This is a genomic window from uncultured Cyclobacterium sp. (assembly GCF_963977555.1).
Classification (GTDB): domain Bacteria; phylum Bacteroidota; class Bacteroidia; order Cytophagales; family Cyclobacteriaceae; genus Cyclobacterium.
In genome coordinates this window covers 1-56,436 of sequence record NZ_CAXBPD010000028.1, presented here as the reverse complement: position 1 = coordinate 56,436, position 56,436 = coordinate 1, and the positions used below count along the sequence as shown (strand labels likewise).

Annotated in this window: 39 protein-coding genes; 14 read left to right on the top strand and 25 right to left on the bottom strand. The window is 39.3% G+C overall.

Annotation, left to right across the window (positions count from 1 at the left end; translation table 11 throughout):
* Positions 1-1,246: 1,246 nt before the first annotated feature.
* From AAC073_RS23550 to AAC073_RS23525, 6 genes are all read right to left on the bottom strand, one after another.
* Positions 1,247-1,543, bottom strand: a complete 297-nt coding sequence (locus tag AAC073_RS23550; RefSeq protein WP_339926238.1) for a type II toxin-antitoxin system RelE/ParE family toxin — start codon at positions 1,541-1,543, stop codon at positions 1,247-1,249.
* Positions 1,540-1,785 carry a type II toxin-antitoxin system ParD family antitoxin gene (locus AAC073_RS23545; RefSeq protein WP_339926237.1) on the bottom strand — a complete coding sequence of 82 codons (246 nt, stop codon included), beginning with the start codon at positions 1,783-1,785 and terminating at the stop codon, positions 1,540-1,542. Before AAC073_RS23545 ends, AAC073_RS23550 begins: the two co-directional genes overlap by 4 nt.
* Before the next feature lie 1,467 nt (positions 1,786-3,252).
* The gene (locus AAC073_RS23540; protein WP_339926236.1) at positions 3,253-4,695 is read right to left on the bottom strand and encodes an ATP-binding protein; all 1,443 of its coding nucleotides are present in this window, start codon (positions 4,693-4,695) and stop codon (positions 3,253-3,255) included.
* Between the two features lie 1,102 nt (positions 4,696-5,797).
* Positions 5,798-6,007, bottom strand: coding sequence for a hypothetical protein (locus AAC073_RS23535; RefSeq protein WP_339926235.1), 210 nt, complete (start codon positions 6,005-6,007; stop codon positions 5,798-5,800).
* A gap of 98 nt (positions 6,008-6,105) precedes the next feature.
* Positions 6,106-7,215, bottom strand: coding sequence for a Fic family protein (locus AAC073_RS23530; protein ID WP_339926234.1), 1,110 nt, complete (start codon positions 7,213-7,215; stop codon positions 6,106-6,108).
* Positions 7,216-7,445: 230 nt separating this feature from the next.
* A complete protein-coding gene (locus tag AAC073_RS23525) occupies positions 7,446-8,102 on the bottom strand; it encodes a hypothetical protein (protein WP_339926233.1) in 657 nt (218 codons plus the stop codon).
* A gap of 27 nt (positions 8,103-8,129) precedes the next feature.
* On the opposite strand from AAC073_RS23525, the gene AAC073_RS23520 reads away from it, so the two are divergent.
* Positions 8,130-8,462, top strand: a complete 333-nt coding sequence (locus AAC073_RS23520) for a hypothetical protein (protein WP_339926232.1) — start codon at positions 8,130-8,132, stop codon at positions 8,460-8,462.
* A gap of 162 nt (positions 8,463-8,624) precedes the next feature.
* Here AAC073_RS23520 and AAC073_RS23515 read toward each other — a convergent pair whose 3' ends face one another.
* The 8 genes from AAC073_RS23515 to AAC073_RS23480 form a co-directional block, all read right to left on the bottom strand.
* Positions 8,625-9,605 carry a hypothetical protein gene (locus tag AAC073_RS23515; protein ID WP_339926231.1) on the bottom strand — a complete coding sequence of 327 codons (981 nt, stop codon included), beginning with the start codon at positions 9,603-9,605 and terminating at the stop codon, positions 8,625-8,627.
* Positions 9,606-9,691: 86 nt separating this feature from the next.
* Positions 9,692-10,936: a hypothetical protein gene (locus AAC073_RS23510; RefSeq protein ID WP_339926230.1), complete on the bottom strand. Its 1,245-nt coding sequence runs from the start codon at positions 10,934-10,936 to the stop codon at positions 9,692-9,694.
* Positions 10,937-11,065: 129 nt separating this feature from the next.
* Positions 11,066-12,310 carry a hypothetical protein gene (locus AAC073_RS23505; RefSeq protein ID WP_339926229.1) on the bottom strand — a complete coding sequence of 415 codons (1,245 nt, stop codon included), beginning with the start codon at positions 12,308-12,310 and terminating at the stop codon, positions 11,066-11,068.
* Between the two features lie 606 nt (positions 12,311-12,916).
* Entirely contained in the window at positions 12,917-13,384 is a 468-nt protein-coding gene (locus AAC073_RS23500) for a DinB family protein (RefSeq protein WP_339926228.1), read from the bottom strand.
* A 32-nt stretch (positions 13,385-13,416) separates the two neighbouring features.
* Positions 13,417-16,971 carry a PAS domain-containing protein gene (locus tag AAC073_RS23495; protein ID WP_339926227.1) on the bottom strand — a complete coding sequence of 1,185 codons (3,555 nt, stop codon included), beginning with the start codon at positions 16,969-16,971 and terminating at the stop codon, positions 13,417-13,419.
* 388 nt (positions 16,972-17,359) lie between these two features.
* Positions 17,360-18,928: a SusD/RagB family nutrient-binding outer membrane lipoprotein gene (locus AAC073_RS23490; protein ID WP_339926226.1), complete on the bottom strand. Its 1,569-nt coding sequence runs from the start codon at positions 18,926-18,928 to the stop codon at positions 17,360-17,362.
* A gap of 29 nt (positions 18,929-18,957) precedes the next feature.
* Positions 18,958-22,401 (bottom strand): SusC/RagA family TonB-linked outer membrane protein, encoded by a 3,444-nt coding sequence (locus tag AAC073_RS23485; protein ID WP_339926225.1) that lies wholly within the window; start codon positions 22,399-22,401, stop codon positions 18,958-18,960.
* 37 nt (positions 22,402-22,438) lie between these two features.
* Positions 22,439-23,380 (bottom strand): FecR domain-containing protein, encoded by a 942-nt coding sequence (locus tag AAC073_RS23480; protein ID WP_339926224.1) that lies wholly within the window; start codon positions 23,378-23,380, stop codon positions 22,439-22,441.
* Between the two features lie 446 nt (positions 23,381-23,826).
* Between AAC073_RS23480 and AAC073_RS23475 the strand changes: the two genes are divergently transcribed.
* Complete coding sequence (locus AAC073_RS23475; RefSeq protein ID WP_339926223.1) at positions 23,827-24,351, top strand: sigma-70 family RNA polymerase sigma factor; 525 nt, start codon at positions 23,827-23,829, stop codon at positions 24,349-24,351.
* Between the two features lie 822 nt (positions 24,352-25,173).
* Here the strand turns inward: AAC073_RS23475 and AAC073_RS23470 are convergent.
* Positions 25,174-26,418: a serpin family protein gene (locus AAC073_RS23470; RefSeq protein ID WP_339926222.1), complete on the bottom strand. Its 1,245-nt coding sequence runs from the start codon at positions 26,416-26,418 to the stop codon at positions 25,174-25,176.
* Between the two features lie 146 nt (positions 26,419-26,564).
* Here AAC073_RS23470 and AAC073_RS23465 point away from each other — a divergent pair, with 146 nt between their 5' ends.
* A complete protein-coding gene (locus AAC073_RS23465) occupies positions 26,565-27,803 on the top strand; it encodes a mandelate racemase/muconate lactonizing enzyme family protein (protein WP_339926221.1) in 1,239 nt (412 codons plus the stop codon).
* Positions 27,804-27,965: 162 nt separating this feature from the next.
* On the opposite strand, the gene AAC073_RS23460 is transcribed toward AAC073_RS23465, so the two are convergent.
* Both AAC073_RS23460 and AAC073_RS23455 read right to left on the bottom strand, forming a co-directional pair.
* Positions 27,966-28,265, bottom strand: a complete 300-nt coding sequence (locus tag AAC073_RS23460) for a type II toxin-antitoxin system RelE/ParE family toxin (protein WP_339926220.1) — start codon at positions 28,263-28,265, stop codon at positions 27,966-27,968.
* Entirely contained in the window at positions 28,258-28,509 is a 252-nt protein-coding gene (locus tag AAC073_RS23455) for a type II toxin-antitoxin system ParD family antitoxin (protein ID WP_339926219.1), read from the bottom strand. The genes AAC073_RS23460 and AAC073_RS23455 overlap by 8 nt, the downstream gene beginning before the upstream one ends.
* Before the next feature lie 1,261 nt (positions 28,510-29,770).
* Here AAC073_RS23455 and AAC073_RS23450 point away from each other — a divergent pair.
* The 5 genes from AAC073_RS23450 (at position 29,771) to AAC073_RS23430 (ending at position 37,925) form a co-directional block, all read left to right on the top strand.
* On the top strand, positions 29,771-32,902 hold the full coding sequence (locus AAC073_RS23450) for a SusC/RagA family TonB-linked outer membrane protein (RefSeq protein ID WP_339926218.1): 3,132 nt from the start codon (positions 29,771-29,773) through the stop codon (positions 32,900-32,902).
* Positions 32,903-32,906: 4 nt separating this feature from the next.
* Entirely contained in the window at positions 32,907-34,445 is a 1,539-nt protein-coding gene (locus tag AAC073_RS23445; protein WP_339926217.1) for a SusD/RagB family nutrient-binding outer membrane lipoprotein, read from the top strand.
* A 336-nt stretch (positions 34,446-34,781) separates the two neighbouring features.
* On the top strand, positions 34,782-36,050 hold the full coding sequence (gene dgoD / locus AAC073_RS23440; RefSeq protein WP_339926216.1) for a galactonate dehydratase: 1,269 nt from the start codon (positions 34,782-34,784) through the stop codon (positions 36,048-36,050).
* A gap of 57 nt (positions 36,051-36,107) precedes the next feature.
* The gene (locus AAC073_RS23435) at positions 36,108-37,454 is read left to right on the top strand and encodes an enolase C-terminal domain-like protein (protein ID WP_339926215.1); all 1,347 of its coding nucleotides are present in this window, start codon (positions 36,108-36,110) and stop codon (positions 37,452-37,454) included.
* A 111-nt stretch (positions 37,455-37,565) separates the two neighbouring features.
* Positions 37,566-37,925 (top strand): four helix bundle protein, encoded by a 360-nt coding sequence (locus AAC073_RS23430; RefSeq protein WP_339926214.1) that lies wholly within the window; start codon positions 37,566-37,568, stop codon positions 37,923-37,925.
* A 124-nt stretch (positions 37,926-38,049) separates the two neighbouring features.
* Here the strand turns inward: AAC073_RS23430 and AAC073_RS23425 are convergent, their stop codons facing one another.
* Positions 38,050-39,450, bottom strand: coding sequence for a sulfatase-like hydrolase/transferase (locus tag AAC073_RS23425; RefSeq protein ID WP_339926239.1), 1,401 nt, complete (start codon positions 39,448-39,450; stop codon positions 38,050-38,052).
* 291 nt (positions 39,451-39,741) lie between these two features.
* Here AAC073_RS23425 and truA point away from each other — a divergent pair, with 291 nt between their 5' ends.
* The 5 genes from truA (at position 39,742) to AAC073_RS23400 (ending at position 45,031) form a co-directional block, all read left to right on the top strand.
* The gene (truA, locus tag AAC073_RS23420; protein WP_339926213.1) at positions 39,742-40,533 is read left to right on the top strand and encodes a tRNA pseudouridine(38-40) synthase TruA; all 792 of its coding nucleotides are present in this window, start codon (positions 39,742-39,744) and stop codon (positions 40,531-40,533) included.
* 208 nt (positions 40,534-40,741) lie between these two features.
* The gene (locus AAC073_RS23415; RefSeq protein ID WP_339926212.1) at positions 40,742-41,257 is read left to right on the top strand and encodes a DUF4494 domain-containing protein; all 516 of its coding nucleotides are present in this window, start codon (positions 40,742-40,744) and stop codon (positions 41,255-41,257) included.
* A gap of 526 nt (positions 41,258-41,783) precedes the next feature.
* A complete protein-coding gene (locus AAC073_RS23410; RefSeq protein WP_339926211.1) occupies positions 41,784-42,485 on the top strand; it encodes a hypothetical protein in 702 nt (233 codons plus the stop codon).
* A gap of 328 nt (positions 42,486-42,813) precedes the next feature.
* Positions 42,814-44,157: a sugar porter family MFS transporter gene (locus AAC073_RS23405; protein WP_339926210.1), complete on the top strand. Its 1,344-nt coding sequence runs from the start codon at positions 42,814-42,816 to the stop codon at positions 44,155-44,157.
* The gene (locus tag AAC073_RS23400; protein WP_339926209.1) at positions 44,150-45,031 is read left to right on the top strand and encodes a carbohydrate kinase; all 882 of its coding nucleotides are present in this window, start codon (positions 44,150-44,152) and stop codon (positions 45,029-45,031) included. The genes AAC073_RS23405 and AAC073_RS23400 overlap by 8 nt, the downstream gene beginning before the upstream one ends.
* 162 nt (positions 45,032-45,193) lie before the next feature.
* On the opposite strand, the gene AAC073_RS23395 is transcribed toward AAC073_RS23400, so the two are convergent.
* From AAC073_RS23395 to AAC073_RS23365, 7 genes are all read right to left on the bottom strand, one after another.
* A complete protein-coding gene (locus AAC073_RS23395) occupies positions 45,194-45,778 on the bottom strand; it encodes a porin family protein (RefSeq protein WP_339926208.1) in 585 nt (194 codons plus the stop codon).
* A gap of 464 nt (positions 45,779-46,242) precedes the next feature.
* The gene (locus AAC073_RS23390; RefSeq protein ID WP_339926207.1) at positions 46,243-47,313 is read right to left on the bottom strand and encodes an alanine/ornithine racemase family PLP-dependent enzyme; all 1,071 of its coding nucleotides are present in this window, start codon (positions 47,311-47,313) and stop codon (positions 46,243-46,245) included.
* Between the two features lies 1 nt (position 47,314).
* The gene (locus tag AAC073_RS23385) at positions 47,315-47,755 is read right to left on the bottom strand and encodes a GNAT family N-acetyltransferase (protein WP_020890756.1); all 441 of its coding nucleotides are present in this window, start codon (positions 47,753-47,755) and stop codon (positions 47,315-47,317) included.
* A gap of 28 nt (positions 47,756-47,783) precedes the next feature.
* Positions 47,784-49,193 (bottom strand): sodium:solute symporter family protein, encoded by a 1,410-nt coding sequence (locus tag AAC073_RS23380; protein WP_339926206.1) that lies wholly within the window; start codon positions 49,191-49,193, stop codon positions 47,784-47,786.
* A gap of 157 nt (positions 49,194-49,350) precedes the next feature.
* Positions 49,351-50,100, bottom strand: coding sequence for a succinate dehydrogenase/fumarate reductase iron-sulfur subunit (locus AAC073_RS23375; RefSeq protein ID WP_339926205.1), 750 nt, complete (start codon positions 50,098-50,100; stop codon positions 49,351-49,353).
* Between the two features lie 29 nt (positions 50,101-50,129).
* Positions 50,130-52,064 carry a fumarate reductase/succinate dehydrogenase flavoprotein subunit gene (locus tag AAC073_RS23370; protein ID WP_339926204.1) on the bottom strand — a complete coding sequence of 645 codons (1,935 nt, stop codon included), beginning with the start codon at positions 52,062-52,064 and terminating at the stop codon, positions 50,130-50,132.
* 46 nt (positions 52,065-52,110) lie between these two features.
* Positions 52,111-52,794 (bottom strand): succinate dehydrogenase cytochrome b subunit, encoded by a 684-nt coding sequence (locus AAC073_RS23365; protein WP_339926203.1) that lies wholly within the window; start codon positions 52,792-52,794, stop codon positions 52,111-52,113.
* A 489-nt stretch (positions 52,795-53,283) separates the two neighbouring features.
* Here AAC073_RS23365 and AAC073_RS23360 point away from each other — a divergent pair, with 489 nt between their 5' ends.
* Positions 53,284-56,058 carry a gliding motility-associated C-terminal domain-containing protein gene (locus AAC073_RS23360; protein WP_339926202.1) on the top strand — a complete coding sequence of 925 codons (2,775 nt, stop codon included), beginning with the start codon at positions 53,284-53,286 and terminating at the stop codon, positions 56,056-56,058.
* The last annotated feature ends 378 nt before the right edge of the window (positions 56,059-56,436 follow it).

Sequence of the window (56,436 nt, the reverse complement as noted above, 5' to 3'; positions counted from 1 at the left end):
AAAGAACTTTTTCAAGAAAAAAATGTTCTCGGAAATTAGGAAAGCAACATAGAAGGGGTGACATTTTTGTAGCCAAGGCTGTGAAGCCTTGGTAAAAACGATACTCAAAACTTGATTTTGGCGGTATTGTTGCTATTTTTCTGCAACAATGCTGACAAAATCCCTAACGCTTATGGTTATCCAAATTTCTACCTGTTCATTTTTCCCCCTGAGTTGCTGCGCTTCAGGGCAGGCTTAATACAAAAACGAACCAAAAAAATCAAGGCTGTATGTAAATCTTAACGCAAAATGAATCACTCCCTGGCTAAACAAAAAAAACTCGGCCGAAAAGGCCTCAAACAGTTTTTTGTTTTTAACGCCATTGAGCAATCCATTTTACTAATTTCCATAAGGCCGAAAAAAATAAATAGAATTGAACAAGCTTAGGCTGCTAAAGCTATATAGTCTAGCTATTTAACCTAGCAAAGAACTCACATTGCTTGACATTACTCCCTTTAGTAATATTGACGGTAAACTTGACAAATCCCAAAAACCCAACAGGGGTGCCATTTTTATAGATAAGGCTGTAAAGCCTTGGTCAAAATGATAAGCAAAATCCGATTTTGGCGGTATTGTTGCTTTTTTTCTGCAACGATGCTGACAGAATCTCTTTTACAAGAATCATAAAATATAATTCATAGGGGAAATTAACCTTTTGAGATGGTTTATTGATTTTTTCTAATGGTTACCCTTTTCTTTTCCTGTTCATTTTTGGCTTGATCCAAAAACGAACCAAAAAAATCAAGGCTGTATGTAAATCTTAACGCAAAATGAATCACTCCCTGGCTAAACAAAAAAAACTCGGCCGAAAAGGCCTCAAACAGTTTTTTGTTTTTAACGCCATTGAGCAATCCATTTTACTAATTTCCATAAGGCCGAAAAAAATAAATAGAATTGAACAAGCTTATATAGGTAAAGCTATATAGTCTAGCTATTTAACCTACCCTAGAATTCATTTTCACTTGACATTACTCCCTATGGTAATATTGACGGCAAAACTTAACGAATCCCAACAACCCCAGAGGGTGACATTTTTGTAGCCAAGGCTGTCAAGCCTTGGTAAAAACGATACTCAAAACCCGATTTTGGCGGTATTGTTGCTTTTTTTCTGCAACAATACCGCCAAAATCACAACCTAAGTTAAGAGGATAAGAGAAGCTGGGACGAAAGAGCTCTGATTCTCCATTGTAATATAGCCCACTTTTATTCATCCTATTCTATTCGGAATATCCATTCTTTCATGCACGATTCGGTCAATTTTTAGAACTTCCCCATCTACTTTATAGACTATGAAATGCGAATTAATTTTAATCATTCTGTGGTTAGGTTTTATGCTAATAATTTGCCTTCCAAGTTCCGGGTTAATACAAATATTATTGATTTGGTTCATTATCTGCTTGACATAATTATCCGCTTGTCTTAAAGACCAGTTTGTATAGGTATATTCCCAAATATTTTCTAAATCATTACTTGCTAACCTACTTAATTGAAATTTCAATCTCATTTAGAATGTTTTGCATGCATTTTTTCCAAAAATTCCTTGGTATCAAAATCAGTGATATAGCCACTTTTTTCTCCCGCTTCAATGGCTTCTCTTAAAGCCGTTATTTTTTGCTCTTCTTCTTCGATTTTTCGTAATCCTGCTCTAATCACTTCACTCGCCGAAGCATACCTTCCCGAAGCAATACTTTTTTCGATTATGGTTTCAAAGTGCTCACCTAATGTAATTGATGTATTTTTTGCCATTTTCTAGTATTTAAACTTTCAATATACCAATTATTGGTATTGATATCAACATTGTGTCTATGGTTTTACAAACCGCAATGCTTATCGAATCCCCAAACCCCAAAAGGGTGCCATTATTGTAGCCAAGGCTGTGAAGCCTTGGCTACAGACGATAAATGCATCCTGATTTTGGCGACATTGTTGCTTTTTTTTTCTGCGACAATGCTGAAAAAATATCGAACCAAGTGAGCTACCTAACATTAATTTTTGCCGAGGTATTAGAATTCCATCTTACTCCTTAAAATTTGCAAAAAAATTAAAATCAGCCTGTAAAATAGAATTTTTAAGGACTTAGAGACTGTTATAACTTATTTCCTCTGTTCATTTTTTCCTTGATGAAAAAACGAACCAAAAAAATCAAGGCTGTCAAATCTTATTTCAAATGATGGGTAATCGTTCTAAGAACAAATGTCTTTTACGTAGCCATCATTTGATTTTTGAATCAAGATTCCGGGCTAAAAATGAGTGGATCTCCTTATGGGAGCTAACTCATTTTCTTAACGCCCTCCACCCTGCTCCAAAAACCATAACCTTTGAAGGCCGGTAAAACCTAATAGACTATACTCTCAAGAAACAAAACACGATTACCGATGTGGAAATATCTTAACGATAGATGATAAAGGTAAACAAACCCCAAAAACACCGTAGGTGTGACATTTTTGTAGCCGAGGCTGTCAGGCCTTGGTCAAAACGATCAGCACAACCCGATTTTGGCGGTATTGTTGCTTTTTTTTCTGCAACAATTCTGACAAAATCTCTTTTATCAGAATCATAAAATATAATCAATATAATTCATAGGGGGAATTAACCTTTTGATATGGTTTATTGACTTTTTCTAATGGTTACCCTTTTCTTTTCCTGTTCATTTTTGGCTTGATCCAAAAACGAACCAAAAAAATCAAGGCTGTATGTAAATCTTAACGCAAAATGAATCACTCCCTGGCTAAACAAAAAAAACTCGGCCGAAAAGGCCTCAAACAGTTTTTTGTTTTTAACGCCATTGAGCAATCCATTTTACTAATTTCCATAAGGCCAAAGAAAATAAATAGAATTGAACAAGCTTATATAGCTAAAGCTATATAGCCTGGCTATTTAACCTAGCAAAGAACTCACTTTGCTGGACAATACTCCCTATGGTAATATTGACGGCAAAACTTAACGAATCCCAACAACCCCAGAGGGGTGCCATTTTTGTAGCCAAGGCTGTCAAGCCTTGGTCAAAACGATTAATAAAACCCGATTTTGGCGGTATTGTTGCTATTTTTCTGCAACAATGCTGACAAAATCACTTTCGTAAACCACAAAAAAGAAGAAAGCCACATCCCTTAATACCCCATAGCCTAGGCAATAAAAATTCTCTAAACTTGCCCCATACTTGGTTTTAAGAAAAAAATGGTGAACTCGTCCGATGGTGTACTTTCGTTTTTTTTAATTATTGGTCTTCATTTTTAGTGTGATCTCTCCAATATTGTATGCATATATCGAAGCGGGAAGAAAAGTAAATCTCAAACCTTGTATTTCTTTCATCCCCATTTGATTAATTGAAGTGACAACGGCAGATTTAAGGCTATTTGCTTCACAAAAGTTAATTAAACTTTTCAATTCTTGGGGTTTATCGAAATATCGGTTACTCCATTTAATTTCTACTCCCCAAACAGGTTTATAGTTTTTATCATCTACCAAAACAAGATCTACCTCCCCTTCATTTCTGCCGTCTTTCCATCTAGCATAGGTTAAATCTAGTTGCTCTCGATGCATCCATTGTGAAAGAATTGCTGTTTCAACCATGTTTCCCATTTCTGGGTCTGTTTCACTTATAGGGGAAAATAAAGCCGTGCGAAGAGATGGGTTGGTAAGATACACTTTGAAGCTTGTGATTCTTTTTAATCTTTTCGCATTGACCCCAACCTTATTTAATACCTTAATTAAGAATGCTGCTTCTAAATATTCGAGATATTTTTTTAATGTATCCTTTTGAATCCCACTTTCTCTAGACATGGTCTCATATGAAAATTCATTACCAGTATTATAAGCTATGTAGGTGAAAAATCTGTTTAACTCCTGAACATCTCTGATTCCGTACAAGCTTGGAAGATCTCTAAGTAGCACTTTGTCTACAATGTCATTTTTCACATACCTACCCATGTCACCTTGTGTTTTTTCAGATAACACAACCTCTGGATATCCACCAAAATTTAAATAATGGACAAATTCTTTATTCAATGCTTTAGGATCATGAGTTAAGCAATACTTTATATCCTTGGACCCATATTGAATCTCCCCTTCAAACATTAAGTGGTCTAGTTTTTTTAAATGGATATATTCCTGAAATGTCAATGGAGGCAACAAGAAATCAGTGAATCTACCCGCACCACTTTCCGTACTGTGCCATTTCAAAGCTGCTGCTGCGGAGCCAGAAACGATAAATTTTATTTCCGGATAGGAGTCAACCAATACTTTTAAATGTCTTTCCCAATCTTTCAAGTATTGTATTTCATCAAAGAAGACGTAACAACCGTTTAGGTTTTCAAGGCTTAAAGCATCTTTACATAAAGTTAAAACATCCTCCAAGCTTAAATTGACATAAATTGGATTGTCAATCCCGATAAAGAATAATTTATGAGGATTCGTTCCTTCTTTCAGTAAATTTTCTATGCAATGAAATAACATTACAGTTTTACCAACCCTTCTAGGCCCCATTAGAACTAAAGCCCTCTTAATGCTCCTTTCAAGGACGAATGGATAAAAGAGATCAAAGTACAATCTCCTGGACATTGAGCTATAGGTGCTCGGTATCTCTTTGGTAATCCACCATGGATTTTCATATCGAAGACGTTCAATAATCTTTTCTGTCGGGATAAGATTCATCATTGCCATATTTTCATCTTAATACAGCAATATAGTAAATTTAAATAGATCATAAACTATCTATTAATACAAAAAATGAATCTTTAGGAGAAATACATAGTAAATAGATAGTTAATTGGACAATCGCTCAGCTTGTCGCAAATAAGCATAACGGTTAGTTTAATATTCTTTCTCCATTTTTAAAGCTCACTTCTTCTTTAACCCGGATTATGCAATAGGATTCGTGATGAGTGTTGAAATCGCAAGAAAATCAGGCTGTTTGGAGATTTTAGCATAGCAGGGCTATGGTGAAATCTCCAAACAGCAACGAAGTGGCTGATTTTAAAGCGATTTCGGCACGTAATAGATTGTCTATTGCATATTTCGGGTTTAAGTTTCCTTAACTCACTAATCAATATCCTAGCGTCCCATCTAACACTTTAAAGCTTAACAATACTTTATGTGGCCGTACTACCATGATGCCTAACGAATCACAAAAACACCGTAGGTGTGACATTTTTGTAGCCGAGGCTGTCAGGCCTTGGTAAAAATGATAAGCAAAATCCGATTTTGGCGGTATTGTTGCTTTTTTTCTGCAACGATGCTGACAGAATCTCTTTTACAAGAATCATAAAATATAATTCATAGGGGAAATTAACCTTTTGAGATGGTTTATTGATTTTTTCTAATGGTTACCCTTTTCTTTTCCTGTTCATTTTTGGCTTGATCCAAAAACGAACCAAAAAAATCAAGGCTGTCAAATCTTATTTCAAATGATGGGTAATCGTTCTAAGAACAAATGTCTTTTACGTAGCCATCATTTGATTTTTGAATCAAGATTCCGGGCTAAAAATGAGTGGATCTCCTTATGGGAGCTAACTCATTTTCTTAACGCCCTCCACCCTGCTCCAAAAACCATAACCTTTGAAGGCCGATAAAGCCTAATAGATTATGCTTCGAAAAAGAAAAGTAATTATCAATATACGAATCCCAAACCCCACAGGGGTGACATTTTTGTAGCCAAGGCTGTCAAGCCTTGGTAAAAGCAAGAAACACAATCCGATTTTGGCGGTATTGTTGCTATTTTTCTGCAACAATTCTGACAAAATCACTTCTGTAAACCGGATTACCTTACCATCTTGCCTAGGGCCTCTAATAGCTGTGGGTTTTCATCCAACCCAATCTTGGCAACGGCGTAGAACTCACTCATCCAGTCGTCTATCTTTGCAAATGCGGCGGTAAGGTCATCCGCTGAAATCTTAAGTCTTGAAAGTTTGTTTTCATGTCGGGATCTGTGATTTTGTGAACTGTGATACGTGGTTATTTTACATAACACCAGTTTGAAAGCAATCCAGAACCATCACCTTTCACCAAATCACCCCATCACTAGCTCACCACATCACCCCATCACTAAATCACTACATTATCCGATCACTACATCCGCATTCCTTTCAGTTCATAATTTGTACTCCTTCCTCCTGCCGCTTCTTTTTGTAGTATTCCTTTGTCAATTAAATCGTTAATATCCCTAACAGCCGAATCTTTGGAGCATTTTGCAATCTTAGCCCATTTTGAAGAGGTAAGTTTTCCATCAAATCCGTCCATCAGCTTATTCAATAATTTCCGCTGACGGTCATTCATTACTGTGTCAATGTGTTTTTGCCAAAAGTCTGCCTTAAATAACACCCTTGTCAAAACAGAATCCGTTGCTTTTAAAGCATTAATCAAGCAATTTAAAAACCAGATAATCCATGTGGTTATATTTAAATCTCCTTTTTGGGTTTTCTCTAATATATTATAATACCCTTTTCTTTCTAATCGAATCTGAGCGGACATACTATAAAAGCGTTGGTTACTTTTATCAGACCGGGCTAAAAGCATATCTGTCAATGCTCTTGCTATCCTTCCGTTTCCATCTTCAAAGGGGTGAATTGTCACAAACCATAAGTGGGCAATAGCAGCTTTAATAACCAAATCAACTTTACTAGTATTAAACCAATCTATCAATCGAGTCATTTCTTTCTCTACCAAATCAGAGTCAGGTGCCTGAAAATGTACTTTTTCTTTTCCCAATGCTCCAGATACAACCTGCATTGGTCCGGTAGTATCCTTTCTCCAGTCTGCTACTGTGATCTTGTACATTCCACTTCGTCCTGTCGGAAATAATGCAGCATGCCAATCAAAAAGTCTTTCTGTCGTTATAGGATCAAAGCATTTTTGAGTTGCGTCAAGCATCATTTCAACGACTCCTTCTACATTCCGGTCAGATTCAACTGCACCCGCGATTTCCATTCCTAATCTACGAGCAATTGATGATCGCACTTGGTCTGGGTTAAGAAATTCACCTTCAATTTCCGATGATTTCAATACATCCAGTGTTAAGGTATCAAGTAGGGCCTCATTTCTCAAATCAAAACCCAATGTTTCCATTTTCCCAATAAGTCTGCCTTGTAAATTTCTTGCCTCACTAAGCAAATCCAAGAAATCATTACTATTCCAAGTAAATGCTGGCCAATTGTCTTTTTGATGTATAAAAGCTTTCATTCGATGCATCATTTGCAACGAAAATAATTTTTATTTGTCGCAAATCAAATTAATCGTTGCAAATATTGCATTAAATACCTTCGTTATTCATTGCATGGTCCTTTCTTTTGCTTGCTGGGTAGCGTAGTGCCTGATAGCCTACTTTAATGATAATAAGAAGAAGCGGACCATCAGCCCCCCCCTTCATCAAAGCGTATACTAACAATTGCAGGTCAAGACCTACCTTATTATTATCTTACCACCTTACCTAATGCTTCTAATAGCTGTGGGTTTTCATCCAACCCAATCTTGGCAACGGCATAGAACTCACTCATCCAGTCGTCTATCTTTGCAAATGCGGCATCTTTGATTTTTGTGGCATCTTGTGATTCTCCTTTTTCTCTCAAATAGTTAGAACGAGCTACTTCTATGTCTGAGATCATTGCCTTTGCCGCATTTAGATCATCCACTGAAATCTTGAGCCTTGCGAGTTTGCCCTGGATAAGACTGTCTGTCGAGGCAATGCCATAGTACTTTTTAACTGCTTCTAACCACCGCATATAGGCTCGTGGCTTTGCTCCGGAAACAGCCAATTCCTCTGCGGTTACGGGGTCTTTCCGGAAAATAACTTTTGCTTTCTTCCGATGCATGCTAAAAACATCTTCCAGTTGTTCCTTTTTGCTTGAAAAATCAGCATAGGCTGCTGTTCTCTCATCATCTTCGGTTTGGTTTAACTCGTAGGCTTGTCTGGTTTCGTTTAGAATGGCGCGGCCTTCGCTAATCGCTGCTGCATCATAACCTAACTCAGCCATGATCGCGGCGATTTTCGGTTGAGATTCGGCATTATCTAATGCAATCCTGTACTGCTCTAAAACTCCGGCTTCTGAATATTTGGGTTTACTGGCCATATAAATTGAATTTAAAGGTTTATAAAATTGTATGAAATCCTCATTCAAAACCAAACCCTCACCCGATCACCAAATCACTACATCACCAAATCACTTCATCACCCGATCACTTACATCTGCATTCCTACAACCTACAATTGCATCCCTACCACTTACATGGCTGTTCCTACGACTTACATTTGTGTTCCTACCGCTTACATGGCTGTTCCTACGACCTGCATTTGTATTCCTACTGCTTACATTTCCATCCCTACAGGCTACAATTCAACCCCTACCGCTTACAAGCCTATCCCTTCCCATCACAACTCCCTAATTTATAGAAGACATGGCTATAACTATGAATATAATAAATTTTTATGAAATCAAAAAATTGGGGAGGCCATTCGTCGTTGTAGGTCTAGTTTTCAACATCGTCTTAATTTTCCATTGAAGTTTACCCTGAACATTTCTCAGGGTTCAATTATGCATTCAGACTAGGCTGTCCCAGCCGTCAGAATGCTTAGTTATTAGGGTATGAATTTTTTATATTTTATAGACTTCATTAATCCTTAGTTCTCGGGGTATTATCATAAATAACCCAACTATTAAGTCAATGGTATTCACTAAAAGGAGAGAAGTTAAAATAAGGAGTAAAGCAGATTTTGCCCAGATACACATGGGTAAGAGATAAAGGTATAAAGCTCCAATCATTATAGCGATATAGATAACTAAATTCACAATGATCCAAGTAAAATGAACAGGAAGTCTTCTTTGATTTTGTTCAGTTAGAAAGTACATTTCAGGAAATATTCTCTCTTGAAAATCACTGAACAAGTTCATTATTTCTATCAGAACTTTGCTGTCGTCAATTTTTCTTCCTTTAATCTTGGCATACTGCTCCTTCATTTTATTGAGATAATAGGAAGAAGTATTATCAAATGTCAAATCTTGCTTGTATTCATCGCAGAAAGCCCAAAAGAAACCGCAATATTCAATGAATCGACCTATTTCACTGAGACTATAATTTTTAAGTTTATTGAAGCTTTTATAAAACTCAAAATCGGATTCTTCGTTGTTCAGTAAGCCTCTTAATGCCATGTATGCTTGAGGTGCAAGTTCGCCATCCAATTCCTTAGTTAGTTTGTCGTAATCTTCCCATTTCTGTGACCTAAACTGTTCAACTGTTAAGTCCGTGTACTTTTTGTCCAGATTTTGCTTTGCTTTTGGTGCGAATTTCCAGAACTCGTAATCGCCCATTATTCGGTGAGCAATTTTTCTAAGAGCCATGACTTTTTTTGAATATTCATCAATATTCGCTTTTCGTTGAACCCTGTCTTGTCTCTCAGCAAAGAGTTTCGAGAAGAAAAATGTTACAAGAATTGCGATAGTAATAGAAGTAATAGAGACAATTAAATTAATCAAATCATTGGCATGTTCTAAGGTCAATCGTACTCCATTAAGTGACCAAATCACTATTATGGTTAATACTAAATAGATAATATACTTGAATACTGTTGTCTTCATTTTTTTATATGTCCAAACGTTCCGACTAAAAAGCGTTGCCATTCCCCAGAGTGGCTATTATTTTTAGCCATTGTTAGCAGCTTTTTTTATTTTGGTAAATGATATAATTGGATTGCTAGTTTTAATTCTCGGTTCTTATCTCCATTTATATGAAATCGATAGTTATACCAATTCTCGTCTGACTTATCTATAAATCCTAAGTAATTTTCATGCTCCTTGGTAGAATTCCCCACTTTTTCAAGGATAGAGGTAAAGTCTTTTTGACGAACAAACATCACAACTGAAGCCTTAGTATCTCTCCATGTCAAGTAATTCAACAGTTGTGAAATTGTCTTCAGATACCCTTTTTCTCCACTCCAAAATTTACATTCAGCTATAAAAATTACTGAACTATCATATCTTAATTGAATGTCTGTTTTTCCTGATTTATTGAAAGTTTCTCCGCTTGCACTTCCTAATTCAAAATTTGGGTCAAGAGTCATAAGAATATGATCTCTCAAATCTTCCTCTTCTTTTCCCTTGTACACACTTGGCATTCTTTCAAAGTTCTTACCGACATCATTAATTAATTTTAAAATATGTCGATAGTTGTTGTCGTCAAGTGTTGGCTCAGGATTAAATCCTTTTTCTAAAACCGATGGCTTTATAGAGAGCTTTTCCTTAAATCTTGGTTGTGGTACTGAAAATGTCTCGGAAATATTGGATTTCTTCTTTAAAGGAACACCTAAAGATGACATTAAATCATTTTTAGCCAAAAGCTTTTGTTTCCTTTGAGTTAGAAACGATTTTGTATTTGAAGCAAGTGAATTATTGAAGCTTATTATGTCGTTACTAAGAGTTTCATAATTCCGATGAACCCCTCTTACTTCACTGTCAAAATCTTGCTTTATTTTTTTGGGGTCATTGTGGAAGTTAATGAACTCAGCAACGATTGTGTTTCCCTTTATGTGAAAGTTTCCTCCTCCACCAAGAGATATTGAGGAAGCAGGACAATTAGATAACAAATCGGCATCTCCTTCTACTGGTATTATAAACTGAATTACTTCCTTTTTGTACTTTTTTCCTTCATAGACATGAAAAGACATTGGAAAGTACTCAGATGGAATATCCTCTTCGTAACTGTCGGCATAAACGTCCTCGAACATAATTTCAGGTACGCCCATTGAATATTGTTCAGTTAGATGATTAACATATTCAGTTTCATTCACATTCAGAATATAGTCTTCCGTCTCATTTTCAACAGTTCTTTTTATGCTGGTTAAAGCTGATTCAAACTTGTCTGAGATTCTTCCTGAACTAAATATTCTCGAACGACTATTATATCTGTACATTTTGGTTATTCAAATTGCTGCTAACGCCCAACTATCATCCGTAAGCTGGACTTTTCAAATATCTACTAAAGTATCACATCACACCAGCCTTTGCAAATAGCTCAGTTAGCTTATGGATGATAGTGTTTGTTACCCACATTTGATTTTTTCGTTGAGTTGCCAATTGTCACTTACTATCTTAAACAGACATGGTGTTGATCTTTTCCATTGAGTAGAGAAGCAGTGATCATCTGTTACATCTGTTTCATCTAGCTGACATATTGCATAGAATGAGCACATTGGAGCTGACTCGTTTAATTCCAATACTCTATCCAGTACAATACTTTGCCCCATTAAATCTAACAACTCATTAGCTATTTGTTCTTGAGTGCTGTCTAAGATCTCTGGGGGAAAATACTGATAGCCATCTATAGTTCTAATGTATGGAATACCATAGAAATCTATTAGTCCATGTAAACCAGCAACCCCAGAGTCATCGTAAAGCGTTTCGAGCAAGGGGCAAATACCTTCGTTAACAGACCACTTAACATTATCTAGCAATTTGTTGAAGTGATTCAATTCCGCATAAATCGAGTTAGATAAAGCTGTTCTAAATTCTTCTATTGAAGAAAGTATAAATTCTCTAATAGAAATTTCTTTTGATTGATAGATTACTTTGTGTTCAGAGAGTAGTTTTTCGTAGAGAGCTTTTCCAGAAATATCAGATTGTTCATTCAGAAGTGTCTCATAGAGAGTTAAGCCAGAGTTTTGAGAATTCAAGGCAATTAAACAAGCCGAAATCAACTTTCGCTTATCCTCAGCCATTTTTGGGTTTAAGTGTTCACAAAGAATTTCAACAGCTAGATATGGAAAAGTATCATGTTTTACTTCTGGGTCATATAAAGACTGGATTAAATGAGCCATTCCTTCCTTCACACAAAGGTTACCTACGAGAACTGACTTTACTAATTTCCCATTGTAGTAAAGTTGAAGGCATGGAATCTTACTCGTTCCACGCTTTTTTAAAGACACCTTCACCTCGTCAAAACCAACTGTTAATGTTTCTTTAGTTCCATAATATTGATCAAATAACTGTTTCCCTCTTTTGAGGTTCTCAGTAAAATCTATATCCACATTTTTCAATGGTAGTTCAAATGCAGAGTTTTTAGCAATGTGGGATTTAAGTTCATACAAGTAGCGGAAGTAAAATACACTATTCCTAAGCCCAAAAATTGTTGTTATATTTTGAAGATAGTGGACGTATTCGTGAGCGAAGGTGCCTAGATCTGGAGTTGATAAATTGTTCAAATCAGGATCATACCGCCCGTTTATATACAGGGCAAAAAAATGAGGTTTATAAAAACCTCGAAGCTCATATTCGTTCTGGTTTATCATTGTGGGTAACATTTGTATATAAACAATTCTACCAAAAAAGTTACGTATATACCCACTATACCCCCAACTCCTTCGGCTTATTTCTCCCCTTAAATTAATAATTTAGGCCAACCAAACCATTGCAAATACTATATTTTAATGGAATTTATTAAAAATGGTCAGAAAAGGGACATAAATGGACATTGCTTGCACCAAAAAACAGAATATACTTAGGTTTACGCTTTTCTCCCTTCCTTAATATAAAAGCAATAAGCCCAACAACACTTCCTCAGCCTATTTAACCCAAAATATGCAATAGACCTTCTATTACGTGATGAAATCACTTCAAAATCAGTCACTTCGTTGCTATTTTCGACTTCACCATAGCGATGTTATGACTCAGTCTCCAAATAGCCTGATTTTCTTGTGATTACACCACTCATAACGAATCCTATTGCATAATCCGGGTTTAAAAAAATACAATCCCCCGTCCACCCAAATTCCTTTCACCATTTAAAAGGCCTATAAAGTGCTCCCTACGATTCAATTAGATACCCTTCGGCAGGCTCAGGGTTCAGGGTTATTTCAGCCGGCCGGGTGCCTGTCTATTGCCAGTCGTGTTTTATTTTAATCCCAAATCTCAGGTCTATTGATATTCATTGCTCGTAAATAGGACAGGAATTGTCCGGCATGAACGGATTCATGGTAGCCAATCCGCAATAAATATTTCCCAAGGATTTTCTTTTCTCCATTTCCGGGGTGAAGGATTTCAGTTTCGTTTAATGCTGTATCCGAAAATTCCCGGACACTTTCTAAAAATGCTTGTCTATGGGGTTTGGCAAATTCAAGTTCGTCAGTAAGGCTAACTATTGGTCGGTTTTTCCAAGGGGTTTGATAATTTGCCATACTTCCCTTATTGATAATGATGTTCCACCCATAATCGGCCTCTAAAACATGCCTAATCATTTCTATAGCTGACATTGCTTTTTCGTCAGGCTTCCAATGGTAATGGCTAGCAGGAAGACTTTTCCATAGTTTTATGCTTTTTCTCCTTATTTCAGTAAAGTTCAAAATTAAAAGTTCGGACTGCGTCATTTTCTTTATTTCAAGGATATCAGTTTACATGGCTATTCCTCTATTTTTTCCATCAGTAATTGCTTTACAAATTCCCATTCTTCTTTGAATGCTGTTAACTGTAATTTTAAATCCTCAAGGGAACTCTCCTCGGTATCATTTCCTATTTTGGCAGCGATATCAGCCAAAAGATTACAGCGAATGGCCATCATTGAACCTTTTATTGAATGCGCAATTTGTCTAATGGTTTTAATGTCCTTATTCTCAAACGCTTGGTTGAGTTGGTTGATTTTATCCGGCATATCACCCAATAACATGGAGATTAAAAGTTGCGCACTCTTCATGTCTCCTCCAAGGCTACCTAACAGTTCGCTGTATCCGAAATGAGCTTCATTTGTAGCCGCTGCCTCATTCCTATTTGTATTGGCTTTTTTTCCCTGCTCAATGAATTTATTCAGCACCAATTCAATTTTATGTACCTCTAACGGTTTTGTCAGGAATTCATCCATTCCTGCAGCCAAACACTTCTCTTTTTCCTCCTTGAGTGCTCCTGCTGTAAGTGCAATAACCGGTACATGGTTGCCGGAATTAGACTCTATGGCTCTAATTTCCTTGGTGGCTTCAATGCCATCAAGTTCAGGCATCTGTATGTCCATGAAGATTATATCAGGACCTATCTTCTTGAATCGTTCCACAGCCATCATGCCGTCCTTTGCTTCGTAAATTTCACAATTGGGCATCAGTTGGAGCAGCAAAGTCTTGCTTAGCACCATGTTCAAGGGGTTGTCTTCAGCAATGATAATTTTTATCTTTTCTTTAGAATCAATTGCATTCGTTATTACTTCGGTTTCTAGCTGTGGGCTGGTTTTTAAATCTTGATTTAAATTAGAAAGATATATAAATAGATCATGGCTTTTGACAGGTTTGGTTAACCGAAAGCGAATCCCAATTTCCACACATTTTTGATGTATTGCTTCATCCTGCGCGGAGGAGTAAAGCAGAATTACCGGCTGTCTCTCAGGACTTAAGTTCAACTTTTCCTTCATGATGCGAATGGTTTCCAGGCCATTAATATAGGGCATATTATAATCGCAAATGATTACATCATAAGGCGACGCCGTTTCCAGTACTTGTAGTGCCTGGAATCCATTTTCGCACATATCTGATTCAATCTGCCACTGATTGAGCATTTGTTGCAAAATAACTCGATTGTTGGCATTGTCATCAATAATCAAACAGCGATTTACGCCTGCAATCTGTTTGTTATCTGGTTTTTCTCCTTCTTCAAAAAGAGTAGTAACCTCAAAATAGAAGGTTGTTCCCACATCAGGTTCGCTATCAATGTGGATTTTGCTTCCCATTTTTTCCGCAATCATTTGCGAAATGACAAGCCCTAAACCGGTACCTCCAAATTTACGCGTTGTGGAGCTATCTGCTTGGGAGAATGACTTGAAAAGCTTGGCTTTTTGTTCTTCGTTAATGCCAATACCTGTATCTTTTACAGCAATTTTAAGGGTACCTTGATGGCCATGGAGTGGAAAAAAACCTACTTTAACGACCACTTCCCCTTTTTGGGTAAACTTGACAGCATTGCTTAATAGGTTGGCCAGAATCTGCTGGGTGCGAATGGGATCTACATGAGCAAAACGAGGCATGGAAGGGTCAATATCCATTAATAATTCCAGCTCCTTTTCTGCTGCCGAGAATTTGACTATATCGATGCAATTTTCGAAAAGCGCGATCATATCGGTCTTCATCTCATCCAGCTCCAACATGCCTGCTTCTATCTTAGAAAAATCAAGAATATCATTGATAATCCCCAGAAGGGCATGGCCTGAGACATTGGCACTATGGACATATTGCTGCTGTACGGGGCTAAGTGGCGTCTTGGTAAGTAAGTCGGTGAAGCCAATTACCCCATTGAGAGGGGTACGGATTTCGTGGCTCATATTGGCAAGAAACTCTGATTTGGCTTTACTGGCAATTTCTGCTTGTTCCTTAGCTATTTTCTGCTCTTCTTCCGCATTTTTCTGAGGGGTAATGTCAACATTGGTCCCTATCCAGCGATAGGGTTGACCCTCTTTGTTCCGAAGAGTTTTACCCCGCGTCATGATCCAATGCCAGCTGCCATTTTTGTGAAGACAGCGATGTATTATTTCATATTTTGGAGTGATGCCATTCAAATGATCCGATACAGATTTTTCAATTGATGCGACATCATCAGGATGCCATAGTCTTTGCCATCCCTCAAAGGAATTTTCTATTTCCGAGTCTTCATACCCAAGCATGGCTTTCCATTGCTTGGAGAAAACCACCTTATTATTTATCATGTCCCAATCCCAGATCCCTGCTTCGGTGCCATCTATGGCCACTGAAAAACGCAATTCGCTTTCTGCCTTCTCTACGTCTCCTTTTTTGCGTTCGGTAATGTTTTTATGCGTGCCTACAACCCGTGTCGCTTCTCCACTTTCGTTTCTTTCAACTACTTTTGCTCTGTTCAATATCCACAGGTACTCCCCTTCCTTGTTCCTAAATCTGTATTCATGGCTAAAGGTGTCTCCATTTTCTGATGATTGAGTAACTTTATTGATTTCTGCAAATACCCATTCAATATCATCAGGGTGCAATCTGTCCGACCATTCGCTTGCTAGGGATGCAAGCTCGCCCACTTTATACCCCAACATTTCCACCCAGGCCTTAGAAAAGACAGTAACACCATCCATAGGGGTCCAATCCCAGATCCCGTCACCCGAAGCATCCATCGCATAATTCAATCGCTTTGTGAGTGCTTCTTTTTCCAATTCAATGTTCTTTCTTTCCGTTATATCCTGTGCTACTCCCCTTAATCCTATAATTTCCTTGCTTTCACTGCGTATGGCTTCCCCCCGAACCCACATCCATCCCTGGCTTCCATCTATTTTAATGGTACTTAGTTCTAATTCATAAGGAACCCCTTGGTCTTTGGTTAAGGCCAAGGAAGAAGTAAGTTGCTCCCAACTTTCAGCTGAAAATAACTTCATGTGTTCGGTATAAGGAGGAGGAGGTAGCGTAGGGTCAAAGCCATAAATTTCATAAAGCTCCTCTGACCAAACTACCTCATTGGTTTTTAGATCCAGTTCCCAACTACCTAGCTTGGAAACATGTTGGGTGTTGCGAAGTAGATCGGTACTCTTTTGAAACTTTAATTCGCTGTTTTTTATTTCTGTAATATTTTGGTGAGCCCCCAACATTCTTACTGGTTTGCCATGCTTATCTCTAATCGCTAAGCCACGGCACCTAATCCATACAGTAGAGCCATTTTTGTGCGTGTAGCGTAACGTTTGGTCGTAAGGATAGTTTGGGTTTTCGAAATGTCTGGTAATGCTTTCCGTAGCAATTTTTAAATCATCAGGATGAATAATGTCTTTCCAAGCCGAAGTTTTATGTGGCATTTCATTGTGGTTGTACCCCAAAACCTCCCAAAATTTTGCATTCATCCATTCTTCTTCAGGATTATCCAAATCCCAATACCACATGCCATCCATACAAGATTCTTGAATGAAATCAAAAATTCGCTCATCTGATTTTATGAGTTCGTAGAGTTCTTGTTTGAGGTAATTTGTTTCCATCAATCCGCTTTTAATACTGTTTAAAAAATTCCAAAAGCATTTATTATTAGCAATTTTTTAGGTGATAAGTTGCCTACTTTCGAATTAATTACCAAGCTCTTTCAACTTGTTTTTTTGTTAAAATTAGGGAATTCAGACAAAGATTGCATTGGAAACACTAATATATTAATGTTAACCGTGAAAAATGTGAAAATGTTTGTAAAAATAGGTCGTTATTCGCCAAATAAGCACAACCTTGTGTTTATCCATTATTGGTTTGAATTTTCATAAGCGATGGGTAGTAAAATCAACCTTTGGCCCTTCATATAAAAAGCCACCAAGATTAACTCTTGGCGGCCTTCACTTGGTGATAATTCAGTAGAAATTGTAATTACTTATCGCCTTAGTTTTAATTGGCTGTATCCCACCATACATGCGTGATGTAATTATCAGCTCCTTGGCTGCTAACTGCTGCGTTGTAATTTTCAACGTTGAGTACAGGCTCATTGTCTGGGTACCTTAGCCTGCCGGGGAACAAGCCCCCCGTTTCATTGTCAGGGTAGTTGATAGGCGTCAAGACAGGGTAACCGGATCTTCTGACATTGGAAAAGGCTTCATAGCCATTCAGGAAGGTAGCTGCCCAGTACTGAGTATTGATTTGCTCCAGGGCTGCTTCCACATTTGAGGTGCCTGCAAATGGATGGGCGGCCAAATAAGTAGCGATTTCCTGATCTGTAATGGTCGCTGACTGGTCGTATTGCTGAAGCATTTTCATGGCTTCTGAAACACCCGTTTCGTAATAGCTGCCAGCATCTCCACTTATCCAACCTCTCAGGGCAGCTTCTGCCATCATGTACTGCACTTCCGCATTAGTAATGAACATCCTTGGCCCATCCAACTTGGCATATACGGACCTGTTTACACCGGAATATTGGTGTTCCTGACCTGCACTGTTTGGATTATAGCTAGGATCGGCTTCTAAGGTTTGTCTGTCCAAGCCATTGGGCAAGCCTTTTTGAATGGCCGGATCGGTGTTTTTAGTAGCTACATTCGTAGGATCAGTATATACGGCTACGGTATGCTTTAAACGAGGGTCATTGTTGTCATTTAAGAAATTAAAGAAGGTAGCGGCAATTTTCCCGGGGCTTCTTGTGCCCACACTTATGGTCCAGCTCATGCCATTGGCCAGGTCAGCGGAGGTGCCTGTGGCATCTGTTCCACTGATCAAAAGGTTGTCTTCGTTGTCAGTAAAAACACCACCTGCTACGGCTTTTTTAACCCAAGTCTCAGCGGTGGATGGCTCCACTTTAGACAGTCGCATGCCTAGTCTCAGCATCATGGAATTTCCCAGTTTTTTCCACTTGGCAATGTCACCCTCATAGGCGATGTCTGCTGCTGAGAAATTGTCTTTAGTCGCATCCAATTTGCTAACGGCATCCTCAAGCTCACTCAACATGTCCAGGTAAATGTCCTTTTGGGCATCGTACTTGGGCTTATAGATTTGGTCATAATACCCTCTGCTGGATTCAAAATAAGGGATATCGCCATACATATCAGTGAGTCTGTGGTAAATGATGGTTCTCCATATTCTTGCCATCTGCCGGAGGTTATTAAATTCTTCATCCCCTTCCGTTTGGAAGATAATGTCCTCAATTAGCTTGGCGGTATTCCCATACGTAGCATTCCAAAGTGCCTCATTATTTCCCTTATGGTACACATATTTATCTCCATGGTAATCAAATATCCCCACATTACTCAGGGAAGCCATTTGCTGCACAAAGCAGGTTCCATAATACAAGCTGGTATTGTGATCCCCCTGTGCGCTGCGCAGTTGTGCGGTGGTCAACAGAAAGGAGGGGTTAAATTGTTCGGCTGTTACTGCATTTGGATCTTTATTGAGCTCTTCAAACCCCTGGTCGCAAGATGCCAGGACCAAGAGACAAAATAATAGTGCGTTTCTTAACAGATTATTTTTCATGATGATTCGGTCTATTATTGACATTAAGATTAGAACTTAAGGTTTACATTCACACCTAAACTCCTTGTAGGAGGCAAGGCACTCGATTCAACACCCTGGCTGTTTCCTGGATACAGGTTGTTTTCAGGATCTATGCCCGGTGAATGACTCATTAGTATTAGAAGGTTTCTTCCTACCAAAGAAATGCTTCCACCTTTTACGAATCCTAACTTGTTGTAAAATGATGCTGGTGGGCTGTAACTCAAGGAAATATTCCTCAATTTGATAAAGCTTGCATCATACAGGTAATCATCAAGTGCATCTCTGCGCCTTACAATAATGGCCCTGTTGTTTACCCTGTCGGCAGTTACCAATACTTCATTGACTTCCCCATTTTCATTTACACCTGGCAATACTGCTCCGTTTTCTCTACCCAGTAGTGATCCGTAAGACATGCCTCGGTGTTCCAGGTCATAGTTGGTTTGGGAATAAATGCTCCCCCCAAATTTACCATCTACCAAAACGTTTAAATTGAAGGACTTGTACCTGAAATTATTGATCAGTCCTCCTGTCCATCTGTGCACACCTGTACCAAAAGGAACCACTCCAGCAGGAACGATAGGAAGTCCTGTGGCATCGATAATGTCCCTGCCTTCGTCATCTCTCAGAATGGTTCGCCCTACTATCTGGGAATACTCCATTCCTTCTATGTGTTTGATAAAGGCTTTCGTAGTGGTCGCCAAAATCAACTCATTGGAAGTATCCGAAATCTTCAATACTTTACTCTTATTGTAAGCAAGGTTACCGGTGATGTCCCACTCAAAATCATTTGTGATCACAGGCTTGCCAGTAAGCAAAAACTCAACGCCTCTGTTTCTGATACTCCCGACATTTACAGATACTCCTGAATAACCACTGGTAGTAGAAATACTTTCCACGGCAATGTCATTGGTGGTCAACTTATTGTACACCGCAAAGTCCAATCCCAGCCTATTGTCCAAAACCCTAATGTCTAAGCCAGCTTCGTATTCATCCACATTAAGGGGTTGAAGCAGGTTATTGGGCACGGTTTCCTGATTGATGATACCTAATGGTTTACCATTGTAATTATAATTCAATAAGCCATAGGTCAGGTTTAACCCATAAGGATCTGTGTCACCACCTACGGAGGCATAGGCCACACGGAATTTACTGAAGCTAATGGCTCTTGGCAGGTCGATGGCATCAGAAAGCACAAAACTCACTCCTGCAGAAGGATAGAAGAAGTTGTTTGAATTGGGATTAAGGGTAGAAAACCAATCATTTCTCCCGGTCAGATTGAGGTAAAGGTAGTTCCTAAAGCTCAATTCCATGGTACCGAAAACCGAGTTGATTTCCTTGTCATAGTTTTGTGTGGAAGTATTTCTGATAGAGGTATTGTTGACCACATGCAATTGGGGAACAACAAATCCCAAACCTGAAATATTCGTGGTGTACCTGTGTTGGGACATTAAGTTACCTCCCAAATTCACCGCCAGGTTAAAGTCTTCATTCACATCTTTGTTGATGCCAATAAGCCCTTCAAAATTTCGCTCCCAGAAATTTATTACCCTCTGGTCGATTTGTCCATTTGCACGGAATCCTGTACCATCCGGTATGATATTGTCTCCTTTAAAGGTATAATAATCCTGCCCTGCTCTACCCTGCACAAACAACCATGGAAGCACATCCCAACGTGCAGTTACCCCAGTAATAAACCTGTCTTTCTGGGTTTTGTTGCTCATTCTATTGATAACATAATAAGGATTGGTAGCATTGAGGTCTGTTCCAAGTACCTTTTCGCTATAATCCTCATTGTAGCCCGGCGCCAATGCACTTGTTGGCATATTGGTGTTTACAAAAAGGATGGTTCCGCCAGCACTTCCCTGAGTTCCTCTATTGACGTACCTGTTGTTTACATTTTCTGTAATGTAATCTACATTGGCAGAAATGGTAAGGTTTTTAGCGGCCTTTTGGGTAAGCCCTAAGCTGATATTGTTCCTCTCCATCCCTGAGTTAGGGATAATACCAGTGTTTTTCAAGTTGGTAATCCCCAAACGGAAAGACCCATTTTCACCTCCACCGGAAAATGAGATATTGTTACTAGAAGTACTACCTGTTTGGTAAAAATCATCCAATACCTGGTCTTTCACGTAAGAATAAGGACGCGATACGCCATCAAGTTGAATGACTTGAGAGCCATCAAAAGGTGCTCCCCAGTGATTTTGTCCGTGGTTGGCAGCATCTTGCTGGCTGGCAGGTTTTACGCCACCATATCCCTGACCGTATTGGTCCTGGATTTCCCATAGATAATAAGGGACATCAAAAGTATTGTGACTAGTAATTTCAACTCCGAGGCCTTTCTTACCAGCGCCGGATTTTGTGGTGATTACAATCGCACCATTTTTTGCTCGTGAACCATACAATGCAGCAGCTGTAGCTCCCTTTAGCACCGTGATCTCTGCAATATCGTCTGGGTTAATGCTGGAAATATTGTCCCCCCAATCAGGATTCGCGCCAGATGGACTACCAAATTGAGTATTGTCCATAGGCATACCATTTATTACATACAGAGGTTGGTTGTCTCCAGATATGGAAGTATTTCCTCTAATGGTTACTCTTGAAGAGTTTCCCGGCCCAGAACCTACGCCTGTAACGTTTACACCAGCCACTTTACCTACCAAAGAGTTGGCGAAGTTGGTTTCCCTAGCCTTGGAAAAACTTTCTCCATCTATTCTGGTAACCGAATAGCCAAGTGCTTTTACTTCTTTCCTTATACCCAAGGCGGTCACAACCACCTCATCAAGTGCTTTGGAATCCTCCTGAAGGGTAATTGAAATCATAGAACTGTTGCCTACAGCTACTTCCTGAGTGAGGAACCCTATATAGGAAAAAACCAACACATCATTGCTCTCCACACCATCTAGCGTAAAACCGCCGTCTAGGTCAGTGACTGTTCCTCGGTTTTTGCCTTTAATTAAGATGGTAACCCCCACAAGTGATTCCCCACTGGCGCTAACTACTTTACCCGAAATATTGGCAAACAATTTACCTTGATTAAGAATTGATCGCGGCGCTAAGACCGCTTGTTTATTAAATGCTTTTTCTTCTTCCTTAATAAGCTTATCCAAATGCTTGGACATGCTGCGGAGAGATTTTAAGCCTTCCTCATCATTTTTATAGATAATTAAAAACTGCTCATTGATCAGCTTAAAAGTAAGCGAGGTCTTCTTCAGCACCGAACCTACAGCATCTTCTACATTTACTGCATTCTTGTCATATTCCACCTTTATGCCACTGACCAAAGCCTTGTCAAAGGTAAAATAAACGTCAAAATCCCGGCTGATCTTATCGATCGCCTCAAGGAGGTACATCTCCTCCCTTTCTTTTAGGTCAAATGCATTTACGTCCATTACAGACAATAAACTCATGGCCCACAGGCCAAATAAGCCTAGCCTCCATTTTAATTGTTTCATAATCTATTTCAGTTATTTAGGGTAATTATTTGTTATATTATAAGTGTTTGATTTCTACTACATCATCATTCTCTATAAATTCTATGTCCAATGACAAGGACAAAACCTGCTTTACCGTATCCCAATCGGAAAAAGGTACGCCCAGGTAAAGGTCTATGTCCAATAGTGCTTCATTCTCACAGACAAAGGTTTTCCCATAAATATTGGTAAGCTTCACCAGCACCTCAGCCAGTTTCATGTCTTTGAAATTGAGAATTCCATTTTTCCAGGAGGCTGAATTGATCAAAGAGGTATTGGTTTCTTTTGCTATTTCCTTGGTTTCTGGGTCTACCTGTACTTTGTCTCCCGGAACCATTTTTATCACCTCAATTTCAGGATCTTTTAAATGAACATTGAGACGTCCTTCATCCAGGTAAATGGCTACTTTTTCACTTCTGTTGTCCACATTAAAGGAGGTGCCAATAACTTCCAGAGAGACTTCACCCGTTTCCACCACAAATGGAATTTTGCCAGGAAGCGACTGTATATCAAAAAATGCCTCGCCGGTCAATACAATTTGTCGCTTGCCCTTTGCCTCCCATGCTTTATCCCAGGTGATGCTAGAGTTGGCATTTAACTTGATCTCACTCCCATCAGGCAGCGTTAATTCCTTTACCTCTCCAAACTCCGTATGGTACTCTTCAAAACCTGTAGCACCGTTTTGCAGAAAGGCGAACCAAGAGGTAAATCCTACAACCATTAAAATGGCAGCGGCTATCCCCCAATAAGTGAAATGCTTGGTTGACTTCTTTGCAGCTGAGGCTGCTGTGGTTACTCCATTTTCACCCTCATAATCATGCTCCCATAATTTATCCATTTCCTTATCTAATGCTGCCAACGAATCGTCACTGTCAAGCAGGCTTAGGAATTTTTCGTATTCCGCTCTTGAAAGGGAACCATCAATATATTTTTTAAATAATTCTTCGAATTTATTTTTCACAGGTAAAGCTTTAATTGACAACATAGGTATTCCATTCAACCTCTTTTCGACATTGTCAAGGGGTAAATCGGTAGCGAAATGGACAGTCCATTTCTACTTTTTCATATAAGTTCAACCTGAATTAGACATTTTATTGCATAATCCAGGTTGAATTACGATTTCAGGCATCTCCTTCTCAAATGGCCTTAGTCAATAAATTCACAATCGTAAAGAAGACGTCACATGGATAGAAACAGACCAGTGGAAAAGAAATATTTTTAGAAAAAAGTAGATTATTTGGTATTTTAAGGAAAAGAAGACGTAATGGCCTACCGTTAAAACATTTAAAATCACTTCTGTTTTTGTTTTTGCTTTTTTTTAATAAATTAGCCATTCGTATCTCCTCTCAAATATTTATATAGTCCTTGTTCAATCTATAGCCCAATATTTATTATTAAATATGAACAATGGAAAATAGGATGAAGATCTTAAGGAATAAGGTTTATTTCTTTATTTTAAAACTTGTCAAAGACCCCACCCTCGCAGAGGACATCACCCAAGATATCATCCTGAAAGCCTGGGAGCGTAAGGATAAAATTCTAGGCATGGAAAATGCAGACTTTTATGTTTTCAAAATGGCTAAAAATGCCGTGATGGATCATTTTAAAAAGCTTGCCAAGGAGAAATCTTTGCAAGAGGCTGTTTGGATGCGTATGGAAAAATCCGAAAACAAAACTGAAAGCCCGATTTACGAGCGGGAAACGTTACAACGCCTTGACCTTATTATCAAAGCACTTCCCCAAAGGCAACAGGAAGTGTTTAATTTGCACCATTCGGAAGAGTTGTCCCTTCTGGAGATTTCTCAGGAGCTAAACATTGCTCCCAACACTGCAAAGAATCATCTTTTTAGGGCGTTAAAGGTTATCAGATCTCAAATGAAACCGGAGTTATTGACCATAATATTAGGGGCCATTGGCCAATTGTATTTTTAGGTAAGGCCTTATAAAGACCTTTATTAATTATCAATTTAAGCGCTTTACCAGCTAATGAACGCTATTTAGACATGGCATTTAACCTACCCCTTAATTCATTTTCGCTTGCCATTATTGCCCATGGCGATAATGATGGTAAAGTCTTATAACTCCCAAAATCCCATAGGGGTGACATTTTTGTAGCCAAGGCTGTGAAGCCTTGGTCAAGACAATAGGAACGACCCGATTTTGGCGGTATTGTTGCTTTTTTTTCTGCAACAATGCTGACAAAATCATTTAATGAGTATTTCCGAAACCACGCTTACACCTCTACCTGTAATATCACCCCTACATCTTTTATGATTTAAAGGCCTAGCCTACTGGTTACCCTTATTTCTTCCTGTTCATTTTTGTCTTGACACAAAAACGAACAAAAAAAGTGAAGGCTGTCAAATCTTATTTCAAATGATGGGTAATTGTTCAAAGAACGGATTTCGTTTAGGTAACCATCATTTGATTTTTGAATCAGGATTCCGGGCTAAAAATAAGTGGATCTCCTTGTGGGAGCTAACTCATTTTTTTAACACCCTCCATCCTGCTCCAAAAACCATAAGCTTTGAAGGCCGATAATACCTAATAGGTTATGCTTTCAAGAAAACCTACGATTACCGATGCGGAAATTTCTCAATCATAGACGATAAAGTGAAACGAACCTCAAAAACACCGTAGGTGTGGCATTTTTGTAGCCAAGGCTGTCAAGCCTTGGTAAAAGCAAGTCGGACAACTCGATTTTGGCGGTATTGTTACTTTTTTTTCTGCAACAATGCTGACAAAATCATTTAACTAATCCAATAACCCAGGATTTCCCAATTTCCCCACAAACAAAAGCGCTCCACTGCTATTCTCCTGAATAAAAAAGACAAAAGGCTTGTCCAGACTGAATACCCTTGGCTGAGAAGGGCCGACACTAGTAAACACAACTTCCACCACCGTGGCAGCAGCAGCTTCGGTACCTTCTTCATTCACTTCAATAACCGCCTCGTGAATCACCCTACTGATCGCCATTGGTGCGGTTGGATTTACAAAGAGCTTACTGAAATTTAAAGGGCTGGACATAAATGGTTTTACCAATCCCAAGGCCTGTAGTTCTTCTTTTAAATTGTCTATTCTATACCCCATCTTAAACTTGGGCATCTTTAAGATAAAATTCGTGGTATCTGCATTGGCCCTAAATTGCTCCAGGTCATCCAAAGTAAAAGCCTCCAGCTTACTGTCCAAGGCGAAATCATCGGAAATAATTACTCCCATGGTATATTGACCGGAACTATAAGGTATCTCCAGGTATTCCAAGTCCCCCTCTTTTAAATAGCGAAGCCCAGCAGGGGAAGACATTTCCATCATGTCTACGGTCACTTCCTGACCGGGCGAGGTATAAAAAGGTGCTTTCTTTGTGTTATCAGCATCAAAACGGTACTTCCAATCCGCTTTAAAATAGATGGCATTGACCAGGTACATGACTGCTTCCGGGGAAACCGCGTCAAGCATGTCTTTGATCATTCCATTGGTATTGTTTTCGATCCATTGATTAATTATATCCTTGGATTGTGGATTGGACATGTCCAGGCTTGCAATCTCTGCGCTGTAACTGTCCCTGACATCATCAGCAAAAGTAGTGTTTACCTCCAAACCCTGTTTGTACCAGATGGCATTGGCGATAGACAACCTCACTTTGGGATCAAGTTCCAATAAATAATTGGTCAAGGACTTTGCTGCTTGATTCGCTTCTTCCAATTCCATCCCCTCAAAGCGCAACACCCGCATAAATTCTGCTTCAATCTCGTTTTCATTGCCATTCATGGCCATGGCGAGTGCCTGATGCACACTGTAGGGACTGAAAAACTGGTTGACATCTTCCTTCTTCTGAAGTTCATGAAACAAATCAAAGGCGAATTGTGAACTACTCAAAACCATCTCTTGCTCCTGAACCTGCAAAGGCCGAATATTGGGTGTAAGGTCGATTTCCTCATCTTCACCCCAGTTGCAAGCGGTAAATGCCAATAAACAGAACAAAGCAGTAGTTATTTTCATGGTCTTCGGGATTGATTTAACACCTATACGGGAAGAGAAGGGCAAGTGCTACAAGCTTCTCAATAAAAAGTGTTAAAACTAATTTGCATTATTAAAATTTAATTAGAAGATTAAGCCCTTCATTAGCATTAAACCCAACCTTAACCATGGAAAGAAGACAATTTTTAAAGATTGGTGGCCTGAGCTCTGTCGCCTTATTTTCCGGAATTCCTTTTTCAAGTCACGCACGTTCCGATTTCAAAATCAAAAAAATCCGTTATTATGCAGCTCCCGGATACAACAAGCCGCTTTTTAACCAGGCCAGGGGCATTGTGGAAATAGAAACCGATTCCGGATTGATTGGGATTGGTGAAGGAGGCACTCCCGACATGGTGAAACAATGTGCGGAAATGCTTATCGGCGAAGATCCATTCAGAATCGAACACCTTTGGCAATACCTGTATCGAGGCATGTTTTACCCTCCCGGCCGTGAGAAGCTTCATGGAGTTGGGGCCATTGAAATGGCTTTATGGGACCTTAAAGGAAAAGCTTTAGGAGTTCCCGTTTACGAATTATTGGGTGGGAAAACGCGGAATTATGTAGAATGCTATGCCACAGGTTTTCGCAAGAGCAAAGCCACCACCATGGAAGGCCAGGCGCAGGACTGCCTTGAAGCCGGGCTAAGGTGTTACCGAATAGGCCCTACGGGCGGAAATGGAGATTTACCCTTTGATTTTTATGAGCACAGCAAGAAAACCATTGAAATGTGTCAAAGACTAGACAAGGCAGTTGGTGGAAGTGGCAATTGGGCAGTTGACCTTCACACGCGTTTTGACACCACTGAGGCCATAAAAATCTGTGATGCGCTAGAAGAGCTGGAACCCTATTTTGTTGAGGACATCATCCGATCTGAAAATCCCGAGGTTTACAAAACCATAAGAAACATGACCAAAGTCCCCATTGCCGTGGGAGAACAATTTGGAGACCGTTGGGACAGCAATGTGCTGATGGAAAATCACCTGATCGATTACAGTCGGGTTACCCTGCCCAATACCGGAGGGATTTCCGAATTAAAGAAAATAATAGCCATAGGAGAAACCCATTATGTAGGCATCATCCCCCATTTTACCGGACCCCTGTCTACAGCTGCACTTGTACATGTACTGGGTTCTTCCAGTCCTACCCGCTGCATGATAGAGCTGGCAGGAGGAGAACCTGAGAAACCCAGCTATTTTAATGAGGATTTTATAGATTTCAGGGAGGGTAAAATTCATTTGAATGACCGCCCGGGACTAGGTGTGACTTTCTCACCGGAAAAAGCATCTTTATTGTTTGAGGTAACTAAAAACACCGAATTTACCCATCCCTACCTTAAAAGCCCTGATGGCGCCATACACAATTGGTAGTGGGTGTCTTAAGTAATCTAAGAAGTTAAGATTTTGGCGGTATTGTTGCTTTTTTTACGCAACAATGCTGACAAAATGACTTTGCAAATACACACCAAACTGAAAATCCTCGATGATTTTTAGAAGTAGTAACGAACAAGCGATTTCATGGGGATTGTTTTTTTATTCAGCTATTCTATTTTTCAAATCCATTCTTTCGTGTAAGATCCTGATAATTTCAATTCTTTCGGGATTAATTATTTGATAGAAAATTAAATGCTTTCCAGATTTTATTCCAAGAAGATTTCTATTTATTCCTTCATATTCTTTTCCCATGTTTGGATTATCAGCGATTCCATTACACACCATTTTTATCGCTGCGTAATACTTGTCCGCTTGCGTTTCAGACCAGATTTCGGAAGTGTAAAACCAAATATTATTTAAATCGTCGATGGCTTCTTGTCTAAATACAACCTTAGCCATTTTTTCTTTTTTCGGCTTTCAAATTTTTAAGATTCTCATCGAAATCAAAGTCTTCAACAATTGGACTATTTAATCCTTGTTGAATTGCATTTCTTAAAGCTATTTCTTTGCTTTCCTCATTCTCCAATAATCGAAGGCCAGCTCTGATTACCTCGCTTACGTTTTTATACCGTCCGGCAGAAACTTGGCTACTTACAAATTGGTCAAAATAATTCCCGAGTGATATCGAAGTGTTTTTACCCATAATTTCTAATTTTCACACTAAAATACCAATTATTGGTAATTTCCCCAAATCACACCAACTGATTTTTTAAATACAAATTTTGCTGAAGATTTGTCTTATAGACAAACAGCTACCCCTTTTTTAACGCTTTTAGAGAAATAAATTTTACCGCTTAATATGATTTAAAGGCTTAGCCTACTGGTTACCCTTGTTTCTTCCTTTTCATTTTTGTCTTGATCCAAAAACGAACCAAAAAGATCAAGGCTGTATGTAAATCTTAACGCAAAATGAATCACTCCCTGGCTAAACAAAAAAAACTCGGCCGAAAAGGCCTCAAACAGTTTTTTGTTTTTAACGCCATTGAGCAATCCATTTTACTAATTTCCATAAGGCCAGAAAAAAGTGAAATAGAGTTGAACAAGCTTTACCAGCTAAAGAAAGTTAATTATACTTGGCATTTAACCTAGCATTGAACTCATTTTTGCTTGACAATACTCCCTATGGTAATATTGATGGCAAATCTTAACCAACCCAAAAAACCCATAGGGGTGACACTTTTGTAGCCAAGGCTGTGAAGCCTTGGACAAGAAGTTAGGAATGACCCGATTTTGGCGGTATTGTTGCTTTTTTTTCTGCAACAATGCTGACTAAATCACTAACTAAAATCCTTACAATCTATTACTTTTTACTATTGTCCTAAAAGCTACCCAAAACAGAAGGCTCCCCTTCCGATTAGACAATTTCTTATACTTTCCCTAAGTCTGAGCCTTCAGGTTAGGCATTCATGATAATTAAAATCCATTAAAGCATTCAAACACTTTACACCTTAACCTAAACCCCATTATATTAAGTAGTTAATTTATCAACGAAAATTCGCTGAGTAATTTAAATACAATAAATTGTTTGATTAATAATATTTATAGGGTAATTACTAAGTATTCATTAGCAATTGGATCAAATTAAATTTCAATTTTACACCTATTTTTATTCTTAGTATTTTTATAAAAACATCATATTAATTTACAAAATCACATTTTAGCAATCATATATTGCTTGTTTTAGTGAATACTAATTATATTGAGAAATTAATTAATAGATCATATAGCAAAATTAATATCAAATAAAATTACCAAAACAGCTATAAAAAGTATTTGTATTAAATTTTAAGCATTAAAACAGACTATAATTTAATTAAATACCCAATTATTACAGTATTACATTTTTATAAATACACTTATTACCATAGATATTAAATATTATTCAACCCAAAACAACCTAAATTATGAAAAACAAAGTACTTTTGCTTTTTCTGACAATGATTTGGTATGGCCAGATCTATGCCCAGAACAATAGTATTACTGGAACAGTGACAGATGCAAGTGAGGAGCCCATTCCAGGGGCCAGCATCATGATTAGTGGAACCACACAAGGAACCGTCTCTAGCATTGACGGTAAATTCACCTTAAATGCAGCCCCAAATTCGACCTTAATTTTTTCCTATCTAGGTTACGAATCTCAATCCATCAACATCCAAAACAGAACAACCATTAACGTAACCCTACGCGTAAATGACATTGGCCTGGAGGAAGTCGTGGTAACCGCTTTGGGAATAAAAAGAGAAGCCAAGACACTGGGATTTTCCACCACAACTGTTGATGGAGAATTGATTTCAGACAACAGGACACCTAATTTCGCGGATGCACTTCAGGGCAAAGTAGCAGGAGTAAACATCTCCTCCATGTCCACAGGACCAGGAGGAACTAGTAAAATCCGAATAAGAGGACAATCTTCCTTCAGTGGGCAAAACAATCCTTTGATAGTTATCAACGGGGTGCCCATGGACAATTCCAACTATTCACTTGGAGGCGATTTTGGAAATCGTCAAATGAACAATTCTGATGGTGGAGATGGACTTCAAAGCATCAACCCAGATGACATTGAAACTTTGACGGTGTTAAAAGGAGCGACTGCTGGAGCTTTGTATGGATCACGAGCCAAGGATGGAGTCATTATGATCACTACTAAAAGCAAAAATGCAAGCAAAGGGCTTGGGGTTGAGATTAACTCCAATTTCACTACAGATACCCCCTTAGATTTCACAGATTTCCAATACGAATATGGTCAGGGTGAAGGAGGGGTAAGACCTACAACCGCCTACCCTACCTCAGGAGTATGGAGTTTTGGAGAGAAATTTGAGCCGGGAATGACCCAGATCCTTTTTGACAATGAAGAATGGCCCTATGAACCTGTACATGATCGAATCAATCAATTCTACAACACAGGGATTAACTGGACCAATACAGTTACGGTGGCCAATAGCGGTGACAATGGAGGTTTCAGTATTTCATTTGCCAATACTGATAACAAAAGCATTGTTCCCAACTCCAAATTAAATCGAAAAACCATCAACCTGGGTTTTACTCAAAACATCACATCCAAGCTTGTGGCATCTGGAAATGCCAATTATTCCCATGAAGCAAACCAGAACCCTCCTCAGGTCAATGCTCAGGATTTCTCTTCGGCAACTGTGATCATGACACTGGCCAATTCCATGCCTTTTGAAGCACTGAGAAACAACATCACCTACCCCAATGGAGATGAAATAGTAATGGCCCGGTTCCTTGTCAGGAACAACCCCTATTACTCCACTTCAAAGCGATTTGACAATGTGAAAAGAGACCGTCTTATTGGTAACGTATCCCTAAATTACCAATTTACTCCATGGCTATATGCAATGGGCCGCCTCTCCATGGATTTCTATGTCAGAGACAATGATTACAATACCCCCAATGGCTATGCACCTATACCTCCTGCCCCTGCAGGTTTTGTAAATGGTAGCTTTACTCAAGACACCAGAAGGTTCAGGGAAACCAACCATGACTTTTTAATCGGTGCCAACCGGGGATTTGGCGATTTCAATATTGACCTTACCTTGGGAGGAAACCAGCGCTATGTAAGGATGGATTACAACAGTGTAGCTGTAAAGGATTTTGTAATTCCGAACTTGTACACCGTGATGAATGGCCGGGTAAAAGACCCTTTGTACAGCCTTTCTGAAAAAAAGATCAACTCCCTTTATGGACTTGGTGAGTTTTCTTATAAGGAATGGCTTTTCCTAAATTTAACTGCCAGAAACGATTGGTTTTCCACGTTAGCACCAGCCAACAGAAGTATTATGTACCCTTCGGTTGCAACAAGCTTTGTATTTTCCCAAGCCTTTCAAAATTTACCTGAATGGCTTTATTTCGGCAAATTAAGAATGGCCTATGCAGAGGTAGGAGACGACAACGTCTCGCCCTATTCCAATGCCCTTTTTTATGCAGTAGACAATAATCTTTTCCCAAATCCTGATGGACTTCCTTCCCCGCTAGGAAGGGTCAACGCCAGCACGGTGCCTAATACCAACTTAAAACCGCTTAGGGTACAGGAGACGGAGATAGGAATGGAGCTCAGGTTATTTGACGAGAAAATCAATCTTGACTTCGCCTATTACCGAAAAGTCACCAACGACCAAATTCTTGCCACACAGATTTCTGATGCCTCTAGTTTCACGAATCAGTTGGTCAACATTGGCCGAAGCATGAATAAGGGACTGGAAGTGCTGGTGTCAGGATCCCCTGTCCGCACCAACAATTTTCGATGGGACGTAAGCGTCAATGCCACTTACAACACCTCAGAAGTATTACAACTAGGGGTATCTGAAGCCGATACCATGATCACGGTAAGCTCTGGAGGAGGAAGAATTCTCCGGCAGGTAGTAGGTCAGCCCATTGGCCAACTCTACACCTTTACGTATCTGAGGGATGGCCAGGGAAGAATGGTTTTTGACGAAAACAGTGGTCGCCCTCTACGAAATGATGAACCTCAAAACATGGGCTCTGTTTTGCCTAAATACTTTGGAGGAATCTCCAATACTTTCTCCTATAAAGGCATAAGTCTGTATGCTTTGATTGACTTTAAATTGGGACATAAGATGATTGCAGGTAGAAATCAAAACTTCCTGCGACATGGATTGCATAAAAACACCCTCAATGGAAGGGATCAGGGTTTTGTAGTAGGCGATGGTGTCAACCCTAACGGAGAAACAAATACTACTCAATCTTTAATTCAGCCTTTCTATGAAACCACAAATGTGTTAGGAATCAACGAAGATTGGGTGAGCAATGCAGGTTTCTGGAAGCTGCGTCAGGTTTCTCTAAGTTACGATTTCAGCAAGCACCTTCCTGACAAGCTCTTCATCAAGCAATTGCGTTTAAGCGGTGTGGCAAACAATGTGCTGATTTTGAAAAAATGGACCCAAAACATGGATCCGGAAAACGTTTCTGTAACCTCTGACAATGCCAATGGCATGGATTTCTGGCCTGCATTACCTCCTACCAGAAGCCTGGGATTTAACCTAAACGCAAAATTTTAAAACCATGAAAAAGCTAACAAAATACCTTTTGAGCCTGGTTATGGCAGTGGGATTTTTCAGTTGTGATGAGAAATTTGACGAAATCAATACCAACCTGGTTGACCCCACTACATTAAACCCACTGTTCTTACTGAATCAAGGAATCCTTGACATGAAGTACCGAGATGGGGTAGCTTCCTTACAGGACCTCTCCTATAATTTTGGAATTGTACAGCAAATCATCACTCCTTTTGGCAGCTCCCTCGCCGGAGCCAACTACAACCAGTTAAACCTGTCCAATTCACAACACATTTGGACCAATACCTACCGGAATGTACTCAAGAACACAGTAGATGCAGTAGAAAAAAGCAAGGCCGACCCTGACAACACCAACCTGTATCATTCAGCGAGAATCTGGAAAGCCTATGCATTCATGGTATTGACAGACACTTATGGTGACATCCCATATTTTGAAGGGGCCAAAGGTTTTATAGAGCAAATAGTCACACCAAAATATGATAGTCAAGAAACTATTTACATGGACCTACTAAAGGAACTTGAAGAAGCCACAGCTGGGTTAGACGCCAGCAAAACCTCTTCCTCAAGTGAAATCCTGTATGGTGGTGATCCTTTAAAATGGAAAAAATTCGGCTACTCTTTGATGTTGCGCGCTGCCATGCGGCTGACCAAAGTTGACCCCTCTACTGCCCAGTCTTATGTCGGCAAAGCTGTGGCGGGAGGCTTAATTTCCTCCAATACCGAAAATGCTGTGCTTCGCAATACTTCCATCTTTAACAATTACATAGGGGTGCATTTGGGAGCCAGGGAGAAGGCCAATTATTACTTAACTGAACCATTTGTAAATCACCTTAAAAGCAACGAAGATCCAAGATTGGTATCCATTGCCATCAGACATGTGGGCGCTACAAACGGTCCAAGTCAAACAATAAATAGAATAACCCGAGACCCAGACCTACAAATTGGCATGCCCATGGGACATGATGATGTTTCAATCAATAGTGTTTCTAGTGAAACAGGTGTCGTAAGTCTCTGGGATTATACTCAAGCCAATATTTACACGGTTTTAAAAGTAGACTCTCCCCAATTTTTCCTCACTTATTCCCAAAACCAATTGCTATTGGCAGAGGCGGCTATAAGAGGATGGGTGCAAGGCGAGGCCTCAGATTACTACGAAGAGGGAATTCGAGCGAATATGGAGCAGATGGCATTGTATGATGTAGAAGCTACTGTTTCGGAACAGGATGCTGAAGAATATATCGCCAACCACCCTTTAGAAAGTGAAATGGCTTTGGAACAGATCAATACAGAATATTGGATTTCTTCCTTCCTGGATGGGTCAGAATTATTCGCCAATTTTAGAAGAAGCGGATTCCCAACCTTAGAAGCAAACCCTTATGCTGGATCTGAAATTACTGGCGATTTTATCAGAAGCATGCCTTATCCTGATTCGGAAACGGTTGTCAATCGTTCCAATTTACAGGAAGCAATCAGCAGACAAGGTCCCAACAACCTGGACCGAAGGGTTTGGTGGGACCAGCCTTAAAGGAACCGTACCTGTCAAAAAAAGGCAGGTACCCTTCTTTTTTTAAAAATCTGAGACTTATTCCACCAAAGGTTTTTAATAGTTTAATTTGTGCACTAAATTCTAGCTTTCATTTTACTGCTTAAAATTTACCAAAGAAAGAATTTTAACCAAGTGCAGCAGTTAACCACCAAATAGCTATGATTAACAATGTTTGACTTTTTATAAGCATGCGAAGAAGACTCGACCCGACAGGAGGAAGAAAACCTAAATCACGCTACACAGCTCGGAATGCTAAATACCCTTCCTTCTATCCGTAAAACAAGAGCCATTAAGAAATTTACAACCAAATAACCCATGAAAAAAACCAAAAAAAACAACAAGCGTAAACCAGCCACAGGTCTCGTATCAAGAAGGAATGCCATCCAATCCGTACTAGGACTGGCAGGAACGAGTTTACTACTCCCCCTATCTTCTTATGCAGAAAAGCCTACGCCTGCAAATTTTAAAGCAGGAGAGGTAAGGATCACCAAGCTAGAAACCTTCTTGGTAAAACCGCGCTGGATATTCCTCAAAATTCATACAGATGCTGGTGTTGTAGGCTTGGGTGAACCTCTGCTCGAAGGCCGTGCACTTACTATACAGACAGCCATAAAAGAATTAGAACCTTACCTTATAGGCAAGGACCCAAGACATGTCGTTCATCACTGGCAGGCCATCTACCGACATGCATTTTACAGAGGAGGCCCCATTTTAACTTCCGCGCTGAGCGGAATTGACCATGCGTTGTGGGACATCAAAGGAAAGTTGCTGGGAGTGCCCGTATATGAACTATTTGGAGGACCTACCCGAGACAGGGTTAGGATTTACGGCCGTGCTTCTAATGCGGAAGAAATGAAAAAGAGAAAGCAAGAAGGCTTTACCGTTATCAAAACGGGGGTGGCCAAAAAACAGCCCGCAAGGATAGTCGAGAACCCTGCATTTATCCAATATGCGGCTGACAATTTTGCCTCCCTTCGAGAAGCTGGTGGACCGGAAATGGACATCGGTATTGATTTTCATGGATCCATCTCTCCACAAACAGCCAAGGTACTCATCAAAGAACTGGAACAATACCAACCCATGTTTGTAGAAGAACCCTGCCAGGCCCAGAATGTAGATGTGATGGCAGAAATTGCCAGAGGTACCCATTTACCAATTGCTACAGGAGAAAGGATTTTCACCAAGTGGGGATTTCGAGAAATATTAGAGAAAGGTGCAGCAAGCATTGTTCAGCCCGATCTTTGTCATGCTGGCGGCTTGACAGAGGGAAGATTGATTGCCGGAATGGCAGAAGCTTATTACGCCGCCATTGCTCCACACAATCCCATGGGCCCTATTTCTTTGGCTTGCGGACTACATTTAGCAGCAAGTGTGCCTAACTTCTTGGTGCAGGAACAGGTCACGCTGGGAGAAGGGTATTTGAAAACACCATTTAAACTGGAATCAGACGGTACGGTACTTATCCCTAAAGGGCCAGGACTAGGCATAGAGCTAGACGAGGATGCGCTACAAGACAAATTAGGCCACGATTGGACCAATCCACAAACCTACGATCCCAGAGACGGATCAGTAGTGGACTGGTAGTAATTTCCAACCCAATAATTATTAACAAAAAACGATAAATCATATAGTCAATCAACAATGAAAGAAAAGGAAAGCAACACCAGAAGAAATATGCTCAAAGGTTTGGGACTGGGCACTATGGCAGGAATGCTGGGCGTACTCCCTAATGCCAAGGCTGAAACAGTAAAGGAGAAACCTGCCCACCTCAATGGCCTCCCCCCTTTAACAATCACCAATGTGAAAGCCATAGGTCTGGCACCGAGTGGCTCTAACCTTATAGTAATTAAAGTAGAAACCTCCGAACCTGGTCTTTATGGACTGGGATGCGCCACATTTACGCAAAGGGCTTTTGCAGTAATTACCGCCATAGAAAAATACCTTAAGGATTTCTGTATAGGCAAAGATGTTGACAATATTGAAGACATGTGGCAGGCTGTTTTTGTAAGCTCTTACTGGCGCAATGGCCCTGTACTCAATAACGCTATAAGTGGAATTGACCAGGCCTTGTGGGACATCAAAGGCAAACGTGCCAATATGCCGGTTTACCAATTGCTAGGTGGTAAATGCAGGTTTGCAATTCCTTGTTACACGCATGCCAGTGGCAATACTCCTCAGGAAGCGGCAAATCAAGTCTCTTCTTTTATGGAGGAAGGCTACCGTTATGTAAGAATTCAGCAAGGTGGCTATGGTGGCGCGGGAATCTCTGGCGAACCGGACTTTAAAAAGCAAGGTTTTGCACGTGACACGGATCAATACATGGATCAGGGAAAATATAGAAAGGATGTACCAAAGCTTTTCGAAACCGTTAGGAGACAATGTGGGGAAGAGGTTGAGCTATTGCATGACATACACGAAAGATTAGACCCCATTGATGCTATCAATGTTGTCAAAAGTGTAGAACCTTACAACCCTTTCTTTATTGAGGACCCTTTCTCTCCAGAGCAAATGGAATGGTTCAAAGAATTGAGAAATGCCACTACGGTTCCTTTAGCCATGGGGGAATTATTCAACAATATCAATGAATTTAAAGAGCCAATGACCAATCGTTTGTTCGATTATATCCGAATTCATATTTCCCAAATTGGCGGGATTACACCAGCTATGAAAGTTGCCCGCCTGGGTGAATTTTACGGCGTTAAAACTGCTTGGCATGGCCCAGGAGACGTATCACCTGTAGGGCATGCAGCCAATGCACACATAGATCTTGCCATCTGGAATTTTGGCATTCAGGAAGCGGCCCATATTTCGGATTTATCCAGAGAGATTTTCCCAGGATCACCTACAATGAAGGACGGCTATATGTGGGTAAATGAAGTCCCAGGTTTGGGCGTAGACATCAATGAAAAGCTAGCTGCTAAATACCCCATGCACACCAACTCACGATGGACTGTAAGGAAGTTTGATGGAACGATTATCAGGCCTTAAAAGGGAGAAGTGATGTGGTGATCGGGTGATCGGTGATTGAGTAATCGGTAACGAGAATATATCACAGATCACTACATCACTTGATCACTACATCCCCAAATTATAATTGCTATGAAACAGGAAGAGTTCAACGAAATATTCAGAAACCGGACCAAGATTCTGGCATTGCAGGTAATAACTTTATTAGGTGAACTTAAGTGCAGTGATGCATTAGGGATAATAAGAAAGCAATTGATTAGATCAATAACTTCCACTGCCGCAAATTTCAGAGCCGTCTGTAGGGCGAGGTCAGAAAGGGAAAGTTTCGCCAAACTATGCATAGTAGTGGAAGAGGCTGATGAATCCTTGTTTTGGATAGAAATGATTACAGAAGCCGGTTTTATTTCCAAAGAAAAAATGACAGGATGCTACAAAGAAGCCAAAGAAATATTAAAGGTAATGGCCGTTTATAAGAAGAAATTGCACAAGTGAAGAAAAAAGAATGATTGAGTGATCGGGTGATCTGTGATTGAGTGATCGAGTGATCGGTAACAAGAGTACATCACAGATCACCGCATCACAAAATTACTACATCACAGATCACCACACCATTCCATTATCTAAAATACTCCCTATTAACCTGCAACTCTCCCAATAGCGGGTCGTTTATCTCTTCCATTTTGCTTAAGATTTTTTTATGCAGCGAATCAATAACTTCACGAACTTCATTACTTGAATCATTAATCAGGTTTATATTTTCCTCAGGATCTAGGGCAATGTGGTACAATTCGTCCCGTTTGGGGTCAATAAAATCTCTCACCAGTTTCCACTCAGGAGTTCTGTAACTTCTCAAAAATGAAGTGGCATAATTAATCATGCTATATTCTGAATAAAAATCATTGTCCCAGTGTATGGGTTGCTCCCCTTTAAGCAAAGGCACAAGGCTCCGACCTCTCAATAAATGTTCTTCAGGCGAAGGAAGATCCACTCCTGCCATTTCAAGTAAGGTAGGGTAAATATCAAGTACCGAAATAGTCTGATCTATCTTTCTACCAGCCAGTGTTACTCCTTTCCAATATACAATGGCAGGAATTTTTATAGAGTTATCGTAAAGATTAGGCCGGTAACCGGAGTTTATATTCTCATTATCAGCGGGTATAGTCTTGGTAATCCATTTCCCATTGCCTTTATGTTCTATTCCGTTGTGCCCCATATTGTAGCCATGATCGGATAAAAAAATAACAATGGTATTGTCAATCCTACCTGTCTTCTCAAGCGATGCCATGAGCCTGCCTACGTTTCTATCCATACCAGCTGTACTCGCCAGGTACTCTCTCATCTTTCTTTTGGTTTTTTCGATGTCCAGATCTGGATAGTTCGGATTTGGAATAATTGGATCCATATTTTTAAATGGCGCCCAATCCACATCCGCCACAGGTAACCACTGGGAATGAGGCGCTCGAGTGTTGAAACACAATAAAAAAGGTGCATCCCTTGACTTTTCTATAAACGCAATGGCCTGGTCGGCCAATATATCTGTTGTCAAACCTTTTATAATTTCCAACTTCCCATTTACTTCCAGCTCTGGATTCTCAGGAGTAGTACCCCCACCTGGAAGCCCCATAAAAAAATCAAACCCATGGTTTTTAGGATGGTACTTTTCTCCTTCTTTAGATGTCCAGTCCCCCAAATGCCATTTACCCACTAAGCCTGTATTGTACCCAGCTTTTTGAAGCATTTCAGCAAAGGTGGTGCTGCTTGGATCAAGACCTGCATTTACCTTCGGGTCATACTGCAATACACTATGAGTGGGACTGACAATAAAATCCAAAACATTGTATTCACTCGCATACCTGCCTGTCATAATGCTGGTCCGAGAAGGACTACAAACAGGGGTAGTGGTGAAGGCATTTCGGAAAGTCACTCCTTTAGCAGCTAAATCATCTAAATTGGGGGTATACGCATTCGGGTCACCAGAAGCTCCAAAAGCCCATTGTGCCTGATCATCGGTAAGAATAAAAATGCAAATACTATCTTGACGCTTTTAGTGTACATTTCTTTAGGTTATTTATTTATGTGCTAAATGGCTTCTTGTAATATTTAAATCTACAATCTAGACAAGTCTGATAGTAGGTTTATAAGCTTGGATTTTACTAGTAAAACAAAAAAGGGAGACATACCTTAATTTCGAAAACCAAGGTAAATAAATATCCTTGAATTTTGCTTTAATGAGGACTATACCAATTAAAACCCAAATCCTTTCCCAACCTTAGTTGGCAATTAATACTTCTATTTATAGCTTTGCATCATGCAGACAAAGCCCTTTAAATATGTGTTCAGATTGCAATACTTAGGTATTCGTTACCATGGCTGGCAAGTGCAAAAAGGATTAAAAACCATTCAGGGAACACTTGAAAGAACCTTCCGCTATGTGCTGCAACATGAAGATTTTAATATTTTGGGCTCAAGCCGAACAGATACAGGCGTTTCTTGCTTGCATGGCGCTTTTGAATTGTTCTTGCCCCAGCCAATTAACCCTGAAGACTATATCAGTACTTTAAATGAGAATTTACCTTCTGACATAAAAATATTGAGTGGCAAACAATCTACTTATGCTTTTAACATCATTCAAGATGTCACCAATAAAAGTTACGGGTATTATTTCGCTATTGGTGAAAAACCCCACCCCATGTTTGCAGGGTCGGTAGCCTATGCCGGATTGGAGGTCGATTTAAAAATCATGCAAGAAGGTGCGACCATATTAGAAGGCAAGCATGATTTCAGAAGGTTCTGCACGCACAGTAAAAACACCGATGACTTCGTAAGAAATATCACCCAGTCCAAAATCGAAAAGCCACCTGAAGACCATGCTTTTTTGCCCAAAAATGACGTCATGGTATTCAGGGTTGTTGGTGACGGCTTTCTGATGCATCAAGTTAGAAGAATGGCTGCAGCGCTTTTATTGTTAGGGAAAGGTGAAATTAGATTATCAGAAATTCAGGATGCACTAGAGAGCCCTTTAAAAATACCATTGTGTGGAAAAGCGCCTGCTAATGGTTTGGTACTGGAAAATATTTCTTTCACCAATGACTCATTTTGAAGCAGCCCCTCTATTATCTACCAGACAAACAACCAATTACACAACAATCACAAAAACCACCCTTAAATAAATAACTTAAGCCTCAGTAGTAATCTTCTAAACCTAGAAGAATTAATTCTTCCTAATTTGTTTGATTTATCCCAAAGGTTTTTTTGTTTTTAGGATTTCAGATTACCTTCGTGACTTCACCGATAAGAAGCAATACATTATGAGAACATGGTTTTTGTGTAAGGTAAAGTACGCCAAAGAAAATGAGGAGGGACTTCTCAAAAATGTCTCAGAACAATACCTAGTAGATGCAGTATCTTTTACTGAGGCTGAAGCCAGGATATATGACATGCTAGGCAGTGTCATCAGGGGCGACTTTCAGGTTACAAGCATCAGTAAAAGCAATATCGTAGATGTCTTTTTCTTTGAAGATGTGGATGTTTGGCATAAATGTAAAATCACCTATATCATAGCCGATGCTGACAGTGGCAAAGAAAAAAAAGTAACCCAATACATGCTGGTAACCGCTCACAATGTCAAAGAGGCTTACGAACGTATCTACGAAAGTTTGAACAACATGCTGGTAAGTTTCAATGTTCCAGATATTTCTGAAAGCCCAATTATTGAAATTTTCCCTTACGAGAAAGACGATGAAGAGCTTAATCCTGCTATTCCTGACAACTTGAAGCCTTTAGCAGAAGTTGAAAGCGAAAGTGAGGATGTAGAGGAAAACTAAGCATTGAAAAGATTTGCTCTCTTAAAATCATTGGGCGCTTCCTAATTTGAACAATTACAAACAATATTGGCTTATAGATTTTGAAACATCAGCTCTGTATTGGATAACAAACAATATAGACGAACCTACCTTCTAGGTCCGTTAAATAACAGATCATTGCCCGAGATGAAATAAATTCATCTCGGTTTTTTTATGCTTTTTTTGGTAAATGGTCACAATAGCATCCTATATTTTTTCCTTAAATTAACAATTGACATCCTGCTTAAACAAAATTCATTTCGAGCTATTTTAAAGGTCACGTATAAACCTCCATTTAACAGTTAAAACATTTATAACTGAAAATATGTTGAATTTAAAGCTCGAGAAAAAATTATAACGATCTGCATCCTTATGAAATTTCGTAATTGAAGGATTGATTGGAAGAGATCACATTGAAACAGTTTTTATTAATTACGAAATACGTTTTACTTTATATATTAATAAGTTATTACTAACTTGTCAATTACATAACAGGAAATTTTATAACATGAAAAGCACGCTATCCATATTAGTTTGTATCTTTTTATTATCATTAAATCCAGTTTTTTCCCAAGACAATCGTACAGACAGGCTTGGTATTGGCATTGGACCGTCATTTATGTATGGTGATAATACAGGTGTTCATAGTAAACTTAAGTTCAAAGTTTTACCTGCGCTTTCAGTCGATTATCAAAAAAAAATAAACCCCTTTTTTGACGTGAAAGGAACACTTGGCTGGCAAATGATTAACAGTGGTGATCACTACAGTCAAGAACAAATTGATTTAATCGCTGAATCAAATCTCCCACATGCCTTTTCAGGCAATGTTTTCTATGTAGATGTAATGCCAATTTACCACATCAACCCTAACTTAAGTGGCTATATCCCTTCCTTGATAAAAGTTTATACAGGGTTGGGATTAGGTTATTTCTACTCTAAACGAACGGATGAAAAGTTGATTCTAAATGACCCAAGGAGGCTTACCGAAAGCTATCCAGCTTCTGATTCAGGCGTCTATTTTCCTTTCCGAATAGGAGCATTTAAAGATCTAAAATCTGACGCGGATATTGGCTTAGAAGCTACATTTATCTATAGTCCGTTCAGTGAACTTGATGGCAATGACCTACAACAAAAGCGGGTAAAAGCTGACATGTTGATGCAATTCCAGTTTTATTATCGTATTCATATAGGCGACCGTCGCTATAGATAAACAGGAACAGTAAGTTGATATACCATAATATCGTTTACAGTAAGGCCCTATCAAAATAATGGATGTTTGCCTGCAAAAAAACATGGAATATTACATTTAAACGCATTTTTATAAGACCTTAAATGTTTGCGACTGGTATTTTGGTATTCCTTTCACCTTTCCTGCATTATTACAATCCCCAAAGAAGCAATCATTTATGCCGTTAGTCGGTTGCCATGGTGGATTAGAATGTAACAATCAATGAAATCATTGAAATTTAAATTCGGAATAAACTTTTTAAAAAGCCCATAACTTTTTAGATTTAAAAAAAATCACACCCAGATAATCTATGAAAATCAATAGCTATGTCCTGTTTCTCTCTCTCGTAGCCGCGCTGGGAGGTTTTTTATTTGGTTTCGATACTGCCGTCATTTCAGGTGCCGAAAGGCAAATTCAAGAGCTTTGGTCATTAAGTGATTGGAGCCATGGCTTGGCCATAGCTATCGCTTTGTACGGTACTGTTATAGGAGCCCTATTTGGAGGTATACCAGCAGACAAATACGGGAGAAAGAAATCCCTTATTTGGATTGGACTACTCTTTTTTGTATCGGCTGTTGGTTCTGCTATTGCTCCAGAAATTTATTCCTTTATGGCCTTCCGTTTTATAGGTGGGCTTGGCGTAGGTGCTTCCTCAGTTGTTGCACCAATGTATATTAGTGAAATTTCCCCAGCCAAAAATAGAGGACAATTGGTAGCTTTGTACCAATTTAACCTGGTTTTTGGTATTTTGATGGCTTATTTATCCAACTACCTTATTGATTTGAATGTTGAAGAAAACAGTTGGAGGTGGATGTTGGGTATGGAGGCCATTCCTGCCTTAATTTACACCTTATTGGTAATGAGAGTCCCTCTCAGTCCAAGATGGTTGATTGCTAAAAAAGGGGATTTTGAAAATGCCGAGAGAATTCTTAAGAGAACAGATCCTGAAGGAGTGGAGGAAGCTGTTAGGCTTGCTTTGGAGGAGAAAAAGGAAAACAAACTCCAAGTAGGTTTTATGGCTTTGTTTAATAAGAAGTACATAAAAATTACGATGCTGGCTATCTTCATCGCTTTGTTCAACCAGCTTTCAGGGATTAATGCTATCATTTATTTTGCTCCTAGAATATTTGACATGGCAGGCATCAGTGCTGAAAGCGCATTATTGTCCACTGTAGGTATAGGGGTAGTTAATATAATTGCCACCATGTTAGGACTCTTTTTAATCGATAGAATTGGTAGAAAAAAGCTAATGTATATTGGATCCATTGGTTATATTGTTTCCTTGCTTTTAATAGCTTATTCCTTTTCCGGGGCTGAGATTAACAATTCCTTTTTGCCGATTTTTATGTTTATGTTTATTGCTTCCCATGCTGTGGGCCAAGGCGCTGTCATTTGGGTATTTATTTCAGAAATATTCCCTAATGAGCTCAGAGCGCATGGACAGTCCATGGGCTGTTTTACACATTGGATATTGGCGGCAATTGTAGCCAATATTTTCCCACTTATGGCCAATCAATTTGGTCCCATGGTAATCTTTGGCTTCTTTGCTTTAATGATGGTGCTCCAATTTATCTGGGTATTTACTAAAATGCCTGAAACTAAAGGACGTTCACTTGAAGAAATTCAAAAAGAATTTGTAAAAAACAATGGTTAAAAAAATAATTTGCTTTGGTGAAATGTTATGGGATGTTTTCCCTAAGGAAAGCATTGCTGGAGGTGCACCTATGAATGTGGCTTTACATTTTCAGCACCTTGGCTTGGATGTAAAAATGATTTCTAAAGTAGGAAATGATAAACAAGGACGTAAATTACTTTCAATAACCGAGAAATACGGACTTAATCATGATCTAATCCAGATAGACAAGGACTTTCCTACCGGTAGCGTTTTGATAGACAACCAAGACAAAGAAAATATCAAATATGAAATCGTAAAACCTGTAGCTTGGGACCATATACAATGGTCTGAAGAAATAGATAAGGCAGCAAAAAATGTAGATGCAATCGTTTTTGGCTCGCTTGCAGCAAGAAGTGAAGAAAGTATGACAACGCTTTTCAAACTTTTGGAGTCTCCAGCTTTAAAAATTCTGGACATCAATCTTCGCCCACCTTTTTATACCGCTGATCTACTCGATCGCTTGATGACCAAGGCGGATATCTTAAAGATAAATGAGGATGAGCTTACGTTACTAGCTAATTTTTATGATTTGCCTAATCAGATAGAAGCAGCCCTAGAAAAGTTGAGCGAATTATTTTCATTTGAATTGGTTTGTATAACTTTAGGCAGCAAGGGTGCCGCTATATATCAAGATGGAGAGTTTATCAATCATCCAGGTTATCCTGTAGAAGTTCAAGATACTGTAGGTTCGGGTGATGCCTTTCTCGCTGGGTTTATTAGCAAGTACCTCAGCAAGGAAAGCCCAGAGAAAATTCTTGATTTTGCTTGCGCGCTAGGGGCTTTGGTCGCGACCTTTAATGGTGGCACACCTCAATACAAGCTTGAAGACATTGAAGCTATAAAAAGCATTTAAAGCGTGACTTACAATAGACCACCTGATTAATAAATGAAATCCCCCGAATCATGACAAATCATGTTCAGGGGATGGTATTTAAAAGTCTATAGATAGCGAAAAAATCACTGAATACAGTCCTTAAAACATTCCGCTCACTACTTCTTAAGGTTATCAAACAGATTAGAAGCTTATACCTGCTGACAGCTTAAATCCTCTATTGTAAACAGATGCATCCGAATCTTTGAAAACAGGATTTATCCCAAAATCATAACTTGCTTGAAGGTTAAAGCCTTTTGGTAAATTATACCCAACACCTACAACCACAGCTGCATCAAAATCATTAATACTGTCTGTGTCCCAGCCATAGGTATTTCCTAATGCATCGGCTTCAAAACTTGAGCCCACCAGCACGGAGGCCTGTGGACCAAAAAACAAATTCACCCCATCAGTGGCATAAATTCTAAACAAAATAGGCAAATCAACATAATTCAATATAGCCCTGGAATTGACCAAGTCATCATTTTGTGTTCCTTTTACAGAATAATACAGACCCGGCTCAATAGAAAACCGATCAGAAACAAAACCATTTCCATAAAACCCTGCATTGAATCCTACACGATTGTCGTAATCATTGCTACTCACGTCGGATCCGCCCCAGGTAAAGAAATTAGCTCCACCCCTAACACCGAATCCTGATTTACTTTGTGCATGAACCGCGACAGACCCCAGTAGCAATATTGAAAATAATAATCCAAATTTCTTCATGATAATTAAATAATTGGTTTGACCTTATAGCATGGACCAAATCTATGCCAAAGAACATATTTTAACCTAATATTATATTAATAATGTATAAATAATAATTACTATTTATCCTGTTAAATTATCAGCTTATCTACTTTTGAAGTAATAACATTCTTCCTCGCAAATCACCAATTAAATATATGGAAGTCAATGAATTATATTAATTCTGCAGTATCTGGTGAGAAAAAATTAACACGTAAAAAACACGACGATGTACCACAAGACTTTATAAGGCTTTTTTGGTTAATAAAGCCATTATTGGTTTTCTTTCCAACTAGGCAAAAAGAAAACTTTGAGCTTTGCGAACCCAACTTTTACGCATCCCATCCCTGCTATCAAAGCTCAGCAGAAGCAATTTTTCTACTGAGCTTCGAAGCAATAAAATGGATCAAAATGATGCCACTTATTAAGTAAAAAAGGAACTGTTAAACGACTCTCTTTTCTATGTAACTAGAATTAAGAATGGCCAAGGCCCCCATGTATTTCAACTGGAATTTAATCAAGTCCCCAACTTTATAATTTTGAGGGTTTTCACCCAGATTAATAATGATCATATCAGAACTCGCACCCAAGATTTCAAAGGCTCCATCATCAGGTATAAGGTATTTCGGATCAACATCCAGAAGGCCTAGGTCAAGAATGGCACGATAAGAAGATTGTCCATAAAGAGAGGTGTCGATTTCCATAACTTCTCCCTGGGGGTTTGCTGCCAAGGTACCTGTAGGGAGCAATGGCTTTTCCTGCATTTCGATGATCTCAGCAAACAATTCAAAAACATTACTATGCATCCCCTCAATGGTTTTTTCTTCAACCAAATCAACACCAAAATAAAGCGTTTCGCCAATTCTAAAGTGGTTCACCCCTTTGGGCAATTGTTTGCGAAGCATAAGTGGGATGGTAACTGAAGTGCCAGCAGATACCCAAGGAATCTTTTTATTAAATTTAAGCTCTATTATTTGCTTGTAAAGGGAAAGCTGAATCAATTTATCAGCAGAGGGAAGTACCCCATTTAAACAGTTTAAATTGGTACCAAGCCCTATCACTTCAATGTTTGGCAATTCGAATACCTTGGCATAGAAGTCCAGCAGATGGTCTCCCATCACCCCTTCACGAAGGTCACCGGTTTCCACCATGATGATAATTTTATGCCTTCTATTTTGCTTTACCGCTTCATCACTAATCCATCTGATGGTATTTAGTTCGCTGTTTAGACTAACATCGGCATATTTTACCACGTCACCAATATTTCGCTTAGAGGGTGGTTTTATATAAACCGTCTGAACATCAGGATTAATTTCTTTTACTTTAGCCAGGTTACTGATTCGCGAATCATGGATTTCATTGGTTCCCATGTTGATTAACTCTTGCAGGTACATTCGGTTACCACAAAGAATTTTCGACACTATACCCCATGACACTTCATTGACTTCAAACTCATTTTTCAGAAACTCAAAATTAGCTTTGAGTTTATCCCTGTATAGATTTAAGAATGCCATATTATCTTTTCAACCTCATTTCCAAATATTTATTCTCAAAGCCTAATTTTTCGTAAAGAATTTTTGCCGGGTTATCAGGCTCAACATGAAGTGCTACGTCACCATGAGCCATATCTATAGCTGTTTGCATTAGCTTTTTCCCCATGCCTTTACCTCTTTGCGAAGCATCTACAGCAATGTATACAATAATATTTTCGGGGATATAGCCAGACATCCCTGTCTTATTGACCACCACAACGCCTACTACCTTCCCTTCTTCTCTAGCTAAAACTGAAAAACCACCTTTATCCGCAGCTTGGTCTAGTGCATAATCGAGGCACCGCATGATATCCTCTTTAGGGTCACCATATTGATCAAGGTGCTCAAATAAAAAGTCAGCAATTTCAAGTTTTTGCAAATAGGTAGCATTGTCTATAGCCGATAGTGTTTCTAAGGTAAACATTTATGATTTTTAATTAAATTTTAAAGGATCATTTATTAATCTTATATACAAGCAAAAACACTGCTAGAGATGCAAAAACCCCAAAAAAGTTAGGATCAAGACCAAATGGCAGGGCCAGCTCCAATAGAGACAATACAGCCGTAGTAACGCCGCCGACGATCATTGAAGCCAATGCAGCATGAGGAGAACGCATGTTCCAGAACAAACCTGCAATTATGGGAACGAAGAGACCAGAAACCATAAAAGCGTAAGAATACAACATTAGTTCAAGTACATTGGTCATTTGTAAAGCAATGACTAATGCTACCACGCCAATGACCAAAGTAAAGAGCTGACTCACTCGCATTACAAACTTATCCTCTTTAGATTTTAAAAACTTCCCGAATATATCCGTGGTAAGGTTTCCAGAAGCAGCCATCAGACAAGAGTCAGCTGTAGAAAGTACCGCTGAGAAATATGCGGACATCATCAACCCCATTATGCCCGGAGGCAAAACGGTACTTAATAATATAGGCAGTCCCATTTCTGGATCCAGACTTTCAATACTTTCTACGATCAAACCCTGCTCAAAAGCTACTTTAGCCAATAAGCCTAAAGAAACACCCATAAAAGCCATTATGGGCCATTCGAACAAACCTGCAATAAACCATGCTTTCTTGGCAGATTTCACGTCTGCACTCGCAAAAATTCGTTGGTAAAGTGTCATGCCCACAAACCAAATCGGCAGAATAGTAATGCCCCAGTTGGCAAGATCCTGCCACCTTAAATTTGTCAAGGAAAAATATTCATCAGGAAGCGTAGCTCTGATCACTTCCCAGCCCCCTACGTGATAGTAAGAAATCGGCAAGCCTATAAATATAAAACCCATCATCAATACGATCCACTGGATGGTATCAGTATAAATCACAGCCTTTAGTCCCCCAATCACTGTATAAATGACAGCTATAATACCCATAATAAGCAGGGCCGTGTTCAAGTCAAGAGTGGGGAATGTACCAGATGCAAGTTTGGCCCCAGCAAGTAATTGGGAAGAGGTAAATCCAAGGTACCCTACAAAGGAGATTACGGCTGCGGCTATTCCTACTTTCTTGTCAAACAGGTACTGAAATATTTGTGGCAAAGTATAAAACTTTTCGAATGCAGGATTCGCTTTTACTTTGGGAATCAAAAATACTGCAGCAATCCAAGCTCCCAAAAGACCGGTAAATAACATCCAGCTACCGGAAAGTCCCATTACAAAACCTAAACCACCAAGTCCAACAGAAAAACCACCTCCTACATCAGTGGCGACTACGGAAAGCCCTATGTGCCAACTTCCTATATTTCTCCCACCCACATAATAATCATCCTGACCGGTGTTTTTCCGCATAAAATAAAAGCCTACACCAAGCATAAATATCATGTAGACAATAAAAATAGATAAGTCTATAAGCTCCATTTAAATATATTTTTTGATTAATTGCTAGCCATAAATAAAAAAAAATACCACAAAACCTAATCCTCACCACTAGAACTACCAAACGTTACTAAAACAATGGGGGTATGGCAAAAAAAAAGACCGGAAATCCGGTCTTTAATTATTTTTGAAATATGTTTCAATGTTCCTCTGTACTAAGAGAAGCAGCAAAATATTCTCTATTCATTCTAGCAATATTACTTAAGTCAATTCCTTTAGGACACTCTGCAGAACAAGCGCCTGTATTTGTGCAAGCCCCAAATCCTTCATCATCCATTTGAGCAACCATTTTCTCTGCTCGTTCTCGTTTTTCTACTTTTCCTTGTGGCAATAATGCCAACTGAGAAATTTTAGCAGAAACAAATAGCATTGCAGAAGCATTTTTACACGCCGCTACACAAGCTCCACAACCAATACAGGTGGCTGAATCAAAAGCTTCATCTGCAATTATCTTTGGAATAGGAATTTCATTGGCATCAGGCACACCACCTGTGTTTACTGAAACATATCCTCCAGACTGGATGATGCGGTCAAATGAGCTTCTGTCTACTACCAAATCTTTGATAATTGGAAAAGAACTTGCTCTCCAAGGTTCTATAGTGATGGTATCCCCATCCTTAAATGAACGCATGTGCAATTGACAAGTAGTCGTTTGAGTAGGTCCATGTGGTTGTCCATTGATATATAAGGAACACATGCCACAAATTCCTTCCCTACAATCATGATCAAAATGAACAGGATCATCTCCTTTTTCTGAAAGGTCTTCATTCAAAACGTCTAACATTTCCAAGAAAGACATGTCTGAAGAAATTCCACTTAATGTATAATCTTTAAAGCCCCCTTTATCAGATGGGTTTTTCTGCCTCCACACTTTTAATGTAAGATTCATATTATGATGAATTTTATAGGTTCAATCAATTATTTGTAGCTTCTCTGTGTAAGCTTAACATTTTCAAAAACAAGCTCTTCTTTATTCAAGACTTCTTCTTTGCCTTCACCCGTGAACTCCCAAGCAGCTACATAAGCGAAATTCTCGTCATCCCGCAAGGCTTCTCCTTCAGGCGTCTGGTGCTCATCTCTGAAGTGACCACCACAAGATTCTTCTCTATGTAGCGCATCCACTACCATTAGCTCACCTAATTCCAGAAAATCTGCCACCCTGTGTGCTTTTTCCAAAGAAAGATTAAGCTCTTCTCCAGTTCCTAAAACCTTAACATCAGACCAGAATTCCTTCTTAAGTTCTTTAATCATTTCTTTCGCCTTGGTAAGACCAGCAGCATTTCTGGCCATTCCACAATGGTTCCACATGATCTTACCCAATTTTTTATGGAAATGATCAACTGTTTTACTACCATTGATAGTCAACAATTGTTGCACCTTGGCTTTCACTTCATCCTCACATTTTTTGAACTCTGGATGATCAACTGAAATTTTATCGTTCGGATGGCTAGCCAAATAATCTCCCAAAGTATAAGGGATGACAAAGTAACCATCTGCTAAGCCTTGCATAAGGGCTGAGGCTCCCAATCGGTTTGCACCGTGATCAGAGAAATTGGCTTCTCCAAGTGCGTATAGACCTGGCACATTGGTCATCAAATTATAATCTACCCAAAGTCCACCCATTGTATAATGGACCGCTGGATAAATTTTCATTGGTGTTTTATATGGATTCTCACCGGTAATTTTTTCATACATGTCAAACAAGTTGCCATATTTACCTCTCACAGCGTCTTCACCATCTCTCAAAATGGCATCCCTGAAGTCAAGGAATACTGCTTCACCTGTTTCATTTACGCCTCTTCCTTCATCACAAACGTACTTCGCATTTCGAGAAGCAACATCTCTTGGTACCAAGTTACCAAAGGATGGATATTTTGTCTCTAAGTAATAATCCCTGTCCTCATCTTTAATGTCTTTAGGGGCTATTTCCTTTTTTCTTAATTTTTCAGCTGTTGGTATAGTTTTAGGAACCCAAACTCTGCCGTCATTCCTTAGGGATTCAGACATAAGTGTTAGCTTCGACTGGTGATCACCTGAAACCGGAATACAAGTAGGGTGAATTTGGGTGTAACAAGGGTTGCTAAAATAAGCTCCTTTCTTATGTGCTCTCCAAGCTGCAGTCACATTTGAACCCATTGCATTGGTAGAGAGGAAGAAAACATTTCCATAACCGCCAGTACAAAGCAAAACGGCATCAGCACTATGAGACGCTATGGCTCCTGTGATTAAGTTTCTTGTAACAATACCTTTTGCTTTTCCATCTATAGTGACTACATCCATCATTTCTGTTCTTGGATATAGTTTTACCTTCCCATTGGCTACCTGTCGGCTAAGTGCCGAATAAGCACCCAATAGCAATTGTTGTCCAGTTTGACCTCTGGCATAGAAAGTCCTTGAAACTTGTGCACCACCAAAGGACCTATTGGCAAGTAAGCCTCCATATTCCCTGGCAAAGGGTACTCCCTGAGCAACACATTGATCTATGATATTGACTGATACTTGCGCTAAACGGTATACGTTACCTTCTCTAGAGCGATAATCGCCTCCTTTAATGGTATCATAAAACAATCGGTAAACAGAGTCACCGTCATTTTGGTAATTTTTCGCGGCATTAATCCCACCTTGAGCAGCGATGGAATGCGCTCTTCTTGGGCTATCCTGAAAGCAGAAAGCCTTGACATTATAACCCAGCTCAGCAAGAGAAGCCGCGGCAGAAGCGCCAGCCAAGCCAGTACCAACTACTATTATATTGTATTTTCTTTTATTGGCCGGATTGACCAATTTAACGTTAAACTTATGATTGGTCCATTTTTCAGCCAAAGGACCATTGGGTATTTTTGAATCAAGTTTCATCAATATTCAAATTTAATTTCCCTTTAATTTCTTAATTTTAGTCTCCTTAGCTTCCCTGAATAAACATCACAATGGGAATCAATGCAAATAACGCAGGAACTATTATGGCAAATGCCAATCCTAATTTCTTGATAAAAGGGGTGTACTTCTTATGATTAATCCCTAAAGTTTGAAAAGCACTGGGAAAACCATGGGCCAAGTGAAAGGCCAAAATCCCCATACTTACTACATAGAAAATAACATAAAATAAATTCTGGTATGCAGCTGAAACAATGGCAAAACTGTCTTTGTAGCTTACACCATCATAAGTAACAATTGGTACCTCCCCAAACTTTAACTCGTACCAAAACCCTCTTAAGTGAACCAAAAGAAAGATAAGAATCAAGGTTCCTAGAATCCCCATACTTCTGGAACTCCAAGTGCTATTCTCAGAAGCTTTCGTTACAGCGTATCCAATCGGCCTGGATTTTTTATTACGCCGGGTAAGAATCGCAGCATACACAGCATGCAGAAGAATAAACCCGAAATTTAAAATTGAAACAACTCTGATCAATGGATTCGACGCCATTGTCTCAGCATAAACATTAAAGGATTTCCCATTATCTGGCAAAATTAATTGCAAATTTCCAGCGAGGTGAACCACTAGAAATAAAATAAGGAAAAATCCCGTAAGGGCCATTATTAATTTTTTGCCCAGCGTACTATTTAAGGTTTTAGATACCCAACTCATATAATTTTTCGTTATTACGGTTTGATCTTTGTATTGACGCCAAATTTACATTTGTAATCAATAGCAAACAATCAAACAACTGTCAATCATCTTATTTTAAATAGTTCTAAATAATTAATCATTTAATTACTTATACCATTGATTTAACTTAGTCTTTGCCTTTTTGTTTTCGCTCACGGTACTACAAGAATAAAAAAATATTTATTAGGCTAAATTAGAACCGTTTAAGAAAAAAAAGTTTGTTTCGCCCTTCTATTCTTCTGCTGTATTTATTTTAAATCGCCTTTGCGAGGGCTAAAGGAAAAAACTAATCAATAATAAAATTCTACAGAAAATGAGAAATTCGCTATAAAGCTATAATTTAGGGTAACCATTGAAAAAATAAAAACGTTTTGTTCTTAGGAGCAAGAATTGGATCCGATGTACCTTAGCGATACGGAGCCAATTCATGTAAACTTTAAAGGGCAACCCGCTGAAATAAACCATAATATGAAATATTGCTATTTTCTATTGGGCTTGATGGCTTTAATGCTAAGCTCTGTCTCCTCTTATGCTACTCATATTAGAGCAGGAGAGATTATTGCCGAAAGAGTCTCTACTCAAACATTAACTTACAAAATCACCGTTGTGGGTTATACAGACACACGTTCATCTGTCATTTTTGGCCCAGGTGAAATCGACTTTGGCGATGGCAGGTCTGAGATATTGAACACGGAAAGTGACATTACTAGCACCGAGAACTTAGGGAATGACATCGAGAAAAATACATTTGTAATCACCCATACTTATCAAGGTCCAGGAACCTATACCATTAGGTTTATGGAATTTAATAGGAATGCGAACACATTGAATATGGACCAATCGGTCGACACTCCTTTCTACATTGAAACGATGATAAACATTGACCCCTTTTTGGGCGTCAATAATTCTCCCGTCTTAACCATAGCCCCCGTAGACAATGGAGCGGTCAATCAAACTTATATCCATAACCCTGGAGCCTATGACCCTGATGGAGACAGTTTGGCTTATGTGTTGGACATCCCAAAGCAAGCCTTTCAGCGACAGGTAAACAATTACCGAAGCCCTGCTTCAGGTGAATTTAGTTTTACTAAACAAGATGGTTCTACACCAGCAATATTGGAATTAGACCCTGTTACCGGAGACCTGATATGGGATGCTCCAGGTATAGCAGGTCAATACAATGTCGCCTTTCGAATAGAGGAGTGGCGACTGGTTGCTGGAGAATGGACCAGAATCGGCTATGTTTTGCGTGACATGCAAATCATTATAGAAAATACAGACAATCGAAGGCCTGAATTGATTATGCCTGATGACATTTGTGTTGAGGCGGGCACTGAAATTACAGAGATTTTCCAAGGCATGGACCCTGATGGTGATCCAATTAAAATCGAAGTGTTTGGTGATCCAATAGAAATCACCTCATCCCCTGCGACTTACAATCCTATTTCCATTTTTCAATCCTCCCCAGGCATAGTTAATTTCGATTGGCAAACTGTTTGCAGCCATGTTAGGGCACGAACTTATCAAGTAAGGGTTAGGATAGCTGATCAGCCAGATTCCGGCCCTTCTTTAGTGGACATTAAAACCTGGAACATTACCGTAGTAGCCCCCTCTCCTAGTTTCTTCAATATAGAACAACAACAAGGGCGTTCAGCACTGATAGAGTGGGATCCTTATGCCTGTGCTAACACAGCAGAAACCATGCAAGTTTGGCGCCGGGTCAACAGTGACAATTACGAACCTGACTCTTGCGAAACAGGAATAAGACCGGGATATGAATTGGTGGGCACTACCGATATGGACGTAGTATCATTTGTTGACAACAATGACAATATGGGATTAAGCCCAGGAAACACTTATTGCTACCGACTAGTTGCGGCTTTCCCAGCTCCCAGAAGTGGAGAAAGCTATGTTTCGGATGAAATTTGCATTACCGTAGATGTCGACGTACCACTCATCACCAATGTAAGTGTGGAGAAAACCAGCTCGGACGAGGGCGAGATTTTGGTAAAGTGGACTCCTCCATATGACATCGACCCAGTCTTATACCCTGGACCTTACACTTATCAACTAATTAGAAGCCTAGGATTTACAGGGACAAACGAACGTACTTCATTAATTACAACAAGTGACACGATTTTCACTGACACCAATATTAACACTGAAAACCTGGTTTATAATTATAAGGTAATCTTATTGTCGCAGGGAACAATCACAGATTCCTCCAATACAGCATCATCCGTTCGTTTGGACCCCACTATTATCAATGAGTCTATCGAATTAAATTGGGATTTTGCCGTCTCTTGGAACAATGAAGTGGCGAAATACCCTCACTTGGTATACAGGAATAGAACAGACCCTGGAGCCATTGATACAGATAATTTTGTCTTGATTGGTGAAGTTGACGTGACGCAGGCTGGTTTTGTTTTCTTGGATGATGGAAGTCACAATGGCATCCCTCTGGATACGGACAAAGAATATTGCTACTATGTGATTACTAATGGAGATTATAATATAGATATTCTGGAATACCCTCTGGCGAATAAGTCTCAAATTGTTTGTGCTAAACCCGATGATGACAGACTACCTTGTCCTCCGGTACTTACCTATGAAGGACCAGAATGTCAGGCATTCCTTGCAGATAAACCGTGCAATTTCAGTGATTTTTATCACGACCTAAGTTGGACACCAGACTTCTCAGGAAACTGTGATACCGAATTGAATGGCTATAAAATTTATTTTTCAGAAACTGGTGAACAAGGCACCTTTAGCTTTGTGAAAGATGTTTCTGTCATCAACAATGAAACAAGGATAGAAGGCTTAAGTGATTTAAAAGGTTGCTATTACATCACGGCCATCGACCGCTCTGGCAATGAAAGTGCTCCAAGTAATATTGTTTGTATAGACAACTGCCCTTACTATGAGCTACCAAATGTATTTACACCTAACGGAGACAATGTCAATGAAACCTTTCAAGCCTTTGACAATCCCTATGTCAAATGTCCAAGATTTGTAGATGCGGTTGCTATCAAAATTTACAATAGATGGGGCGGGTTGGTTCATGAATACAATAGCGCTCAGGCAAGCGAAAGGAACATCTACATCAATTGGGATGGAAAGGATCTAAATGGAAATGATCTTCCAGCAGGCACCTATTTTTATGAGGCCATCGTTATTTTCGATGTCCTGGATGAAAGCTTAAGGCAGAAAAAAATCAAAGGAACGGTACAACTTTTAAAATAAAACAGATTGCTTCGTTGTGCCTTCTCGCAATGAGGTAGCATCTAGAAGTTATCCGGCAATTGTTTTAAGCCGTCATTGGGAGGAACAAGAGCAGGGTTTCGATTTGCCACTACTTAGAAGTAGTCCCGAAGCAATCTCACGCGTAAATCAGACTGCTTTGTTCGGACTTCTCACTATGAGGTAGCGTGGGGTAAAGTCTCGAATGAATTCGGCAATTGCTTTCAACCCGTCATTGCGAGGGACAAGGAGTAAATGTCACCTATTCTCGTTGAGCATTTGTCCCGAAGCAATCCATGTACTATAATGGAGATTGCTTCGTCGTACCTCCTCGCAATGAATTGTGTATAATATCAAGTTTTAGTTCAAAATTTTATTTTG

Coding starts and splice junctions, on each gene's coding strand:
- AAC073_RS23550 (WP_339926238.1), bottom strand. CDS start 1,543: ATGAGATTGAAATTTCAATTAAGTAGGTTAGCAAGTAATGATTTAGAA.
- AAC073_RS23545 (WP_339926237.1), bottom strand. CDS start 1,785: ATGGCAAAAAATACATCAATTACATTAGGTGAGCACTTTGAAACCATA.
- AAC073_RS23540 (WP_339926236.1), bottom strand. CDS start 4,695: ATGATGAATCTTATCCCGACAGAAAAGATTATTGAACGTCTTCGATAT.
- AAC073_RS23530 (WP_339926234.1), bottom strand. CDS start 7,215: ATGAAAGCTTTTATACATCAAAAAGACAATTGGCCAGCATTTACTTGG.
- AAC073_RS23525 (WP_339926233.1), bottom strand. CDS start 8,102: ATGGCCAGTAAACCCAAATATTCAGAAGCCGGAGTTTTAGAGCAGTAC.
- AAC073_RS23515 (WP_339926231.1), bottom strand. CDS start 9,605: ATGAAGACAACAGTATTCAAGTATATTATCTATTTAGTATTAACCATA.
- AAC073_RS23510 (WP_339926230.1), bottom strand. CDS start 10,936: ATGTACAGATATAATAGTCGTTCGAGAATATTTAGTTCAGGAAGAATC.
- AAC073_RS23505 (WP_339926229.1), bottom strand. CDS start 12,310: ATGATAAACCAGAACGAATATGAGCTTCGAGGTTTTTATAAACCTCAT.
- AAC073_RS23500 (WP_339926228.1), bottom strand. CDS start 13,384: ATGACGCAGTCCGAACTTTTAATTTTGAACTTTACTGAAATAAGGAGA.
- AAC073_RS23495 (WP_339926227.1), bottom strand. CDS start 16,971: ATGGAAACAAATTACCTCAAACAAGAACTCTACGAACTCATAAAATCA.
- AAC073_RS23490 (WP_339926226.1), bottom strand. CDS start 18,928: ATGAAAAATAATCTGTTAAGAAACGCACTATTATTTTGTCTCTTGGTC.
- AAC073_RS23485 (WP_339926225.1), bottom strand. CDS start 22,401: ATGAAACAATTAAAATGGAGGCTAGGCTTATTTGGCCTGTGGGCCATG.
- AAC073_RS23475 (WP_339926223.1), top strand. CDS start 23,827: ATGGAAAATAGGATGAAGATCTTAAGGAATAAGGTTTATTTCTTTATT.
- AAC073_RS23470 (WP_339926222.1), bottom strand. CDS start 26,418: ATGAAAATAACTACTGCTTTGTTCTGTTTATTGGCATTTACCGCTTGC.
- AAC073_RS23465 (WP_339926221.1), top strand. CDS start 26,565: ATGGAAAGAAGACAATTTTTAAAGATTGGTGGCCTGAGCTCTGTCGCC.
- AAC073_RS23460 (WP_339926220.1), bottom strand. CDS start 28,265: ATGGCTAAGGTTGTATTTAGACAAGAAGCCATCGACGATTTAAATAAT.
- AAC073_RS23455 (WP_339926219.1), bottom strand. CDS start 28,509: ATGGGTAAAAACACTTCGATATCACTCGGGAATTATTTTGACCAATTT.
- AAC073_RS23450 (WP_339926218.1), top strand. CDS start 29,771: ATGAAAAACAAAGTACTTTTGCTTTTTCTGACAATGATTTGGTATGGC.
- AAC073_RS23445 (WP_339926217.1), top strand. CDS start 32,907: ATGAAAAAGCTAACAAAATACCTTTTGAGCCTGGTTATGGCAGTGGGA.
- dgoD (WP_339926216.1), top strand. CDS start 34,782: ATGAAAAAAACCAAAAAAAACAACAAGCGTAAACCAGCCACAGGTCTC.
- AAC073_RS23435 (WP_339926215.1), top strand. CDS start 36,108: ATGAAAGAAAAGGAAAGCAACACCAGAAGAAATATGCTCAAAGGTTTG.
- AAC073_RS23430 (WP_339926214.1), top strand. CDS start 37,566: ATGAAACAGGAAGAGTTCAACGAAATATTCAGAAACCGGACCAAGATT.
- truA (WP_339926213.1), top strand. CDS start 39,742: ATGCAGACAAAGCCCTTTAAATATGTGTTCAGATTGCAATACTTAGGT.
- AAC073_RS23415 (WP_339926212.1), top strand. CDS start 40,742: ATGAGAACATGGTTTTTGTGTAAGGTAAAGTACGCCAAAGAAAATGAG.
- AAC073_RS23410 (WP_339926211.1), top strand. CDS start 41,784: ATGAAAAGCACGCTATCCATATTAGTTTGTATCTTTTTATTATCATTA.
- AAC073_RS23405 (WP_339926210.1), top strand. CDS start 42,814: ATGAAAATCAATAGCTATGTCCTGTTTCTCTCTCTCGTAGCCGCGCTG.
- AAC073_RS23400 (WP_339926209.1), top strand. CDS start 44,150: ATGGTTAAAAAAATAATTTGCTTTGGTGAAATGTTATGGGATGTTTTC.
- AAC073_RS23395 (WP_339926208.1), bottom strand. CDS start 45,778: ATGAAGAAATTTGGATTATTATTTTCAATATTGCTACTGGGGTCTGTC.
- AAC073_RS23390 (WP_339926207.1), bottom strand. CDS start 47,313: ATGGCATTCTTAAATCTATACAGGGATAAACTCAAAGCTAATTTTGAG.
- AAC073_RS23385 (WP_020890756.1), bottom strand. CDS start 47,755: ATGTTTACCTTAGAAACACTATCGGCTATAGACAATGCTACCTATTTG.
- AAC073_RS23380 (WP_339926206.1), bottom strand. CDS start 49,193: ATGGAGCTTATAGACTTATCTATTTTTATTGTCTACATGATATTTATG.
- AAC073_RS23375 (WP_339926205.1), bottom strand. CDS start 50,100: ATGAATCTTACATTAAAAGTGTGGAGGCAGAAAAACCCATCTGATAAA.
- AAC073_RS23370 (WP_339926204.1), bottom strand. CDS start 52,064: ATGAAACTTGATTCAAAAATACCCAATGGTCCTTTGGCTGAAAAATGG.
- AAC073_RS23365 (WP_339926203.1), bottom strand. CDS start 52,794: ATGAGTTGGGTATCTAAAACCTTAAATAGTACGCTGGGCAAAAAATTA.
- AAC073_RS23360 (WP_339926202.1), top strand. CDS start 53,284: ATGAAATATTGCTATTTTCTATTGGGCTTGATGGCTTTAATGCTAAGC.